The organism is Nostoc sp. FACHB-280, from assembly GCF_014697615.1.
Lineage (GTDB): Bacteria > Cyanobacteriota > Cyanobacteriia > Cyanobacteriales > Nostocaceae > Nostoc_B.
The window spans coordinates 57672-115342 of sequence record NZ_JACJSD010000013.1 but is presented as its reverse complement, the minus strand read 5'-3'; the positions used below and the strand labels follow the sequence as shown (position 1 = coordinate 115342).

Annotated in this window: 51 protein-coding genes and 1 pseudogene (2 of these 52 cut by a window edge); 31 read left to right on the top strand and 21 right to left on the bottom strand. The window is 39.6% G+C overall.

From position 1 onward, the window contains the following. Window positions 1–34, top strand: partial view of a DUF2973 domain-containing protein gene (locus H6G75_RS12165; protein ID WP_190980194.1) — the final stretch only. 278 nt of this gene lie to the left of the window's left edge; 34 of the gene's 312 nt are visible here — the last part of the coding sequence; the start codon falls outside the window, past its left edge; its stop codon occupies window positions 32–34. A 123-nt stretch (window positions 35–157) separates the two neighbouring features. On the opposite strand, the gene H6G75_RS12160 is transcribed toward H6G75_RS12165, so the two are convergent. Further along, window positions 158–2449, bottom strand: a complete 2292-nt coding sequence (locus H6G75_RS12160) for an amylo-alpha-1,6-glucosidase (protein ID WP_190980192.1) — start codon at window positions 2447–2449, stop codon at window positions 158–160. Between the two features lie 999 nt (window positions 2450–3448). On the opposite strand from H6G75_RS12160, the gene H6G75_RS12155 reads away from it, so the two are divergent. The 5 genes from H6G75_RS12155 to H6G75_RS12135 all read left to right on the top strand — a co-directional run bounded on the left by H6G75_RS12155 (window position 3449) and on the right by H6G75_RS12135 (window position 9536). After that, on the top strand, window positions 3449–5455 hold the full coding sequence (locus H6G75_RS12155) for a DICT sensory domain-containing protein (protein WP_190980190.1): 2007 nt from the start codon (window positions 3449–3451) through the stop codon (window positions 5453–5455). Window positions 5456–5901: 446 nt separating this feature from the next. Further along, on the top strand, window positions 5902–6186 hold the full coding sequence (locus tag H6G75_RS12150) for a hypothetical protein (protein WP_190980188.1): 285 nt from the start codon (window positions 5902–5904) through the stop codon (window positions 6184–6186). A gap of 280 nt (window positions 6187–6466) precedes the next feature. Then, window positions 6467–6886 carry a photosystem I reaction center subunit II PsaD gene (locus tag H6G75_RS12145; protein WP_190980186.1) on the top strand — a complete coding sequence of 140 codons (420 nt, stop codon included), beginning with the start codon at window positions 6467–6469 and terminating at the stop codon, window positions 6884–6886. A gap of 107 nt (window positions 6887–6993) precedes the next feature. Continuing rightward, on the top strand, window positions 6994–8511 hold the full coding sequence (gene trpE, locus H6G75_RS12140; RefSeq protein ID WP_190980184.1) for an anthranilate synthase component I: 1518 nt from the start codon (window positions 6994–6996) through the stop codon (window positions 8509–8511). 422 nt (window positions 8512–8933) lie between these two features. Then, a complete protein-coding gene (locus H6G75_RS12135; protein WP_397331911.1) occupies window positions 8934–9536 on the top strand; it encodes a pentapeptide repeat-containing protein in 603 nt (200 codons plus the stop codon). Window positions 9537–9646: 110 nt separating this feature from the next. Here the strand turns inward: H6G75_RS12135 and H6G75_RS12130 are convergent, their stop codons facing one another. The 3 genes from H6G75_RS12130 to H6G75_RS12120 are packed head-to-tail and all read right to left on the bottom strand — an operon-like array spanning window position 9647 to window position 12975. Then, window positions 9647–11899: a Piwi domain-containing protein gene (locus tag H6G75_RS12130; protein ID WP_190980182.1), complete on the bottom strand. Its 2253-nt coding sequence runs from the start codon at window positions 11897–11899 to the stop codon at window positions 9647–9649. Further along, on the bottom strand, window positions 11896–12717 hold the full coding sequence (locus tag H6G75_RS12125) for a PD-(D/E)XK nuclease family protein (RefSeq protein WP_190980180.1): 822 nt from the start codon (window positions 12715–12717) through the stop codon (window positions 11896–11898). Before H6G75_RS12125 ends, H6G75_RS12130 begins: the two co-directional genes overlap by 4 nt. A gap of 36 nt (window positions 12718–12753) precedes the next feature. After that, window positions 12754–12975 (bottom strand): hypothetical protein, encoded by a 222-nt coding sequence (locus H6G75_RS12120; protein ID WP_190980179.1) that lies wholly within the window; start codon window positions 12973–12975, stop codon window positions 12754–12756. Between the two features lie 348 nt (window positions 12976–13323). Between H6G75_RS12120 and H6G75_RS12115 the strand changes: the two genes are divergently transcribed. Together H6G75_RS12115 and H6G75_RS12110 are read left to right on the top strand one after the other, a co-directional pair. Beyond that, on the top strand, window positions 13324–14415 hold the full coding sequence (locus tag H6G75_RS12115) for an XRE family transcriptional regulator (protein ID WP_199337836.1): 1092 nt from the start codon (window positions 13324–13326) through the stop codon (window positions 14413–14415). Window positions 14416–14438: 23 nt separating this feature from the next. Continuing rightward, complete coding sequence (locus H6G75_RS12110; RefSeq protein ID WP_199337835.1) at window positions 14439–14963, top strand: ImmA/IrrE family metallo-endopeptidase; 525 nt, start codon at window positions 14439–14441, stop codon at window positions 14961–14963. A 476-nt stretch (window positions 14964–15439) separates the two neighbouring features. Here the strand turns inward: H6G75_RS12110 and H6G75_RS12105 are convergent, their stop codons facing one another. Both H6G75_RS12105 and yidD read right to left on the bottom strand, forming a co-directional pair. Further along, window positions 15440–16294 carry a DUF4114 domain-containing protein gene (locus tag H6G75_RS12105; protein WP_190980178.1) on the bottom strand — a complete coding sequence of 285 codons (855 nt, stop codon included), beginning with the start codon at window positions 16292–16294 and terminating at the stop codon, window positions 15440–15442. Between the two features lie 346 nt (window positions 16295–16640). Continuing rightward, the gene (yidD, locus tag H6G75_RS12100) at window positions 16641–16940 is read right to left on the bottom strand and encodes a membrane protein insertion efficiency factor YidD (RefSeq protein ID WP_190980177.1); all 300 of its coding nucleotides are present in this window, start codon (window positions 16938–16940) and stop codon (window positions 16641–16643) included. Between the two features lie 62 nt (window positions 16941–17002). On the opposite strand from yidD, the gene H6G75_RS12095 reads away from it, so the two are divergent. Both H6G75_RS12095 and H6G75_RS12090 read left to right on the top strand, forming a co-directional pair. Further along, the gene (locus H6G75_RS12095) at window positions 17003–17707 is read left to right on the top strand and encodes a diacylglycerol/polyprenol kinase family protein (RefSeq protein WP_190980176.1); all 705 of its coding nucleotides are present in this window, start codon (window positions 17003–17005) and stop codon (window positions 17705–17707) included. Between the two features lie 222 nt (window positions 17708–17929). Continuing rightward, a complete protein-coding gene (locus H6G75_RS12090; RefSeq protein WP_190980175.1) occupies window positions 17930–18298 on the top strand; it encodes a CTB family bacteriocin in 369 nt (122 codons plus the stop codon). Between the two features lie 140 nt (window positions 18299–18438). Here the strand turns inward: H6G75_RS12090 and H6G75_RS12085 are convergent, their stop codons facing one another. Then, window positions 18439–18576, bottom strand: coding sequence for a hypothetical protein (locus tag H6G75_RS12085; RefSeq protein ID WP_190980174.1), 138 nt, complete (start codon window positions 18574–18576; stop codon window positions 18439–18441). A gap of 87 nt (window positions 18577–18663) precedes the next feature. On the opposite strand from H6G75_RS12085, the gene H6G75_RS12080 reads away from it, so the two are divergent. The 12 genes from H6G75_RS12080 to uvrC all read left to right on the top strand — a co-directional run bounded on the left by H6G75_RS12080 (window position 18664) and on the right by uvrC (window position 34111). Continuing rightward, on the top strand, window positions 18664–18984 hold the full coding sequence (locus tag H6G75_RS12080; RefSeq protein ID WP_190980173.1) for a CTB family bacteriocin: 321 nt from the start codon (window positions 18664–18666) through the stop codon (window positions 18982–18984). A 227-nt stretch (window positions 18985–19211) separates the two neighbouring features. Next, a complete protein-coding gene (locus tag H6G75_RS12075; RefSeq protein WP_190980172.1) occupies window positions 19212–19493 on the top strand; it encodes a hypothetical protein in 282 nt (93 codons plus the stop codon). A gap of 577 nt (window positions 19494–20070) precedes the next feature. Further along, the gene (locus tag H6G75_RS12070; RefSeq protein ID WP_313934832.1) at window positions 20071–21891 is read left to right on the top strand and encodes an HlyD family efflux transporter periplasmic adaptor subunit; all 1821 of its coding nucleotides are present in this window, start codon (window positions 20071–20073) and stop codon (window positions 21889–21891) included. Between the two features lie 47 nt (window positions 21892–21938). Then, window positions 21939–24113 (top strand): peptidase domain-containing ABC transporter, encoded by a 2175-nt coding sequence (locus H6G75_RS12065; RefSeq protein ID WP_190980171.1) that lies wholly within the window; start codon window positions 21939–21941, stop codon window positions 24111–24113. 30 nt (window positions 24114–24143) lie between these two features. Then, a complete protein-coding gene (locus H6G75_RS12060; RefSeq protein WP_190980170.1) occupies window positions 24144–24449 on the top strand; it encodes a hypothetical protein in 306 nt (101 codons plus the stop codon). A 336-nt stretch (window positions 24450–24785) separates the two neighbouring features. After that, entirely contained in the window at window positions 24786–25031 is a 246-nt protein-coding gene (locus H6G75_RS12055; protein ID WP_190980169.1) for a hypothetical protein, read from the top strand. A gap of 199 nt (window positions 25032–25230) precedes the next feature. Beyond that, the gene (locus H6G75_RS12050) at window positions 25231–30597 is read left to right on the top strand and encodes an AAA family ATPase (protein WP_242051514.1); all 5367 of its coding nucleotides are present in this window, start codon (window positions 25231–25233) and stop codon (window positions 30595–30597) included. Window positions 30598–30664: 67 nt separating this feature from the next. Then, the gene (locus tag H6G75_RS12045) at window positions 30665–30934 is read left to right on the top strand and encodes a hypothetical protein (RefSeq protein WP_190980168.1); all 270 of its coding nucleotides are present in this window, start codon (window positions 30665–30667) and stop codon (window positions 30932–30934) included. Beyond that, on the top strand, window positions 30934–31383 hold the full coding sequence (locus H6G75_RS12040; protein ID WP_190980167.1) for a type II toxin-antitoxin system VapC family toxin: 450 nt from the start codon (window positions 30934–30936) through the stop codon (window positions 31381–31383). The genes H6G75_RS12045 and H6G75_RS12040 overlap by 1 nt, the downstream gene beginning before the upstream one ends. 26 nt (window positions 31384–31409) lie before the next feature. Then, a complete protein-coding gene (locus H6G75_RS12035) occupies window positions 31410–31568 on the top strand; it encodes a hypothetical protein (RefSeq protein ID WP_190980166.1) in 159 nt (52 codons plus the stop codon). 88 nt (window positions 31569–31656) lie between these two features. Further along, window positions 31657–32031: a hypothetical protein gene (locus H6G75_RS12030; RefSeq protein WP_190980165.1), complete on the top strand. Its 375-nt coding sequence runs from the start codon at window positions 31657–31659 to the stop codon at window positions 32029–32031. Window positions 32032–32233: 202 nt separating this feature from the next. Beyond that, a complete protein-coding gene (uvrC, locus tag H6G75_RS12025; protein ID WP_190980164.1) occupies window positions 32234–34111 on the top strand; it encodes an excinuclease ABC subunit UvrC in 1878 nt (625 codons plus the stop codon). 16 nt (window positions 34112–34127) lie between these two features. Here the strand turns inward: uvrC and H6G75_RS32965 are convergent, their stop codons facing one another. The 3 genes from H6G75_RS32965 to H6G75_RS12015 form a co-directional block, all read right to left on the bottom strand. Beyond that, window positions 34128–35240: a hypothetical protein gene (locus H6G75_RS32965; protein ID WP_242051513.1), complete on the bottom strand. Its 1113-nt coding sequence runs from the start codon at window positions 35238–35240 to the stop codon at window positions 34128–34130. 8 nt (window positions 35241–35248) lie between these two features. Then, on the bottom strand, window positions 35249–36319 hold the full coding sequence (locus H6G75_RS32960; protein ID WP_242051512.1) for a DNA cytosine methyltransferase: 1071 nt from the start codon (window positions 36317–36319) through the stop codon (window positions 35249–35251). Between the two features lie 193 nt (window positions 36320–36512). After that, complete coding sequence (locus H6G75_RS12015; RefSeq protein WP_199337834.1) at window positions 36513–36956, bottom strand: hypothetical protein; 444 nt, start codon at window positions 36954–36956, stop codon at window positions 36513–36515. Between the two features lie 575 nt (window positions 36957–37531). On the opposite strand from H6G75_RS12015, the gene H6G75_RS12010 reads away from it, so the two are divergent. After that, a complete protein-coding gene (locus H6G75_RS12010) occupies window positions 37532–38491 on the top strand; it encodes a formylglycine-generating enzyme family protein (protein ID WP_190980163.1) in 960 nt (319 codons plus the stop codon). Window positions 38492–38645: 154 nt separating this feature from the next. On the opposite strand, the gene H6G75_RS12005 is transcribed toward H6G75_RS12010, so the two are convergent. The 4 genes from H6G75_RS12005 to H6G75_RS11990 all read right to left on the bottom strand — a co-directional run bounded on the left by H6G75_RS12005 (window position 38646) and on the right by H6G75_RS11990 (window position 43351). After that, a complete protein-coding gene (locus tag H6G75_RS12005) occupies window positions 38646–39578 on the bottom strand; it encodes a PrsW family glutamic-type intramembrane protease (protein WP_190980162.1) in 933 nt (310 codons plus the stop codon). Next, window positions 39571–40491: a class I SAM-dependent methyltransferase gene (locus tag H6G75_RS12000; protein ID WP_190980161.1), complete on the bottom strand. Its 921-nt coding sequence runs from the start codon at window positions 40489–40491 to the stop codon at window positions 39571–39573. The genes H6G75_RS12005 and H6G75_RS12000 overlap by 8 nt, the downstream gene beginning before the upstream one ends. Before the next feature lie 77 nt (window positions 40492–40568). Beyond that, window positions 40569–42296: a sensor histidine kinase gene (locus tag H6G75_RS11995; protein ID WP_190980160.1), complete on the bottom strand. Its 1728-nt coding sequence runs from the start codon at window positions 42294–42296 to the stop codon at window positions 40569–40571. Continuing rightward, window positions 42293–43351 (bottom strand): ABC transporter substrate-binding protein, encoded by a 1059-nt coding sequence (locus H6G75_RS11990; protein WP_190980159.1) that lies wholly within the window; start codon window positions 43349–43351, stop codon window positions 42293–42295. Before H6G75_RS11990 ends, H6G75_RS11995 begins: the two co-directional genes overlap by 4 nt. Before the next feature lie 202 nt (window positions 43352–43553). Between H6G75_RS11990 and H6G75_RS11985 the strand changes: the two genes are divergently transcribed. The 6 genes from H6G75_RS11985 to psbM all read left to right on the top strand — a co-directional run bounded on the left by H6G75_RS11985 (window position 43554) and on the right by psbM (window position 46956). Beyond that, a complete protein-coding gene (locus H6G75_RS11985; RefSeq protein WP_190980158.1) occupies window positions 43554–44309 on the top strand; it encodes a MotA/TolQ/ExbB proton channel family protein in 756 nt (251 codons plus the stop codon). A gap of 152 nt (window positions 44310–44461) precedes the next feature. Then, window positions 44462–45133: a biopolymer transporter ExbD gene (locus tag H6G75_RS11980; protein WP_190980157.1), complete on the top strand. Its 672-nt coding sequence runs from the start codon at window positions 44462–44464 to the stop codon at window positions 45131–45133. A 309-nt stretch (window positions 45134–45442) separates the two neighbouring features. After that, window positions 45443–45808 (top strand): phage holin family protein, encoded by a 366-nt coding sequence (locus H6G75_RS11975; RefSeq protein WP_062295233.1) that lies wholly within the window; start codon window positions 45443–45445, stop codon window positions 45806–45808. Between the two features lie 194 nt (window positions 45809–46002). Next, complete coding sequence (locus H6G75_RS11970; RefSeq protein ID WP_006195022.1) at window positions 46003–46140, top strand: photosystem II reaction center protein K; 138 nt, start codon at window positions 46003–46005, stop codon at window positions 46138–46140. A 279-nt stretch (window positions 46141–46419) separates the two neighbouring features. Further along, complete coding sequence (locus H6G75_RS11965) at window positions 46420–46716, top strand: 2Fe-2S iron-sulfur cluster-binding protein (protein WP_190588225.1); 297 nt, start codon at window positions 46420–46422, stop codon at window positions 46714–46716. A gap of 123 nt (window positions 46717–46839) precedes the next feature. Then, complete coding sequence (gene psbM / locus H6G75_RS11960; protein ID WP_015113622.1) at window positions 46840–46956, top strand: photosystem II reaction center protein PsbM; 117 nt, start codon at window positions 46840–46842, stop codon at window positions 46954–46956. 155 nt (window positions 46957–47111) lie between these two features. Here the strand turns inward: psbM and H6G75_RS11955 are convergent, their stop codons facing one another. Further along, complete coding sequence (locus H6G75_RS11955; RefSeq protein ID WP_190980156.1) at window positions 47112–47963, bottom strand: universal stress protein; 852 nt, start codon at window positions 47961–47963, stop codon at window positions 47112–47114. Between the two features lie 549 nt (window positions 47964–48512). On the opposite strand from H6G75_RS11955, the gene H6G75_RS11950 reads away from it, so the two are divergent. Both H6G75_RS11950 and H6G75_RS11945 read left to right on the top strand, forming a co-directional pair. Next, window positions 48513–51572, top strand: coding sequence for a tetratricopeptide repeat protein (locus tag H6G75_RS11950; RefSeq protein ID WP_190980155.1), 3060 nt, complete (start codon window positions 48513–48515; stop codon window positions 51570–51572). A 166-nt stretch (window positions 51573–51738) separates the two neighbouring features. Further along, window positions 51739–52914 (top strand): RNA-guided endonuclease TnpB family protein, encoded by a 1176-nt coding sequence (locus tag H6G75_RS11945; protein WP_190980154.1) that lies wholly within the window; start codon window positions 51739–51741, stop codon window positions 52912–52914. Between the two features lie 11 nt (window positions 52915–52925). Here the strand turns inward: H6G75_RS11945 and H6G75_RS11940 are convergent. From H6G75_RS11940 to xth, 6 genes and pseudogenes are all read right to left on the bottom strand, one after another. Continuing rightward, a pseudogene (locus tag H6G75_RS11940) lies at window positions 52926–53183 on the bottom strand (hypothetical protein); the annotation flags it as partial. A gap of 36 nt (window positions 53184–53219) precedes the next feature. Continuing rightward, window positions 53220–53549, bottom strand: a complete 330-nt coding sequence (locus tag H6G75_RS11935) for an FAD-dependent oxidoreductase (protein ID WP_190980152.1) — start codon at window positions 53547–53549, stop codon at window positions 53220–53222. 81 nt (window positions 53550–53630) lie between these two features. Then, window positions 53631–54632 (bottom strand): NAD(P)-dependent alcohol dehydrogenase, encoded by a 1002-nt coding sequence (locus tag H6G75_RS11930; RefSeq protein WP_190980151.1) that lies wholly within the window; start codon window positions 54630–54632, stop codon window positions 53631–53633. 277 nt (window positions 54633–54909) lie between these two features. Further along, window positions 54910–55815, bottom strand: a complete 906-nt coding sequence (locus H6G75_RS11925) for an alpha/beta hydrolase (protein ID WP_313934834.1) — start codon at window positions 55813–55815, stop codon at window positions 54910–54912. 169 nt (window positions 55816–55984) lie between these two features. Next, a complete protein-coding gene (locus H6G75_RS11920; RefSeq protein ID WP_190980149.1) occupies window positions 55985–56476 on the bottom strand; it encodes a cupin domain-containing protein in 492 nt (163 codons plus the stop codon). A 615-nt stretch (window positions 56477–57091) separates the two neighbouring features. Beyond that, on the bottom strand, window positions 57092–57671 hold the 3' portion of the coding sequence (xth, locus tag H6G75_RS11915; RefSeq protein WP_190980148.1) for an exodeoxyribonuclease III. It continues 203 nt past the right edge of the window; the window shows 580 of its 783 coding nt (coding positions 204–783); the start codon falls outside the window, past its right edge; it ends in the stop codon at window positions 57092–57094.

The window sequence follows — 57671 nt, the reverse complement described above, 5'->3', positions numbered from 1 at the left end:
TCCAGGACAAAAGAGTGAAAATCATGAAAAGTAGGGAGTAGGGGCTAAGGGACTAGAGGCTAGGGACTAGATATTTATAGCTAAAGCTACACAAAAGTATAAAATTTGAACTTCTAGCCTCTAACCTCTAGCCTCATTGATACTTCATATTGTTTGATTAAGCTTCGATAACTACGCGGAGATTACCGCGTTTTTTAGCTACGCGACAGGCAGTAGTATTACCAGAACGCTCAAATTCCAAATCGAGAATTGTTGTACCGACTCGTAAATTGTGAAAAGACAGATGATTAATTGACTCTGGTAAAGCGGGGTCGATTATTCGGAGGCAGTTATTTTGCGCGTCTGGAACTAAATTGACAATCATTTGTAGCAGTTGAAACACGCTACCTGTAGCCCAAGCTTGCGGTGTACAAGCCACGGGATATTGTACAGGGGCATTGTCACCATTGCGTTCGTAGCCACAAAACAGTTCTGGAGGACGTTGATAGGGCTGCTGATTAGTCATGTCGAGTATACCTTGAAAAAGTTCCAAGGCTTGATCGATTAAACCGAGCGATCGCAAACCCATCGCAATTAACGAGTTATCATGAGGCCACACCGAACCAATGTGATAACCCATAGGATTGTATGCTGGCGATAAACTGCTTAAAGTCCGAATGCCCCAACCATTAAACATATCAGGTGCGCGTAACCTTTCCGCCACACTGTAAGCTTTTTCTGGGGTAAAGATGCCCAACTGCAAACAATGACCAGGGTTAGATGTAATACTATCTACCTGTTTGCCATCACCATCTAAAGCCAAGGCACAAAAATCTTGGTCTTCCATCCAAAAGTCTTGATTAAACCGCAACTTCAAATTTTTGGCTTCTTCTTGCCAACGGTCTGCTAAATCTAACCGCTTCTTCATTCTGGCAATTTCAGCCAACCGGATTTTAGCAGAATAAACATAAGCTTGGACTTCACATAAAGCAATTGACCCGTTAGCCAAATCTCCTTTACGATCAACAATACAGTCGCCAGAGTCCTTCCAACCTTGGTTAGCTAAACCGCGTTTTGATTTGCGATAGTAACTCAAATAGCCAGTTGCTTGCAAGTTGCGGTCAATCCACTCCATTGCGGCTAAAGCATTTGGCCAAAGTTGTTCTAAGGTTTCGTGGTCATTTGTCCAAGTGTAGTATTCGCCATACAGCATCAACCACAAAGGCGTAGCGTCAACAGTACCGTAATAAGGTGTGTGGGGAATTTCTTGACACCGCGCCATTTCACCCAAGCGTAATTCGTGCAGAATTTTGCCTGGTTCTTCTTCGCGCCATTCATCCTCGGTTTTACCTTGGTAGGCTGCCAATAGCTGCAAGGTTTCTTTAGCGATTTGCGAGTTTAAAATTAAAGTCTGGGAAGCTGTAATAATCGAATCTCGCCCAAACAACGCCGAAAACCAAGGTACACCAGCAGAAACCGTCTTGTACTTGCCAAAGGACTGGCGTAACAAGTACATATCTTGTTCAGCACGGTCAATAATGCGATTAAGTATAATTTTGTCGGAACTAATACGGGTAATTTGTTGCACCCAATTTTGTTCTTCCATCATTTCTGCGGCTTTGGCTTGTCCGAGAGTAAAAGCGGCACTGACGGTAGAACTAGAGGTATTGTTAGTTAATAAATTGATGCGATAGCCGATTTTTTGAGTTTGATGAGATGCTAACTCTAAGCGCCACACGGCTGTATAACCTTTAAAGTAATCTGGTAGGCGATGCTGGAATTGGATACGCGACTCCATGATTAAGCCATCCAGACCGTGATATGCCAATGTTAAAAATTCGGCTTTTTGGGTGTCAGTGTGAGGTGATACAGGTGCAGCACTATCACCATTGAATACAGCGGCATCTTCTTGTGTTGGTTCGACTAGACGTAAAAGTTTACCGCGTTGGGGTCGGCCATAACCCCGTACTTCAAACAAATCGACAAAATCGGCATCAAAACTAATGCTGAGTTCAAAGCTGACAGTTGTAGTGCTGTAGTTAGATATTTCGATTTCTTCAAATAATGCGCCATTGAGGACGATTTCGCGGCGAATGCCTATATTATCAGCTTTGAGGCGATCGTCAATTCTGGGGTTAGTACACAAAATCGAAAGCGAAAATCCCTTTTCTGCTGTGCTGCTCAGGAGTATAGGCGATCGCCCTTCAATTTGCAATTCCAGACGGTTGAGAAATCGCGTATCACAACAAAACAATCCCATACTAGGATTGCCATCATTCAGGGAACAGCCTGAAATGTTCCCTATTGTATCTGTCACTAGAAATAAATCATCATCTTTGACCGTCAGCGTGGGTTGTGGTCGTTCACTCACCACACAAGGCCACTCTGGTAGAGGTAATTGTTCTGCGGGGATAAAAGTCTTGCCGTCCAATGAAATTTTATCTTGGGTGATTAGCAAATCCGGTGTCATCAGCCAAAGTTCCGTGTACAGGTCTATGTTTTCGTCGTCGTATTAACTTTGATAAGTTCAACAGCAGTCAAATCCAAGCAAAAAAATTCTGTTCAGAACTGTGAAAAAGACGTTCTGAAAAACTTATTAGAGAAAATTTCCATAACAAATCTTTATAAATTTATATTGTCTGGGGTGAAAGTCAAGGCTGATATTACAGGATTTTCACGGATATTAAATCAACCCTGGTATATACTCCCACCTGACTCGCTTACTCTTTTATTTTGGGACTAAAGCTCCGCAATGGTAGCAGAATCCAGAATTCAGCATTAATCAGTAGGCAAAAAGATGCAACACTGCTGAAAAACCAGTAAATTGGAGATTTATGAGGCTTATTGAAGAAGGCAGGCGGCACTTCGGCAAAGCTGGAGAAGTCAAAAGTATTCTTCATTTTTGCCTTTTGACTTACCGCTACGCGGTTGAGGCAGTACCGAAGGGCAGTTAACACAGAAGTCAATTCAGACTTCAGATTTTCGTTTTGATCAACTTTTGGTTAACGAAAGGGCAGTTCTGACCGAAAATGTATATTGAGCGTAGTAGCTTAGGACTTAAATCATCCCAATGGGCAACATCTAAATCAACAAACACAATTTTTATCCAGACCATAGCATCTTGAGAGAATGGCTATTCCACGTCTATGCCTGACTCAGCAAAGATGCTAACTGTGAACTTGACTTGAGACTGGGATATTTGTCAAGAAACCTCTAGGCACTCCTCCTTGTGCAGTCAGACAAAGTAACTTGCCATCTGATGACTAAAAGCTGAACAATACACCAAAAGCGTGTTTTGACTTTTAGCCACATAGATTGGAAGTTTATTGCTGCTACTGCCTTTTTAAAGTGCTGTTTAGGATTCTTTACATAATGCAACTGTCTGTCTAGTTTGAGAGTTGATTGTAATTTGTACAATGCAGCTGTGACGTGGATTTTTTCTGTGAAAGTGGCTCCTTAAACAATATTCATGAGCATTTCGACTTCCGTACTGAGTGATCTGCTACAGTCCATCCCTTACCTGCGGCCCCAGCTATATTTCAAAGCTTCACTAACCGCCCTCTCCCATGCAATGGAAGATCAGGTTTTGGCGGCGACTTTAGACAGACCTTTGGTAATTGCCAGCTTTCAACGCGAGCGATTTTATCGCCAAGAAGCCCATCGCTATCAAAGGTTGGCGCAGCGCAGTAATCAAATATACGTTTTAGCTGCTCCAGAAACGGACTTTGCCAATAGCTCGGAATACTATGAAAAAGTCGCCTTTGAACCAGATGATGGTTTAACGCAAGAGTGGCACTTGGTAGTAGTTGCTGATAATTATGCTACTTGCTTAGTGTGTCGAGAAAGCTTGGGTTCTATTACCAAAAATCAGCAAGTTCCAGAGTTTAGTACTGGTTTGGATATAGACACAGCCCGTAGGTTTGAGGGTGTATGGACATCAGAGCGGGGAGTTAGCCTGAAAGCGGCACAATTGCTATTAGACAGAATTGTGATTTATCGCCCAGATTTGGCGAATAAAGTCAAGGAAGCCCGCCAAAGGTATGGTATTGGGGAACCAAGAATTTACTCTCAAATCGGACAACCCGAATTTGCTTGTGATATCGATACAGACCCGTTTGTGCAGCGATTGGTAACTTATTTGCAAGCCAGTCAGTATAAATTACATAAAGCTTATCGCTCAATTATTGCCCAAGCCCGTAAAGAACGTTTAATTAATTCTATTAGTACGGCAATTAGGCGATCGCTTGATCCCCATGAAGTTTTGCAAATCGCCGCCCAAGAATTAGGACAACACTTAGGGACAAGTCGTTGTTTAATTTACCGCGCTCAAGCTACACAAGCCCAAGCCACAATTGAACATGAATTTTTGACTACTGGTGTTTTACCTGTATGTGGGCAAACCTGGGATTTAGATAATAATGCTTTGTTTCAGGAAGTTGTGCAGCTGGGGGAAGGCGTTTGTGTGGCTGATACACATAATGATTTGCGAATCAGCAGTTCTAGAAATCTGTCCTTAATTGCCAAAAAATACAGTATTCGTTCGTGGTTAATGGAACCAGTATTGTCTCAGGGAAGACTGCTGGGGATTGTGGAACTACACTATTGCAGTGTACCGCCGCACCAGTGGCAACCAGGAGAATTTGATTTGGTAAAAGCGATCGCCACCCAAATTGGAGCCGCTTTAATTCAAGCCGAAGCCTACGCCAACCTCGAAGAACTCAACCAACAACTAGAAGCCCTCGATCGCACCCGCAGCAACTTAATAGCCATTACCGGACATGAACTGCGTACCCCTTTATCTACCATTCAAGTTTGCTTAGAAAGTCTCGCCAGTGAACCAGATATGCCTGTGGAATTACAGCAGGTAATGTTAAATACAGCCTTGGCTGATTCCGAACGGATGCGGAAACTTGTACAGGATTTTCTCACCCTGTCTAACTTAGAAAGCGGCCGCGTAGAATGGCATCCCGAATCGCTTACTTTGCGCGAGTGTGTGGATTTAGCCCTCAGCCGCACTCGCACCCGCCCCTCAATGGAAAATCCGCCCCAAATCACAACCCAACTCACCGAAAATTTACCTTTAGTGAAAGCCGATGGTGATTGGTTAGTGGAAGTCTTGGCAAAACTGATCGACAACGCCTGCAAATTTACGCCCTCTGACGGGGAAATTTCCATTCAAGCCATTCAAAACGGCAATCAGATGGTAGAAGTCACAGTGGCTGACACAGGAAGGGGTATTGAGCCTAATCGCTTGGAGGTTGTATTTGACCGCTTTTATCAGGAAGAAGGGGCGCTAAGGCGTACCGCAGGCGGCACAGGTTTGGGGTTAGCAATTTGTCGGCAAATTGTCAATGGTTGGGGTGGAGAAATTTGGGCAGAGTCTCAAGGCAAAGACCAAGGTAGTCAGTTTCATTTCACCATTCCCATTGTTCTGGGTAGCCAGGAAGAAAAGCGGGCAAGGGTGAGGAGTAAATAGTTAATTGTCAATAGTTTAGATTTAAGCTTGAGTTTTTCAAAGTACAATTACTTTTTACTATGTCGCTGGATTACCCCGACTACGAGGAACTACGAAAGAGAAGCAAATTTTTAGGATGGCTCTGGCGACTTAGTGATGCGGGCTATTATTTCGGCCTAATTGGCAGCATTATTTGGCCGTTAGCGGTGATTGGTTGCCAAATTACAAGTCGAAAACGTCAGTTGCCTTGGGATAAAGCCTTTTTACTTCTAATCTTAGGTATGGTAGTCTGCTTCAGTATTTTTTGGGGGGCTGCACAGTTTAAGAAATTTGTATTAAGAAGAGGAAAAAGCTTGAAGAGTAAGCCTTGACGAATTTTAGTAGTAGATAGCTACTCACAATCTCACAGATGCAATGGACTTCTTGCATAAATACTCGGAAAGCGACACGCAAGGAGCGAGAATATTATGAAGGTTGAAGCTTTAAAAAAGCGATTGGGCAAAAACCGTCCTATAACGACAATGACAATTCGTATTCCCGAAGATGTGATTGAGGATTTAAAGCGCGTTGCACCGTTGCTTGGTTTTTCTGGATATCAACCTCTGGTGCGTGCTTATATTGGACAAGGACTAAGGACAGACTTAGAACGATTAGAAGGCGATACAGTATCTGCGTTGATTGCCAGTTTAAAGCGCCACGGTGTAAGTGATGAAGTGCTTCAAGATGCACTCAACGAAGTTACTCAGCGTTAATAGGCGATCGCAGCCCTAAAATTAGCGAAGGAAATCCTGACAGCAAAATCCAACCCATCATGTAAAGTTTTGTATAGTCCAAATTTCAGTTTTTGGGTGAAGTTCATTTTTTTTGATGATCATTCACGGTGTTTTGGTAAAAAGTGAATTTGACAAATTGCGGGACTATAGATTATGGACTTTTGACTTTAAACTAAAAACTGTTACAGACTATGACGCGATCGCAATATGATCGTGATGGCGGTGTTACGATGCCCTAAAAACCTTGAGAGAATGCTTTATGGCAGAAACACTTTCTGGAAAAACCCCACTGTTCGCCGGTAGTACTGGCGGTTTGCTCACCAAAGCAAAAGAGGAAGAAAAGTACGCTATCACTTGGACAAGCCCCAAGGCTCAGGTGTTTGAATTACCTACAGGTGGCGCAGCTACCATGCACCAAGGCGAAAACTTGCTTTACTTAGCTCGTAAAGAATACGGCATTGCTTTGGGCGGTCAACTCCGTAAATTCAAAATCACCGACTACAAAATTTATCGGATTTTGCCTAGCGGAGAAACCACCTTCATTCACCCAGCAGATGGTGTCTTCCCTGAAAAAGTTAACCAAGGCCGCGAAAAAGTACGTCACGTACCTCGTCGCATTGGTCAAAACCCCAACGCCTCAGAACTTAAGTTCAGTGGTAAGCAACCCTACGATGCTTAATTAAAAATGCTGAGTGCTGAGTTATGAGTGCTGAGTAACGAAAAAGTTTTAAACTCAATGCTGATTACTTGGCACTCAGCATAAGTCAAATTGACTGATAACTGTTTATGATTTTTCCCAATTTCTCTGATTTTTCCCAATTAGCTTCACAAGGTAACTTTGTCCCGGTGTATCAAGAATGGGTGGCTGATTTAGATACACCTGTCTCTGCATGGTACAAAGTTTGTGCTGGACAACCTTACAGCTTTTTGTTGGAATCAGTGGAAGGCGGTGAAAAAATCGGACGCTATAGTTTTGTCGGTTGCGATCCTCTGTGGGTACTAGAAGCGAGAGGAGAGACAACCACCCAAACACACCGTGATGGTTCGCAAGCTGTGTTTACAGGTGATCCTTTTACAGCTTTAGCCCAATGTCTTGAGCCTTATCAGCCAGTAAAATTACCCCAATTACCACCAGGAATTGGGGGATTATTTGGGTTTTGGGGTTATGAATTGATTCGTTGGATTGAACCGCGTGTTCCCGTCCATCCCCAAGATGAACGCAACATTCCTGATGGGTTATGGATGCAGGTAGACCAACTATTAATTTTTGACCAGGTAAAGCGGAAAATTTGGGCGATCGCCTATTCTGATTTACGCGACCCCAATGTAGATTTACAAGCAGCTTATCAAAAAGCTTGCGATCGCGTGACTAATTTGGTCAGCAAGTTATCTCTACCACTGTCACCACAAAAAACTATCCTGGAATGGACACCACCAGGTCATCAGCCAGTAGAGAACAAAGAATTAGCATACACCAGCAACTTCACCAAAACCGAATTCTGCGCCAGCGTCCAAAAGGCAAAAGACTACATCAAAGCTGGTGATATATTCCAAGTTGTCATTTCCCAGCGACTCGCCACAGAATACACAGGCGACCCCTTTGCCCTTTACCGTTCGCTGCGCCAAATTAATCCTTCGCCTTACATGGCTTATTTTCACTTTCAGGACTGGCAAATTATTGGTTCTAGTCCCGAAGTCATGGTAAAAGCCGAACGTGACCCAGATGAGGGAATTATCGCCACAGTCCGCCCCATTGCAGGTACAAGGCCACGGGGTAAAACTACCAAAGAAGATTTAGCTTTAGCAGAAGACTTGCTACAAGACCCCAAGGAAATTGCTGAACACGTTATGCTGGTTGACTTGGGGCGAAACGACTTGGGGCGAGTTTGCCAAAGTGGTAGCGTGAAAGTCGATGAATTGATGGTTGTTGAGCGTTACTCTCATGTGATGCACATTGTAAGTAATGTGGTAGGTAAATTAGCCAGCCATAAAAATGCTTGGGATTTAATGAAAGCTTGCTTCCCGGCGGGGACAGTTAGCGGCGCACCCAAAATTCGGGCGATGGAAATTATTAACGAACTAGAACCAAGTCGCCGGGGTGTTTATTCGGGTGTGTATGGCTATTACGATTTTGAAGGACAATTAAATAGTGCGATCGCAATTCGCACAATGGTAGTCAAAGATAACATCGTCAGTGTGCAAGCTGGTGCAGGTTTGGTAGCTGACTCTGAACCAGAAAAAGAATATGAAGAGACGCTAAATAAAGCCAGAGGACTATTAGTGGCGATTCGCTGTTTACGTTAAAGAAATTTGCCAGAAATATAGCAGGGAACAGGTAATAGGCTTCCGCCGTGAGCGTCAGCCGAACGGTGACAGGTGACAGGGTTAAAAGCTTTGTGGTGTCCAAGTTTTATTATTTATCGATGTCCTAACCAATTTGGCTACTGCTATATAAAAAATTTCAAGTAGGGACGGACATAAGTTCGTCCTTACATATATTTGTTCAAAAATCAAATCGGACTGCCATATCCCTCCTATAAACAGGAACTATAAACGCATAACTGAGAATTTGTTGTACTTTTGTAACGATTTTGTTATATTTCTTTACAGATGGTTGTACAAAGCAATTCACATCCAGTCAAGCATTTGCCCTCAGACTTTCATTGCAAAGTCAGTTCATGCGTACATTTGTTAACCAATTAATTCAACTAAATCGAGTTAAGTAAATGATCATTTGGAAGGCAGGCTGTATGGACGCTGATGAACTTCTCAGGCGCTATCAGGTAGGAGAGAGAAAATTCACACAGGTTTGCCTGCATTCAGTTAATCTGAGTGAAGTATGTCTAGCTGGGATTAACTTAGATAGCGCCAGCTTAGTAAACGTCACTTTATCTCATTCCAATTTGAGTGGAGCCAACCTCATAGAAGCAAATTTGGCATTATCTTGCCTTTGGCGAACTAACTTCAGTGGTGCGAAACTAATTTGGACAAACCTCAAAGCTGCTAACTTAATTCGCGCCAACCTAAGCAGCGTAGACTTACACAAAGCATCTCTACAAAAATCAGACCTACGTTTAGCTAATTTACACAATGCTGACCTCAGTGGTGCAAATTTAAGTGGTGCAGATTTGAGTTACGCCAACCTCCGTGGTGCTAACTTAGCAGGAGCCAATCTTAACGGTGCAAACCTCACGGGAGCTAACTTGAGCCAAGCAGACTTGAGTTATGCGGATCTCCATAAAACCATCTTGTACAAAGCTGATCTCAGTGATGTTGACTTGTCACAAGTTAACTTGAAAAAAGTTGATTTGGATGAACTTTTTGTTTGATGTTGCTAATTGATGAAATGATTTTTGTCTCATACAAATATGCAAAGGCAATAAGCTCTTGCATTTACCCTAGTTAAAAAATCCATTCATACCGCAACTATAAACTGAGACTATAGCCAAAACTGGCGATCGCCATTCAGGGAATTTGGTACAATACCTTGTAACCGCCTATAAGCTATACGGTCAGATCCATAGAGTGGAACAGGTAAGCGTGGCTCTTTCAATGCTCCATGATGTAGCAAAGTGAGTTTTAATGTTGCTTCTATTACATCTTCAATAGGTACTTGGTGTCCTCTTTCATGTACTCTCAAACGTAGAGGATAAGGTAAGCCCATATTTTCAGATGGTAATTTAGTTGTTACTAACAGTACTTCGCGAGAAGACAAGCGAAGTGCTAGACCTTGTGTAGGGGCTTTCACAACTGACTGATAATAGTTATAAAGTCTGGGAATTCCAGACTTAATGCACTCTACGAGGATAAATTTAGAATTAATTGCTTTAGCTCTTTCCTGTAAATGTTCAACTTCATTACCACAAAAGTGTCCGTCACGGTAAATTAGTACAGTTTTTTCGCTGAGATCAGCAGATGGGAGAAATCTTTCTAGTGTTTGTTTATCAATTTCTTCACCTTCTGTTAACGCATCTTCTAATTTATAACGAATAAACTCACCTTGTTTCCCATACAGACGCACACTTGCACAAACATTTATGCTACCAAAGGTTTTCTTTTTGGCTTTTCTGGAAATATCAAAGCCGATAAAATAATCAGCAACCCCTAAAGGTTGAGCTAGAATAAAGGGCAAATTTCCTAACTTTGCCAAAATTCCTATTATTACTTGATTGATGATATTTTTATAATTGCTAGGATTTTTTAAAGTCTCCTCATAAATTACTTGGCTGACTATTTCAGGATTACTACGTCGCAGTAGCCTTGAAGAAATGAAAGTATATAAACTACCATCATCACTATTATCCGTATGGCGATCATCCTGGGGTAGAAAAGTCAAAACAATATCAGTAGGAATAGCTATTAAATCATCAAGGGCTTTCTCCACTTTAGCTCTAGCTTCAGCACTGCTTAAACCATTAATAGAAACAGCTTTTCTTTTATCCTCATCAATCTCAAGGCTTTCAAAGCCATAGTCTTTTAAGCGTTGACGGAGTTGCTGAAGAAAAGATAGATTAACTTGAAAATCGCCTATTTTAAGTGCTGCGATGCGAATTTTTCTTGAGATATCTTGATAATCTTGATGACGGCGATAAACTTTACCTGTTGATAATCCCTTTAATACCTCATTGCGCTTGCGAATCACATTGTTGCCAAATTGAAGCAATGTGTCTTCCAGTCTGAAGTTAGGTACTAAGAATAATTTGGGATACTTGCCACTGTTAATACATTTAGTGGCTAACTGAAAACCATATACAGCTAAACTATTTGTAGCTTCTTGCTTACATAAAGCTAAACGATTCTGTCTTTCTTTATAAGGAATTTTAGTCTGTTTCCGTAAATCACTATACTTTACTTCAAATAAGTCAGCAGTTTCTTCTGTGACACAGGGCTTTAAAGCAGCCATTGGATAAGGATATTGTTGTTTATCTTTACCAAATTGAATACTTACCACAGGTTGTTCATCTGGTGCTGCTTCAGGTTCAAGTTTTTGTTTACTAATAGCTCCAGTTGCTTGTTCAAGAAGCTCTTCTCTACGCTCTCCAAAAGTTCCTGCGAGAGCCACAATTTTAGCAGAGCTATTTTTTTCAATATCTCGGACTTTTAAACCAATTAAAAGCTTATTTGGATCTTGTCGATAAGGATGATTTTCGTAAAACTCAGCTAAGTCACCTTTGAAAACAAAAGAACTGTGAATTGTAAAAGCGATCGCAGGATGTAAAATATCTTGTATTTCTATTGTTTCTGCCCAGAAATCAACTTCTCGTTTAACTTCAACCTTATTTTCATACCAAACAGTATCAGATGAGAAAGGTCGTCTAACTTGTAATATTCTTACAGCTAATTGAGCCAAAATAGAAGCTGTTATTTGTGGTTGACTAACCCATTGTATTGAATAGGAGCGATCACCAATATCTTTTTTTAATTCCTCTTCAATTTTTCTCAATGCCTCTCGCCATTGATTTTGACTTGGCATCGCTTGATTTGGCTTGGCTAAAACCCAGAAAAATCCATTATGCCAAATTACAATAATATCTGGAAATTTCTGGTTAAAACGCCAGCCAATTCGGTTCCCTATCTGTTTGTCAACTCCAGGAGAAAGACGAAAGCATATTAAATTCGGTTGATTAATGCTTAGTAAGAAAATCTCACTTAAAAAAATTGGAGATGTAGAAGCTTGACGATTGGTAGTCATGAACCTGTCTCTGAAATAGCAAAACTACAAATTGAATTGAATTGACAGTAGCGACAGCTTATACCAGGATTAGGAAGAAAAATTTGGTTAAACTCAGCCGGATTATTACGGTAAAGCTTCATGTCTTTTTGATGTTTTTGAGCTATCAATGCTAACTCTATTTGAAAAGCTTCAAGTGTGTTGGATGTCGCTGTGATAGGTTCAGACCACTTACCATTTTCCAAGTTATAAAACGATGCTATGGCTTTTTGTTGTGGGTATATATATTTAGCCGCTAGAAGGTAAATATATGCCTGTCGCTTATCAAAGTCAGTTTTACCTGTCTTGAAATCTAAAATATGCAAAGTTGCATCTTCTTCACCAAAAATACAGTCAATTGCAGCATAGAGGTTGAATGAGTAATTACCTTGCTGAATCAGAATAGATTCGGGAAAACCTTCATCACCTCGACAGAGTTTAACTATTTTCTTATTGGCGAGAACGGGATTTTTTTGATAGTGTGTCAGGATTGGAATTACTCGCTGCTGAACTACATCTGACTCTTTTTCCAATTTCAGAATCTCTGTTAACTGCTTTATTGCATCTGTTCGGTGTAGTAAAAATGGATCTTGATGAAACTCATAAACCCCCTTTTGTGCAAGTAATCCAATTCTTTGATGAGTATTATCACTGTCCAATATTGCTGCAACCAAGGGTTCTCTTGCTCGCGCTTTTGTAAAACCTCGTTTCATGTCGCAGTGTAAGTGTTCTTGACCTATTGGTGGTGCGTACTGTAACCAAAGGTTGTAACTGGCAGATGGTAGCCAAGTTTTGTTCATGGCTTTCAAGTTTATGAGTTGAGTGGAACAAAAGTCTTATTTGGTAAGAATCTCATAGATTGCCGTGCTGGTTTTATTCGATTTTGATAGTCCAGTCTCGTTTGCTTGTTGAAAAGCCTGTAAACCTTCTAGCATCTGTGCAGCAGCTTCTATAAGTTGTGGATTGTGACTTGATTGTTGAACTTCCTCTAAGAGAATTGCTAGGGGTCTACCTATGGAAAAGCACAGTTGTTCAAAATTTGAGGATTGTGTTTTCACAGCTTTGCTCCCGTGTAACATTGTGTATTTTTGTCATCATGTAACAGCCTGAGTTGCTATACTACTTCAACTTACCTAGCTGTTAGCTACTTATAGTTGAACTATATTATGCAAGTTGAAATAATATGTCAAGTATCTAAAAAATAAACAAATAGGGTTGAATTAATTTTTCAACATTGATATCATCTATACATTGAGTTATGTACAGCTTGATAAATCTGAGCAACTTAGAACCCAGTAAATTATAAAAACTCTTGCTTTACAAAGCTTTCATTCCTGTATGACCTCATACTACAGAAGGCTTATCATGTATGGTTCAAGAATTATATCAACTGTTTGAAGGTGATTATGGATCAACAAGAGAAGCAGAGTTTTGGCAAGTTTATTTGGCAAGCTCGTAGAAAGAAAGGTTTAAGTCAGCGTGAACTAGCCACAAAAGTAGGGGTAGACTCTACCTACTTATCTAAGTTAGAAAACGATCATGTTGAGCCAAGCGAAAAGGTGATCCGCTCCTTAGCAGAACACTTAAGTTTAAATGCAGAAGAGTTGATTTATCTGGCTGGACGTATGACTCAACATGACTCAGAAGCTCTTGAGGAATTAGTTAAAGCTAACTATAAAGAAATGCCTGCGTTATTTCGCCGAGTGAGGGAAAGCCCAGGTATTGATTCACTAGTCAAAGCACGAGATGAGCAAATTACAAAATTGCAAAAAGAAAATGCTGAATTGAAAGCTAAACTAGAAAAACTTCAAAAACAACTTACCTTATTTAATCCTTATATTATCTACTCCAAAGAGGAAATAGAAAGTAGGGCTGATGAAATTCTGCAAAATATAAAATATTTGCATAATAACCATATAAATGTACCAATAAATGTTGAGAGAATATGTGATTATCTAGATTTAAGTATTGATATTGTAGACATATTACCTGATGAGTATGGGCTGATAGCAGCTAAGATTCTCCCTTTAGAAAGGAAAATTTTAATTAATTCAGGTATGCCTGAAATGTTAGGAGCTTTTACAGATTCTACAATTGCTCATGAAATAGGCCACTGGGTACTTCACATTAATAAAGAAGATGTTGCAATTTTATCAGAAGATATTAATGTAAATAGTAACGAGCAAAAGAAAGATATTTCATTCTTCTGTCGTAGTGTTAATATTCCAATCAATAAATCTGAAGCAGTGGAGTGGCAAGCTCAATATTTTGCAAATTGTCTATTAATGCCTCGTTATGTTCTACAAAAATTATGCAACGGGCGTGATTTAACTAAGTGGAGTCACCTTTACGTAATTAAGGATGAGCTAGGAGTCACAATATCTAGTCTCATACATCGTTTACAAAATCTTGGTTGGATTTATATTCCTAAAGGTTCTAAAAAAATATTTCTTGGAGATAGAGAATCAGAATCTCAGCAAATTAAGTATTGGTTATAAGTTAAGAAGGTGAGGAGTAAAAAGTGAACATCTTCCGAGAGTATCGATTTTATCGTAAAGAAGAAATTGAATCTAAAGCGAATGAAGTTTTAAGAATTATGGAGATGGAAAGGTTTCCTCCAAAGTGGCCTTTTGAAGCTAGTCGTGCTGCTGATGCTTTAGGAATAATGGTTGACTGGCAAAGTATACCCCCTGATACTCAAGGGCCGATAGTGGCAAAGATTCTCCCATTAGAGAGAAAGATTGTACTCAATGAATTAATTCCTCAGCTAAATGGAGGATTTGAACAATCTACAATAGCTCATGAAATTGGACACTGGATACTTCATGTCAATCAAAATGAAGCTGACGGTTTGACAGAACAGTTAGAATTAAATTTGGGGCTAGAAGATGCCACTAGATATTTTTTATGCCGCACTATAGACGCTCAAACTATCCAAATAAATGTGAATAGGCAGCTAAAAAATATTGAATGGCAAGCTCAGTATATGGCAAGCTCAGTATTTTGCTGGTTGTCTGTTAATGCCTGTACACATTCTAGAGGCTAAACTTAAAGGACGTGATTTAACTAATTGGAAACATCTTTATGCAATACAAAAGGAACTTGGCGTAACAATATCTAATCTTGTCTATCGCCTACAAGACCTCGGATGGATTTACATCCCCAAAGATTCTAAACAAATCTATCCTGGTAAAGCTATACCGAGTGGGCAAACCAATATATTTTGATTAAAAAGCGATCGCTTTTTCTGACTTGGTGAAGCGATCGCTTGGATGGTATACTGGCAGATACGAAAATATTTGAAAAAGCACACAAAAAATTCAGTATCTTTTGATAACTCAGAACAGAAAGGTTGTTGAGTGACCCTGAAACAGTAGTGAATAGTGAAATTGTAAACTTGTAAATCGATATTGATAGATGCGCCCTTGATACAGGCATCAAGCTATTGACTTCTACCGATGGGAAAAATGGTTGCGGCAAATAAAAGCTGAATCATCAAGCCTTCAAGCATTGAAAATGTTACTAGCTGTTAGCTTTTTTCAAAGAACGGCGACGAGTTTTGAGTACACCAATTGCACCGATACCAACCAAGGCTAAGGTTGCAGAAGGTTCTGGAACACTAGCACCTGTTAATGCAGCAGCATTTTTAGAACCAATATCTACGGCAAAAACGACATCATTATAATCTTTATCGCCGCCTCCCCATAAATCTTCATAACCCAAAACTAAGAAGTTTTTGTACACATAAGTCATTACGTGTTGCAAACCATCTGGGTTATTAGCTTCATTTAAACCAAATACACCTTTAACAGTTTGTCCTTGTTTGTTTTTGCCGTAGATACCACCATTGATATCATTAGAATGCAATAGGAAATCGAGGGTAGTACCAGCTTGGAATTTGCCTAAGCTAACCCAGTCACCAACATTTAAGGGGCTGTCTTGTTGGGTTTTATTATCTAAGGCATTGTTAGGATTTGCACAAAACTCTTTAAAATTTTGAAAAGCACTATCTTTGGTACTACAAGATGTATCGCCAAAGATTTTGCCTGTGGTGACAGTATCACCAGAAGTTGCTTGAAAATCTAAACGGTTGCGATAACCACCAGCAGTTTCACCAATAAAGAAGACTTTTGTATCGTGAGCATATTTCAGTGTTAGTTGAGACAAATCAACTTTATGCGCTCCAATTGTCTCAGGAGATAAGTAACGAGATTCTTTGCCAACGAAATCTTTAAAGTTTTGGATATTATCTTTAAAATCAGCTGGGGCTTCATCTCTGCTTTGGATGTTAACCGCATGTGCTGGTGTAGCAGCTACCCACAAACCAGTTACTAAAGTTGTTGCAGCAAGTAAATTAGTGAACAATGAGTTTTTCATAGCTTTCCTTCTTGAAATCATGAATCCATTTGTAAGAGATTAGCTATGAATGCGTCTAGTTTATTTTATGAACTTGTTCACTTTTTTATATTGAAAGCATTTAATAAAAACCAATTACAAAAGTTATGTATATACACGGTAAAACCAATTATCAGCATTAATTATTTCAAGTGATTTTTGAACTAATAATTACTGAATAAATACGAAAGTAAAATTACGCAAAGAGCAATATTTACTCATCTTCAGGCATTAAAAAATCAAGCTATTATCCACTTTTTACATCATCAAGCAATTCACTACTCACATGGGAATGCTGTAGAGATTGCGGATGACTGCAAAAGGTTTTTTAGTGATTTCGCGGTTCTGGTTGAGTTTCATTTTCAGAATTTAATTGAGTGTGACCACAACAATTTTGCTGTGTGGCTGATGGTGCTATTTCTGGTACTGGGTCATAACCACCGGGGTGAAATGGATGACAACGCAAGATGCGACGAGTAGCCATCCAGCCACCGCGCACTACTCCAAACCTCTCAATTGCTTGGATAGCGTACATAGAACAAGTTGGCTGAAAGCGGCAAGTAGGGGGAAACAACGGTGAGATAAACATTCTGTAACCCCGAATTAACCAAATAAATAATAGTTTCATTGTTGATGCCCAAATCTTATAAATTAGAAACAAGGCTCAAAACTGTCTAGCGTGTAAAATCCTTGTTAACTCTGATTCCTGGTTTAACTTCAATTCCACCTTTGTGGCTGCAAATTACTATAGTTGCAGTTTGGGTGTTGCTTATCCTCCTGGTGTCATGGTTGGTCAGTCGCTTTGCAACTGATGATTCAGAAATAATCAGAAAAATCGTGCATATTGGCACTGGCAATGTGATTTTGCTGGCTTGGTGGCTAGATATTCCGGCGAGTGTAGGCGTTACAGCTTCGATTGTAGCGAGTATTGTGACCTTGTTATCTTATCGATTGCCAATTCTGCCGGGGATTAACAGTGTAGGTCGTCAAAGTTTAGGAACGTTTTTTTATGCTGTGAGTTTTGGCATTTTAGTTGGATGTTTCTGGTATTTGCAACAACCCCAATACGCTGCAATTGGAATTATGGTGATGACTTGGGGTGATGGTTTAGCAGCGTTGGTTGGTCAACGCTTTGGTAAACATCAGTATAAAGTTTTTGGGTCTGGTAAAAGTTGGGAAGGCTCTTTAACGATGACCTTAGCCAGCTACATCGTGAGTAGTTTGATTTTGCTGGGTGTGCAAGGAAATATCTGGCAAATTTGGGTGATATCATTGGCTGTGGCGATCGCAGCTACTGGTTTAGAAGCTATTTCCTTTTTGGGTGTTGATAATTTAACTGTTCCTTTAGGTAGTGCCGGTCTAGCTTTTGTATTAATGCAACTATTGTCTAACTAACCGATATTAGCTAAAAAAATATCATTATTCAGCAAGATTTACTATTTTTACTCGTAGGATACTAGGATATCTTGAACACATAAAAGATTTTTTTATATCTACTGTGAGTAGTAAAGTTAGAGTTTTGATTTCTATCTATAGATTTATGATTTCCTGACAAACAGTGCTTATAGTTGGGTACTTAGGTGGTCAACCCACCAAACGTAAGTGAGGCTAACAATCATGTCACATCCAATATTTTTATCAAAGTTGTTGATTGAGTTATCAAATCAACAACAAGAATTAGTGGCTGGTGGTGCGGATTTTGAGTTGGCTGGCAGTAATTTTGCTAAAAGACTTGTGAATTTGCAAGGACTAGCATTCTCTGGCCCTAATGGTAGCACTGCCAATTCTATTGGCACATCTGCAACAATTAATACTGCTGCACAAGATTTCTTGGCATTGGGCGCACCATCTATCCCCACAGTTGGTGCTTTAGGTTCTGCACCAGGTTCAAATGGTGCGGCAGAATCTCCGGTAGGTATACAAAATGCTACTAGTGGAAGTAGCCCTGCTGGTATTGGTGGAAATCGCCTACCAAAGTTGCATTAAAATTCAGCTAGTCTACAACATTCCCTAGAAGAAGAATTCAGACTAGCTACTGATTCAAGACTAGCAAATTGCAATTTACATAGTATTCATTTTGAGTATGACACAGCTACGTGGAGCGATCGCTGTTGTCTTGAATCATTTCATAACTTTTGGTTTTCTCTGGAAAAGTCAGCATTGATGAATGCTAAAAACTCTTGTGCGATTTTTTCGGTTTGCTTGAGAAATGATTGCACATATATAGCAGAAGGCAGGAGTAAAAGTCTTACTATTCCTGGCATTCAAGCTTTCAAATTGTCCTAACATCTCTGACTACCGCTATACATGACATTCTTTGCTGATTGATAATGTAAGTGAGGCTAACAATCATGTCACATCAAATAATTACGTCCGAATTGTATCTTGCTTTATCGGTAGAACAGCAAGAGATTGCTACTGGTGGTACTGACTTTGAGTTGGCTAATAGCAATTATGATAAAAGAATCTCCTTTTTACGGGGATTAACTAATTCTGGCCCCAATGGTAGCTTTGCTAATTCTGTTGGTATATCTTCCTCAGTCAACACCTCTGCACAAGATTTCTTGGGATTGGGTACACCATCTTTACCAACAGTTGGGGCTTTAGGTGCTTCTCCCAGCGGGAATGATACCACTACCTCACCAGAAACAGGCTCACTCAGTGGAAGCTAAATTACCCAAACTTTGCTTTTCTAAAATCACTAGAAAAGTTTAACTCTGACTTTTGAGTGAAGTCTGCAATTTACCTATTTAAATATTGGCATATTGTAGCGATCGCTCAATCAAAGGTTTGGGTGTTCAAGCTTATCTTGGGACGCGCTTGATAAAGAGAATTCCAGAATTGTCTGAGATTTTTCTGGAATTCTTTATCTAGATACTAGGTAAGTGGGGTTAAAAATATGTCACGTCAAATGATTGTGTCAGATTTGTGGTTTGAGTTAATTCTCCAGCAGCAAGAGTTAGTTATGGGTGGAGTCGACTTGCAAACCAACGACAGTAATTTTGATCAAAGTTTTACGAAAAATACAATGGGTAAAACGAATCAAAATCAAACTAATGTTACCAATAGTTACACTCAGCGTAACTATTGCCAAAATAATGCCGCGTCTTCATTATCTATTAATCCTTTAGATAATGCGGATGTTGCCACACCAGTTAGTAGTTCTGTGGTGCTGCCTTAAATTCAGGAGGTAGGAGTACAGAAATTTGAGATTTTTCCTAATACAGTGCAATTTTTCTAAGCCTTTCTACTTGCGGCAGACAGAAATATAAATCGATTTTTAAAATTTAAAAATCGATTGCATAATTCTTTTGTCTGCATTAAGAAGAGGGGAGAGGAGATAGTGATTACTCGCTCAACGTAAGTGAGGTCTTTGAGGGAGTTTGAGCATTCTCCTCTATTTTCTCTCTGCGTTGCCCACGTTAGAGATATGAGAAAAGTTATGGCTGTGCTTGCTTGTCACACACTTTTCTCGTCCCCCATAAGTAATTATAAAGGATTATTGGTAATGATGTTATCTGCCTTTTATAAAGGTAATTTATGAAATAATGACTCAAAGCGATCGCCCCAGAAGCAAAACCTAAAATTTGCTTGGTATTTCGCTATGTTTGTCTGCCAAAATCCCAAGTTTTTCGTCTATTCCTTTTGGCTTATTCCCAAAGATAGTTAATTTTAATTTGCTATCAAGTTATGTCGATTCGTTGATAGTAAACATCATTAAAGCAAGTATTTCAATTTCTCACATAAGGTGCAGTACAGTGAATTCTTTACGCGCTCAGGAAAACTATGCTGATAGTAGTTTTAATGACCTGAAACCAGAACAACTTCCTGTATTTGATGTCAATGAATTTCTTCCCAGCATTGGCAAATGGATTGGTGTGGCTGGGAGTGTCATGATTAGTATTTTTGTGCTGGCAGTCGGGTTGGCTGCTATTTTTAAGTACAATGTCACGGTGAAAGTTCCGGCAACAATTCGACCTTTGGGAGAACTCAAAGTTGTGGAGTCGGCGATTACTGGAACTGTGGAGAAAATTGCGGCGAAAGATAATCAAATCATCAAACAAGGCCAAGCGATCGCTTACCTGGATGATGGGCGACTGCAAAATCAAAAAAGTCAGCTACAAAATACAATTCAAAAAAGTAAATTACAACTAAGTCAAATTGATGCTCAACTGAGTCAAATTAATATGCAGTTGGCGGCACAAACTGAATTAATGAACCAGACAATTTTAGCGGCGCAAGCAGATTTAAGTGGGACTGAACGCAACTATCAAGATCAGCGAATGAAAGCTTTAGCGGAAATGACGCAAGCAGAATCAACCTTAACTATTGCAAAGTTACAAAAAGACCGATTACGGCGCGAAAAACTCCTAACTACAACTGTGCAGGAAAGCGAGGCTGCATTAACTTTAGCAAGAATACAACGCGATCGCTTGCAGCGCGAAAAACTATTACAATCAACTGTGCAAGAGGCGGAAACTGTCTTAAGCATCGCGCAAAAACAAAAAGATAGATTATTACGAGAGCAACTGTTAACAATTACTGTCCAAGAAGCTGAAGCCGCTTTGCAAATGGCGAAGTTACAACGCGATCGCCTACAGCCGATAGTAGCATTGGGAGCCGTGCCACTTAATTTATTTGAAGAAAAAGTTCAAGCAGTTAAATCGGCGGAAGCGAGGTTAGCACAAGCCAAAGCCAACACGAAAAATATTTTGGAAGAAAAAGAACAAGCGGTGATTTCGGCAAAAGCTAAACTGGCACAAGCTCAAGAAAATGCCAAAAATAGCTTAGAAGAAAAGCTATTGGCAGTCAAAGCGGCCGAAACTAAATTAGAACAAGCCAAAGCCAACGCGAAAAATAGTTTAGAAGAAAAAGACCAAGCCTTAACAATTGCGGAAACAAATTTAATTAAGGCGAAAACTGCCATTAATCCAAGTGATTCACCTGTAGCTGTGGCAATTGCACGCATTCAGCAAGAACAGGCGAAGAAACAAGCAGATTTGGCGGCTTTGAAAAAAGAAAGAGAAACTTTACTTCAGCAGCGCCTAGAATTGCAAAAGCAACTAGACACGACGCAAAAAGAACTCCAACAAACCGAAAATGACTTGAGTAAAACGGTAATTCGCGCACCGAGTGATGGAATTTTGTTGCAATTTAATTTACGCAACCCTGGACAAGTTGTCCAACCCAGTGAAGCGATCGCGCAGATTGCACCTTTAGATGCAACATTACAAATTAAAGCCAGAGTTCCCGCGCAAGATATCGATAAGGTAAAAGCAAATCAACAAGTACAGATGCAGGTTTCTGCTTGTCCTTATCCAGATTACGGCACACTCAAGGGTACTGTCACCACAGTTGCACCCGACGCTTTAGCTGTGGAGAAAAACGCTACATTACCGACTGTGCAAACACCACCAGCTTATGAAGTGACAATTGTACCGCAAACTTTATCTGTTGGTAGAGGCGATCGCCAGTGTCATCTCAAACCCGGAATGGAAGGACGCGCTGATATTATTTCTCGCCAAGAAACAGTGATGCAGTTCATTCTGCGAAAAGCCAGATTAATTGCAGATATTTAAAAGAATTCAGAATCAAAAAAATTCATCTTTCTGCATTACAAATTATCATGTTTGGTCTATTCAAATTTAAACACCAAAAAAAATACCAGTGTGTTTTACAATCCAGTGAAGAAGATTGTGGAGCCGCTTGTCTAGTTTCAATTTGCAAACATTACGGACGCTTCTTGAGTATGAGTAAAAGCCGAGAAGCTGTAGGAACTGGACAGTTAGGTACAACTTTACTCGGCTTAAAACGTGGTTCTGAGACATTGGGATTTAATGCTAGAGCCGTCAAAGCCGCACCAGCAATCATGGATAGAATTACAGAAATCCATTTACCTGCAATTATTCATTGGCGCGGCTATCACTGGGTTGTGCTGTACGGTAAGCGGGGGAAAAAGTATGTAATTGCTGATCCGGCGACAGGCTTACGCTACATTAGCCGCGAAGAATTAACCACCGCTTGGAACGGGGTGATGCTCTTACTAGAACCTGATCCGACGCGATTTTTTGTGCAGTTTCAAGAAGAACAAAAGCAGGGTTTAGGTAGGTTTTTTCAGCGTGTATTACCTTATCGGAGTTTGCTGAGTCAGGTATTACTCATCAATATTGTTTTAGGTGTGCTGGCGCTTGGTAGTCCAGTTTTGCTGCAACTGTTAACAGATGATGTTTTAGTGCGGGGAGATACTCAATTACTAGTTGTTGTAATCTCAGCCGTTGTGATTAGTAGCTTATTTAGTAGTAGTTTGCAAGTCGTACAGTCAATGATGATTGCTCACTTTGGTCAACGCTTGCAATTAGGACTGGTGATGGAGTTTGCCCGCAAAATTCTTCAGTTACCTTTGAGTTATTATGAATCGCGCCGGAGTGGGGAAATTTCGAGCCGATTAAGAGATATTGATGAAATTAATCAATTAGTATCGCAAATCGTGATTTTATTACCCAGTCAGTTTTTCATTGCGATAATTTCTTTCAGCATTATGCTGTTTTATAGTTGGCAGTTAACCATTGCAGTGATTTTGGTTGCGTTATTAATGACTGCATCTACTTTACCTTTTTTGCCAATTCTTCAGCAAAAAACTCGCAGTTTATTGGTTTTGGGTGCAGAAAATCAAGGTGTGTTAGTAGAAACATTTAAAGGCGCACAGGTAATTAAAACGACGAATGCTGCTCCTCAATTTTGGGATGAATTTCAAAGCCGATTTGGTCGGTTAGCACATTTAACTTTCAGCACGATTCAAATTGGGATTATTAACGGTACTGTTGCAAGATTAATTTCTACCATTGGTGGAGTAGTTTTATTAGGATTCGGTAGTATATTAGTTATTCAAGGACAGTTAAGCATTGGTCAAATATTGGCTTTTAATGTTTTACAAGTCAATGTTTTGAATTTAATTAACTCTTTAGTTGGGTTTGGCGATGAATATTTTCGATCGCAGACTGCTGTTTCGCGGCTTTTAGAAGTAATTGAAGCGACACCAGAAGTAATTGGTGGGAGTCAAAAACCCACGGTGCAAATCCCTGCTGATGCAGATATTCGGTTTTCCCAAGTCACTTTTCATCATGCTGGGAGAGTGGACTTGTTAGAAGAATTTTCTTTAAAACTGCCTGGTGGAAATGTGATTGCTTTAATTGGCAAATCAGGTTGTGGAAAAAGTTCTTTAGCAAAACTCATTGCTGGGTTGTATGAGTTAAATTCAGGAAATATCCGCATCGGCTTTTATAACATTCAAGATATCGCCCTGGATTGTTTACGTCAACAAGTAGTGTATGTACCCCAAGAACCACATTTTTGGAGTCGCTCAATTGTTGATAATTTTCGTTTAGGGACTCCCCATATTTCCTTTGAGGAGATTGTCAAAGCTTGCGAGATTGCGGATGCAGATAGTTTTATTAGTCAATTACCGAATAATTATCAAACTGTGTTAGGAGAATTTGGCGCGAATCTCTCTGGGGGACAACGACAAAGATTAGCGATCGCTAGAGGGATTCTCACCAATCCACCTATACTAATCTTAGACGAAGCTACAGCCGGACTTGACCCTGTAAGCGAAGCACAAGTATTAGATCAGTTGTTAGCATCCCGCAAAGGTAAAACCACAATTTTGATTACTCATCGTCCTAGTGTTGTACATCGCGCTGACTGGATTGTGATGTTAGAAAAAGGTCAAGTGCAATTACAAGGAACACTGGAAACATTTCTCTCGCAACAAGGAGAACATTTAAAGTTTTTATCTTTTTAAAATTGCTTATTTATGTGAAGCGTTAAGTCTATGTTTGAAAATAGCACAGCTAATCTCAGAGAATTATCTCCACAAGAGCAAGAATCTCTAGCGGCTGGACAAAATTCAGATTTTTTTGCTAAAAGTGATTTTTTTCTGCAAAAAACAGATATTCAAACTGATGCCGAAAATCAATTAAGCTCAGGAGGTGAATCGAATACACAAAGTAGTAGATATAATTTATCACAAATTACTATCGGCACTTCTGTAACCTTTCGTTGGCCACAAGTGACCTTCAGCGTTGATAAATGGAATAGTTGGATGAATAATGTTTTAAAAGATTTATTGAGATTTTAAACATTTATAATCCAATACGGTTCAGTTAGTACTTTTTTCTTCTCTTCGCGCTCTTTGCGCCCTTTGTGGTTCGTTAAAAAAAATGACTTTAACAAAGAGTTTTAGTCTTAACTGAACTGTATTGATTTATAATCTCAACTCCCTGACTTTTTAAAGAAGTTGGGGAAACTTGGCATTGAAACTATTCGTAATTGTTAATTATTTAATATATTTAATCCTAAAGAATGAGTTTTTAAACAAAAAACTCCAACCAAAGAATAATTCATTAAAAGACAAAACAACGAATAATAAAAGCATAGGTCTTATAAACCTATCAATTAAGTGAGGTCAAGAATCATGTCAAATAAATACATCACATCTAATTTAATTGTTGACTTATCAACAGCAGAACAGCAGCTGTTATCTGGTGGACAAAATACTGGAAAAAAACCATTTGGTGGTCAATCCCCATACGGTGGACAACTCCCATCTGGCGAACAACCTTTATTCCCATCTAATGAAGATTATTCCCGTCGTTATCCCACCTACATTTGTCGTCCGGTTTACGGTGATGATGGCGGTAGCTCTGGTGGTGAACAATAAATAGTTGAAGAAGAATTTTAGCAGTCAGCCGTACAGAATTCATCCTGAATTTAGGTTTCCTGACTCCTGAATTCTGTTATCTAGCTCAGTGCGATCGCTACACTGAGCTTTTTGCATTGCTAACGAAAAACTATTACGTAATCTTACCACTTTTAAAAGCGTCCAAACTATACTGGTGAGGCTGGTAAACATAGCTCTAATGCTTGAGCAATCTATGATCGCACTGGAAGGGTACAAAATTTTAAGAGAACTGTATGACAGCCCTCGTTCTCAGGTTTATCAGGGATACCGAGAGTCCGATCGCCAACCAGTCGTGCTGAAATTATTGCGGGAGGAATATCCTACCCCAGAAGCGATCGCAAGGTTTAAACTCGAATACGAACTGACACGCCGCTTTCAAGTTCCGGGAATTATCCAAGCTTACAGTGTCGAAAAATATCAAAATACTTTAGTCTTAGTTTTAGAAGATTTTGGCGGACAACCTTTACGGAGTTGGCTAAGTCAGAATTTGCTCTCGCTGGACAATTTTCTGCACATTGCAATTCAAGTAGCAGCAGCTTTAGGTGCAATTCACCAGCAACAAATTATTCATAAAGATATTAATCCCGGAAATATTCTGCTCAATCCCGAAACGCACCAAACCAAAATTATTGATTTTGGGATTGCAACGCTATTGTCAAAAGAAAATCCGACTGTACTAAACCTCAATATTTTAGAAGGAACTCTGGCTTATATCTCGCCAGAACAAACAGGAAGAATGAATCGCGCGATTGATTATCGCAGTGACTTTTATTCTTTGGGGGTGACTTTTTACGAACTTCTCACAAAACAATTACCATTTATTAGCGAAGATCCAGTAGAACTTGTCCACAGTCATATTGCAAAACAAGTAATTCCGCCACATAAAATTAATCCGACAATTCCTATAGTCATTTCGCAATTAGTGATGAAGTTACTGGAAAAGACTGCGGAAGAAAGATATCAAAGCGCCTTTGGTTTACAGGCAGATTTACAAAAATGCCGTGATTTGTTGACAACAACCGGGGAAATTTCGCAATTTGCACTAGGACAGAAAGATAGTTCTGATCGATTGCAAATTTCTCAAAAACTTTACGGTAGAGAACAAGAAGTTACCGACTTATTGATGGCTTTTGATCGGGCTAGTCGTGGACAAAGCGAAGTGATGTTGATTGCAGGTTACTCTGGAATTGGCAAATCAGCTTTAGTGCAGGAAATTTATAAACCAATTACGCAAAAACGGGGATATTTTATTTCAGGAAAGTTTGACCAATTTCAACGCAATATTCCTTACAGTTCTTTAATTCAAGCCTTCACAGCTTTAATTCGCCAACTATTAACAGCGACAGAAACAGAAATCAATATTTGGCGAGAAAAATTATTAAATGCGTTGGGTGACAATGGTCAAGTTATTATTGATGTGATTTCGGAAGTTGAACTCATTATTGGTAAGCAGCCGCCTGTGGTGGAGTTGCTGCCCCAAGAAGCAGAAAATCGCTTTAATTTAGTATTTCAAAACTTTATTACTGTTTTTACCCAAAAAGAACATCCATTGGTAATTTTTTTGGATGATTTGCAGTGGGCGGATAGTGCATCTTTACAGTTGATTGAATTATTGACAAGTCAGTTAGATAGTCGCTACTTATTGCTGATTGGGGCGTATCGAGATCATGAAGTAGATGCAACTCATCCGTTGCGGAGTGCGATCGCTACTTTAACAACAGCCGGAGTCACAATTAATGAAATTGCCTTAACACCGTTAGAACTGCCGCAAATTCATGCACTGCTGAGTGATACCTTTAATAGTCATGATTGGGACAAATTAACTCCCCTGGCACAATTATTACAGCAGAAAACTAACGGCAATCCTTTCTTTATGAATGAGTTTCTCAAGTCGCTGTATACAGAAGGATTGCTGCAATTTGATGTGCTGCGCCGGGAATGGGATTGGCAACTCAGCCAAATTCAAGCGGCGCAAATTACCGATAACGTTGTGGAATTAATGGCGGGTAAAATTCAAAAACTGCCAATTGCTTCTCAGCAAGTTTTACAGTTAGCATCTTGCATTGGCAATCAATTTGATTTAAAAACTTTAGCCATTGTCCAAGAAAAATCTTTGCCAGAAACAGCCGCCGAGTTATGGGAAGCCGTAGAAATGGGGCTGATTTTTCCTCAAGGTAACGACTATCAATTATTACAAGTGAATGATCAAGAAATTGCCGCCAACTTAACAAATTTAGATGTTGTCTACAAATTCTTACACGATCGCGTCCAACAAGCAGCCTATTCACTCATTCCTACCAAAGAAAAACAAGCAGTTCACTGGCAAATTGGGCAATTGTTATTGCAGAATATCACTATCGTAGAACAAGAAGAAAAGATTTTTGACATTGTTAACCAATTAAATTTCGGTTTGGAATTAATTACCGATGCACAACAGCGACAGCAATTAGCACAGTTAAATTTAACAGCAGGTAACAAAGCAAAAGCTTCCGCCGCTTACGAACCTGCTTTGCAATACCTCAAAACAGGAATTAATTGTTTAACAGCAACAAGTTGGCAACAGCAATATTCTTTGACTTTATCTTTACACGAAGCGACTGTCGAAGCTGCTTATTTGGCTGGGGCGTTTGAATATATGGATGAATTAATTGAGGTGGTGTTACGTCACACTCAAACCACAATTGATCAAGTCCAAGTTTATGCCATTAAAATTCAATCTCTTGTCGCCAGAGATGAATTATTAACAGCCGTAAAATTAGGTTTGCAAGTTCTCAAACTTTTAGGAATTCCTTTAGCAGCTAACCCTGGACAATTGCAAATTCTGTTGGGACTATTAAAAACGAAACTTGCTTTAGCTGGTAGACAAGTACAAAATTTAGCTGATTTACCTCAACTAACTAATCCCACAAAGTTAGCCGCAATTCATATTTTATCTAGTATTGCTTCTTCAACTTATTTAGCAGCACCAAACTTATTTCCTTTAACTGTGTTTAAACAGGTGGAACTTTCCGCCATACATGGAAATGCGCCAGAATCAGCTTTTGCTTATGCTACTTACGGCTTGATTTTGTGTGGTGTTGTCGGAGATTTAACCGGAGGATATGAGTTTGGTGAGTTGGCATTAAAACTAATAGAACGCTTAAATGCCAAAAATATGCAAGCCAGAGTATTGTTTGTGGTGAATAGCTTTGTGCGTCACTGGCGAGAACCAATTGCTAATACTTTACCTGCATTGCAAATTGCTTTTCAAGTAGGACGAGATACTGGTGATACTGAGTATGCGGCTTTTGCAGCAAATGTTGGTACCAGTCATAGTTATTTTTGTGGACAAGATTTAAAGGAATTAGATCAAAGTTTCGCTAATTATCTAGAAGTAATTCAGAAGTTTAAGAAAAAGCCAGTTTTAGATTTAATTCAAATTTATCGGCAGGCAGTTGCCAATTTGCAGGGTAAAAATGCCAATCCTTGTGAGTTGGTAGGGGAATTTTACAATATCACAGCCAGTTTACCTCTACACATCGAGACAAATTATCGCACAGCAACTTTTACTGTCTACACTCATTTATTGACACTCAATTATTGGTTTGAAGATTACCAGACTGCTTGGCAAAATGCAGAATTAGCAATTCCTTATATAGATGCTGTAGTGGCGTTATTTATCATTGGTTGGTTTTGTTTTTATGATTCTTTATTGCGGTTAGCCTTAGTAGGAACTAGCAATTTAACAGAACGGCAAACATTACTCAAACAAGTTACAGCCAATATCAAAAAACTAAAAACTTGGGCGCAGTCTGCACCGAGTAATTACAGCCATAAATTAGCCTTAGTTGAAGCAGAATGGCATCGAATTCATCATGAAACAGCAGAAGCGATCGCTTGTTATGATCGTGCCATTAATTTAGCCCAAGAAAACAACTATCCTAACGAAGCTGCGTTAGCCAATGAACTCGCAGCCAAGTTTTATCTTGCCCAAAATAAACAGAAAGTTGCCCAAGGGTATATGCAGGATGCTGCTTATCTTTATTTACAATGGGGCGCAACTGCAAAAGTTAAACATCTGGAAAATCAATATCCTCAATTATTAAGCCGCAAGTTAGAAAGAATTACTAGTCCTCATCTTTCTACTAAAAGTACTAACGCTAGTAGTGTTACAAGTACCAGTGGTTCTGCTTCCCTGGATTTAGTCACAGTGATGAAAGCGTCTCAAGCTTTATCAGGAGAAATTCAGCTAGATAAACTGTTGACTAATTTAATGCAAATCTTAATGGAAAATGCGGGAGCGCAACAAGGGTGTTTACTATTAGAAACTAAAGGCAAGTTTTTAATTGAAGCCCAAGGTACAGTTGAACAAAATAACATTCAAGTCTTAAAATCATTGCCGATAGAAAATAGCTCAATGCTGTCTGTGGCAATTGTCAATTATGTCATCCGCACTAAAACAAGTGTAGTGTTGAATGATGCCACGCGCAAAGGTGAGTTTATCCGTGATCCTTATATTCGCCAATTTCAACCGCGATCGCTTTTATGTGCGCCTTTAATTAATCAAGGTAAACTCACTGGTATCATCTATTTAGAAAATAACTTGACCACAGGCGCATTCACCCCTGATCGTTTAGAGTTACTCAACTTACTTTCGACGCAAGCAGCAATTTCGCTTGAAAACGCTCGTTTATACACCGATTTAGCCGCTTTAAACCAAGCCTACGAACGCTTTGTTCCCCGCCAATTTCTTCAATTTCTCAACAAACAAAGCATTGTTGATGTGCAGTTGGGTGATCAAGTCCAAAGAGAAATGTCGGTTTTATTTACTGATATTCGCTCTTTCACCACTTTATCAGAAACGTTAACACCCGCCGAAAACTTTCAATTCATCAACTCATATTTGAGTTGTATGGAACCAATAATTATTCAACATAACGGTTTCATCGATAAATATATTGGCGATGCCATTATGGCTTTATTTGCTGGCAATGCTGATGATGCAGTACAAGCCGGCATTGCGATGTTACAAGCTTTAGTCACTTACAATCAAGAACGGCAAACTCAAGGTCAAACCCCGATTCAAATTGGCATTGGCATTAACACTGGTTCACTGATTTTAGGCACAGTCGGCGGTTTTAATCGCATGGATGGGACAGTAATTAGTGATGCGGTAAATTTAGCCTCCAGAATAGAAGGCTTAACTAAAACATTTAACACACCACTATTAATTACAGACCAAACATTTCAACGTTTAAAAAATTGCGATCGCTCTCATATTCGCATAGTTGGACAAGTAAAAGTCAAAGGTAAAATTACAGCCGTCACCGTTCATGAAGTATTTACCGCCGATGTTCCCAAAATTCGCCAAGGTAAATTAGCAACCACAGAATTATTTAACACCGCCCTCAAATTTTACCAAGCCCAACAATTTAACTTAGCCGCCCAACATTTTCAAGATTGCTTACAACAAAACCCCTTAGATCAAGTCGCGCAAATTTATCTTAATCTTTGTCAGTCAGAGTTGAAATTATCAACTATTTTTACAGAAGAAATTAAGTTATAAAAATTTGTTTTTATAAAGTGTGGTAAAATTAAAATAATAGTTATACTATCTGATAGTTTAAAAAGCTATGACTTCTATCAAAGCACAACTCTTAGCGGCAATTGAAACAGCTCCTGAATCAATTCTAGAGCAAACTCTTAATTATCTTGAATATCTCAAAACTAAAGAACAGAAATCTCAAAACCAGTCTTTAGAAGTTTTACAAAAAGAGGGAGAGCCAATTTTGCGCGGTTCTAAAGCTAAAGATTTGCTAAAGTTTGCTCAAACATGGCAGGGAGACGACTTTGAAGAATGCCTTCAATTTGTTTATGATACTCGTTCTCAGACAGAATTTTAATGTACTTACTCGATACTAATCATTGTAGTCGTATTATCTTTGGTGATTCTAACTTAATTCAACAACTACAAGCTCATAGCGAAGCGGGAATTGCTACCAGCGTTGTAGTATGTGGAGAACTTCTTTACATGGCAGCTAAATCTGATCAAAGTGTTGCTAATGTTCAGCAGGTCAGAATGTTTTTAAATACAATTGATATTTATCCAATTAACTTATCAATTTCTGAGGTTTATGGCAATCTTAAAGGCAAGTCGATAAATACTTTTGGGCCTAAAGAAAAAGCCCAACGAAGAAATTTTAACTTACAATCTCTTGGTTTTGGAGATAATGACCTCTGGATTGCAGCTACTGTAATTTACTATAATTTCACTTTAGTTTCAACAGACAATGATTTTCGCCGGATTCAGCAAGTAGAAATGCTGAATTTAGAATCTTGGCTTTTAAGTTAAAAAAATATCATTGTTATGTAAATAAAATGACTTACATTCACAATGTGAGTCGTCACATTGTAAATGCGATCGCTCACATTATGAATGTGATGACTTACATTATGAATGCGATCGCTCACATTGTGAATGTAACGACTCACATTCACAATGTATCAGTCTGCAATCAAAATGCACGCTTACGATAAATATTATCCTAGCTAAAAAATTTATATTACTGATAGATTTTTAGTTGCAATGGGTACGTTAAATATGTATCCTTATACGGAAACATCCATGCCTACCCAAGACACGACACGTCGTTTATCCCGCCAGACAATTATTCAAGACACCACTTCCTTACACGGGTTGCAAACGATTAACAACTATACAACAACCCGCGCTGATGCCACAGAAGATGCTTTGCAGACAGCTTATCAAAAAATGTTAACACTGCAACAAGTGGAAAATGAAAAACTCACTTTATACCGTGCGGCTACTGATGCGGCGAGATTAGCCGAGTGGGAGTTTCACAATGCGGTGTTAGCCATGAAAGAAGTTGTTAGGGGACAATATGGTTCAGATAGTGATCAAGCTCAAGCCGTAGGATTTAAGAAGAAATCAGACCGTAAGCGTCCCTCTCGCAAAAAGTCAGTAGCGATCGCTAGTTAATTAATATATAAAGCTTACGTACACAGTTTGTCTATGGAAACTGGGTAAAAGGGTGTAAGGGTATAGGGTGTAAGGTTTTAGATAAATACACTTTTATACCCTCATACTTTCCCAGTTCTCTTTTATCTTCTGATTCCGCAACGCTGAGTTTATTCTCTAAAATAGAGATAGGTAAAAGCGTCAGATTACCAAACATTTAATTGTGACAACATCTGCTCAAATCCTACCACTAGTCAAAGATCCAGAGCGTCTAGAAAACCGATTAGCTGAAATCCCGCCGGAACCCGGTGTTTATTTTATGCGGGATGGCAGCGATCGCATTATATATATAGGTAAATCACGGAAATTGCGATCGCGTGTGCGTTCTTACTTTCGTGAAGGCTACACCAAAAGCGAACGCATCGCCACAATGGCGAGACAAGTCACAGAAATTGAGTTTATTGTCACCGACACTGAAGCCGAAGCTTTGGCGTTGGAAGCCAATTTAATCAAGCAGCATCAACCATACTTTAATGTGCTGCTCAAAGATGATAAAAAATATCCTTACGTTTGCATCACTTGGTCAGAAGATTATCCCCGCATCTTTATCACACGCAAACGCCAGTTAGGTAAAGAAAAAGATAAATTCTACGGCCCTTATACAGATACAGGTTTATTAAGAGAAATTCTCCGCATTAGTAAGCGCATCTTTGCACTCAGACAACGACCCCAACCATTATTTAAAGACCGTCCCTGTTTGAATTATGACATGGGGCGTTGTCCTGGTGTCTGTCAACAATTAATTTCCCCTACCGAATATCGCAAAACTGTGCAGAAAGTAGCGATGGTATTCCAAGGTAGAACTCAGGAATTAATTGATATTTTGAGCGAACAAATGCACAAAGCCGCCGAAGCTTTAAACTTTGAATCGGCGGCGCGGATACGCGATCAAATTTCTGGGTTAAAATCTCTGACGGCAGATCAAAAAGTATCCTTACCAGATGATACAGTTTCGCGGGATGCGATCGCTTTAGCCGCAGATACACAACACGCCTGCATTCAATTATTTCAAATTCGCGCTGGACAATTAGTCGGACGCTTGGCGTTTGTTGCAGATGCACAAGCTGAACCAGGCGCAATTTTACAACGAGTTTTAGAAGAACATTACCAAACTGCTGATGCGGTGGAAATTCCGACGGAGATTTTGGTACAGCATGAGTTACCCGACACAGAAATATTAGCGGATGTTTTAACTCAGCGTAAGGGTAGAAAAGTAACAATTGTTGCGCCTCAACGCCAAACCAAGGCAGAATTAATAGAGATGGTCGAGCGTAATGCCCAATACGAATTACAAAGAATGCAAAAATTGGGCGATCGCAATAATCAAGCCATGCAAGATTTAGCAGATATTCTCGACTTACCAGAATTACCCCACCGCATTGAAGGTTACGACATTTCCCATATCCAAGGTTCCAATGCTGTTGCTTCTCAAGTAGTATTTATTGATGGTTTACCCGCCAAGCAACATTATCGCCATTACAAAATCAAAAATCCCACCGTCACAATAGGACATTCCGATGATTTTGCAAGTTTAGCCGAAGTCATTCAACGACGGTTTCGGAAATATAGTGAAGATTCCCAACTGCAACGCGCCGGCAATCCTGACTGGCCTGATTTAATTATGATTGATGGTGGTAAAGGTCAGTTATCTTCAGTTGTTGCCGTGTTGCAAGAAATGAACTTACTAGAAGACTTGCGGGTTGTGAGTTTGGCAAAACAGCGCGAAGAGATTTTTTTACCAGGAGAGTCACAACCCTTACCCACCGACGCAGAACAACCAGGAGTACAGTTATTACGACGGTTACGGGATGAAGCCCATCGGTTTGCCGTGAGTTTCCATCGCCAACAACGCAGTGATAAACTAAAGCGATCGCGTTTAGATGAAATCCCCGGCTTAGGACATCATCGCCAAAAACAACTATTAGGGCATTTTCGCTCAGTCGATTATATCCGCCAAGTGACACCCGCCCAACTCGCCGAAGTCCCAGGAATCGGCCCACGACTAGCACAGGAAATCTACGATTACTTTCATCCCGCGTAAACAAGCTGAATTTCTGTTATTCTTCATTCATTAATCTACCTAAAATTTCATTCCACTTTTCTTTGTGTATTTTTTGTAGTTCATTATCCGACGCTACCAACTGAGAGTATCCATCAATAAAATCACTGATGGACTCGATTAATCTTAAATAATATTTTATTGTCGGGATAATTCCGTTCAAAATTACCTGACAACCATGTTCAGATGAAATTTGTGTAATCAATTTATTAATTTCTTCTTGTTCTGATTGCTTAACATCTTTTGCAGCAAAAATATAATATCTTCTAGGATTGTATTTAACTATCTTCTCCCTAGCACGATACACAATTTGTAAAGTTATTTCTTGACCATGTTTTACTTCTATCGCTTCAACCAGATGATTATTTTGATTAAATATTTCAATATCTCCCGCAGTTCTAGAAGTTCTATCGGAAGCTGTATGACTACCCAATTTGCCCAGCTTACAGAAGCTATATCTAGATATTTCCTTAATTAGAAGCTGATAAATAGCATAGAAAGCAATCACTGGTAGTTTGGAACCACCTACAGTTGCATAATTATGGTTAAAATGTTCCTCTAAAGCATTAATGACATTTTGTATTGACAACTTCTCTGGATTTGTTAATTTAACAATCTCAACCAAGTTATCATCCTTAGCTGATTTGATAAGTTTCAACAGCAATTTCAATACATCTTCTGTTTTTTCAGAATGCGTCTGCACAAAATCAATAATATTTAGAAAGGCTATTTTTAAAGATTTAGGGCTTATATTTCCGTTATAACTTAATGTGTAAGGGTAAGGTTGTTCAAAAGAACGAGTTAACCAACCACTTTCAGCCATTGCAGGTAAGCCTAATTCGGTTAATGTCGGAGTAATGTATTTTGTATCTATACTTCTTCCAGAAAAACCATCCATCATTTCAGCTTGATGATAGCGAATATCTTGAGAGGAATGTAAAATTTTATGTACTAAAAGAGTTATTAGTACTGTGTGAGCAGCTTTTCGTTTAAAGCAATTTCTCGCAACTTCTGCCACATAATTTTGATATTTTTCAGGCAAGATAATTTGATTAACTTCAATCTTGGCTATATCTTGATAAACTGTTAAAAGTTTTTCTCGATGATTCATTTTTAATATTAAAGAGGTAATTCTAGTTGAATAGGTCGCTCAATATAAAAATTTTGATTATCTCTAATATTTATATTCTCTGCTTCTGAAGTATGAAAAAACTGTTTCTTAATTTGATTAGCCAATTCATACATTACTGGTATAGCGACGGAATTACCTATTTGCTTATAACACTCTCCTAAATTACTATGAATTTTAAAACTATTAGGGAACCCCATAATTCTATAACACTCTCGAATAGTTAATTTACGAACAGCTTTTTCTTCAGGTATATAAATAAAAAACCTCCCAGAAGTCTCTTGAGATGGTATTGTTGGATGTACACCTTTAATAGAATATATTCTATTTGGTTGATGATGCACTCTAGATAAATGTTCTGTATTTGGTCTCACACCTGTTTTCCAAATATTTTTATTACGATAACCTACAAAAATTAACCCAGAAGCTTGTTGTTTTGGATTTTCTATCATTGTGTAATCTTGAGGATTTAAGTACTCAAAATCTCCTGAAGTACACAAAAATTCTTTGAGAGTAGGAAACGGATAAGTTTTCTTGAGCAGCTTAAAATCAAATTTTCTATTTCTCGTAGCAACAAATACTACTCTTTCTCTATTTTGTGGCAAACCAAAATCTTTAGAGTTGAGTATTTCGTAATTTACCACATAACCTATATCTTCTAAAGAATATAATATAGTCTCTAATGTTCTTCCTTGATCATGATGTAATATATGCTTAACGTTTTCAAGTACAACAACAGATGGCTTAATATGTTCAATAATTTCGCAAATATGGAAAAATAGAGTACCTCTAGTATCCTGAAAACCTTTTCGTCTGCCACAAATACTAAAAGGTTGACAAGGAAAGCCTGCTGTTAAAACATCAAATTCAGGCAAACTTTGTATATCTATATTTCTAATATCATTTGCAGGTATATCTCCAAAGTTATTAAAGTAAACTTGTCTACAAGCCTCATTAATCTCACAGGAAAAAACACATTCATATCCAGCTTTTTCAAAAGATAATCTAAAACCTCCAATGCCAGCAAATAAATCAACAAATTTCAGTTTTGTTTCCTCCATAAGATTATGCAAATACTGTACTAAACGTCTGAGTAAAGCATTATAACATAATAATATTTTGGATTTGAAATTTTTGATTGTAAGTTAGAGAATATTTTACTGCTGAGATTTTCAGTAATCAGTTTGTCATCATCATTGTTCAAACTTGTATAAGATAGTGAAAATCTCAGTCAACATAAACTTCGTAAAAGCTTTAAGGTGAAGAAGCATTTAACTGGATTCTTTTTAATCCGCCTTCAGTTGTACAATCTACCATTTCACTGAGAAACTCAGGATAATATTCTGTATTTCTAATTAACCAGTCAGCAGTTCTAACTTTAGCATTACTTTGAAATTGACCTGCAACTGGATAAATTTCATTATTTTTCAGTGCCAAAAAACTTTCAACCCTCCCTGAAACTCTGACATTAGTCTTATCTTGATAGATTGCTTTAAACGCAGCCATTTTAGTAATAGAAGTACCTTTGTTTAAAGAGCAAGCAGAACCACTTTTGATATTGGCAGCAATCAATAAATTATCACTAGTAATAAAAAAGCGCATATTTTTTATTGCTGATTCTGTAAATTCAGCACGAGCAGGCAATAAAGCAATTGTTAAACTAGCTAAAACGATAGGTATTGGTAAGAATTTTTTCATTGTATTCAACATTAAATTCCGTGTTTCTAATATCTATAAATTTAGCTGTAATTACAATGGCAAAATTATTGATATCCAAATCAAGGCTATATGAAGATTCGATTCATTTCTTAAGTAAATTAATAGATACTACAGATAGTTCAGTTAAGAGAATAGTAGGTTGGGTGTAGCGATAGCGTAACTCAAAAAAGTATGAGTGAATGTTGGGTTACGTTCCTCCACACAACCTCTACCAGTCTAAGTTGTTGCCTTAACTGAACTGTATTGGGTTAAAATGTTCCTCTAAAGCATTAATGACATTTTGTATTGACAATTTTTCTGGATTTGTTAATTTAATAATCTCAACCAAGTTATCATCCTTAGATGATTTGATCAGCTTCCGCAGCAATTTCAATACATCTTCTGTTTTTTCAGAATGCGTCTGCACAAAATCAATAATATTTAGAAAGGCTATTTTTAAAGATTTAGGGCTTATGTTTCCGTTATAACTTAATGTGTAAGGGTAAGGTTTTCAAAAGAGCGAGTTAGCCAACCACTCTCAGCCATTGCAGGTAAGCCTAACTCTGTAAAAGCAAATGAACACATCAGGTATGAATAAAGAAGAACTACAAATTTTTCAGTTTGATGTAGTGACAGTAAATGCCCAAGGACAGGAAATCAAGCGTGAACAGAGTCAAGCCGAATACTTTACAGAAGACTTGGGCAATGGAATTAGTCTAGAAATGGTGCTGATCAAGAGTGGTATTTTTATAATGGGTTCACCAGAAGATGAACTAGAGCGTTATGATTCAGAAAGCCCTCAGAGAAGAGTGAACATTCAGCAATTTTTTCTGGGGAAGTATCCTGTAACTCAGGAACAATGGAGAGTAGTAGCAGGATTACCGCAAATTAATAGAAGGCTAGAAGCTGACCTATCGAAGTTTAAAGGAGATAAGCGACCCGTTGAGCGAGTGTCTTGGTATGATGCGGTGGAGTTCTGCGCTCGTCTGACTGCCCAGACAAAAAGAAAGTATCGTTTACCAAGTGAAGCTGAGTGGGAATATGCGTGTAGGGGCGGTACGGCAACTCCATTCTATTTTGGTGAGACAATAACAACAGAATTAGCAAATTATAATGGTTACTACAATTATGGCAACAACATCAAGGGAATTTACCGAATAAAAACAACACCAGTAGGAAGTTTCCCGCCGAATTCCTTTGGTTTATATGATATGCACGGGAACGTTTTGGAATGGTGTCTAGATGATTGGCATGATAATTACGAAGGAGCGCCAACAGATGGAAGCCCTTGGTTTTATGATGATGAGTGTGATCAAGGCGTTACGGAATCATGGGACGTTTTAGCTCAATTTGGAACAAAATATCAAAGGTTTCAACCGCAGATTCATCCCGCATTTATGCAACGTCGAATAGCCGTGCTGCGGGGTGGATGTTGGTTCTCCCACCCTGAAATTTGCCGTTCTGCGTCTCGTACCTTTAACTACCTCCACGACCACAGCGAAAATGATGGTTTTCGTGTTGTTTGTGAGGTGTGACCGAAGAATTATGGTATTGTTTGCTTGATGTCAAAGTGATGCTTAGGGTATTGGTTAAGCCGTTACCCTTGTTTATATGACTGGAGTTTAGTCTAGTTTGCGGTGCAAATGTAAACGACAACAAAATATTTCTAACTCTGTAACCTATTAACTATCACGAATGACGTAAATACAGATAAATCAACAATGCCAAAATTGCAAACAATAAATTCAAGGAAAAACGACTCAGAATAAAACGCAAAATTTCTGGGTAAAAAAGCTGCTTCCAACGTAAAGGTGCAAGAACTCTAGCTAACAAAAACAATCCAAAAATAGCATTTCCTCCCAACATCAGTGCAAATAATACTAAACCTCTGTGCCATGAGCGAGAAATTAAGATGATTAGTGGTTGTCTTTGTACTCTTCGTAATAATTGTTCTAGTCGCCAAAACATCCACAATAAAAAGGGAAATAAACCATAACTGAGAAAGTTAATTGGTGCAGCGTAACGCCAAGCAATTGATAAAATATTCACCAGTGCATGACAAATCACAGAATTGATCAAAGCTGACAAAATTAACTTCTGGTGGCGATGTAATTTGAGATTCGAGGCAAAATAAATTCCTAAAGCATAACCCCAAGGTGCAGAAAACATTGCATGAACTGGTGTACCAATACTCCGGTCAAGAATTGAGGCGGTACCGTGGTAAAGGTAAATCCAGTTTTCTTCGGCAGTGAAACCTAAAGCTACGGCAATCGTAAATAGCAAAATGCTACTGCTGCGGAATCGATATCTGCGTTGCAGATAGATGATGGGGAGAAGAACGGCGATAAACTTGCAACCTTCTTCAATGGGGCCGATTTCTATGAGTTGACGTAAGGCTGCGCCAAAAAGCGATCGCTGAATTTGTTGCCAGTTTACAATCGAATTAAATCCCAGTTCCGCCAACCATTGTAAACCCAAGGCAGCACCACCAGAAATTGCCCCGGCTATAAAAAAACACAGCAAACGCAGTAAAGCCGGAGCAAAGGCGACACGGTAATAGTAATAACCTAAAAGTAACAGTGGGGGAATTGCCGCCCAAAGTATTACAGCTAAATTAGTCACGCACCTTAGCAATTACAGTCCGGTGGCGGGGGCTATTGCTGGTAATTGTAGGACGTTGAAAACCTGCATCCATCAACGCTTGCTCAATATCCAACGAAAAGTACTCATCTAAATATGGTTCAGTACTCTTGAGCAAAGTCAAAATGTAGGGAGGCATTTTTTTGTAGATTTCCGATTTGGGATTCATATCCATAATTGCCAAATGACCACCAGGACGCAACAACCGCCGCGCTTCCGCAAAAATTTGGCGCGTGGGTGCTTGGGGTAATTCATGACAAATCAGAAACAGCGAAACCAAATCAAAAGACGCATCTGGTAGCCCTGTTGATTCGGCTGCGGCATGAAGCCAATTGATCTTAGCTTGACGTTGCTGGGCGCGGTAGTTAGCAACAGCCAGGAAGTAAGGAGACAAATCTAAGCCTGTCACTTTCGCTTCAGGATAAACCTGCTGCAAAGCAAAAGTACTTAATCCCACACTACATCCCATATCTAGAATGTCGCGTGGTTCCTCAGCCAAAAAAGGTTTGAGAATATTATGATAACTTCGCCGGAGTTGGCGATCGCCTTCAACTTCAGCACCAGGCCAAATTTTCGCGTGAACAGCATGGGCCGCAGGTTCTACTTCAAACGCCGCTTGCCAACTCAGATTACCATTTTCGTAGGCATGAAATGAAGTGACATAATAATCTGGATAGGAAAGCTGCGGATTTTGGACTTGCGCTAAATCTGTTGACCAATCACGCGCTTTGAGTTTCTCTACTTCCTTTGTCCAAGGCACACCAATTTTTTCAGCGCGTTTAATCATCATTTGCCGGGCTTGGTGCTTGGCTAGATTCGCTAAAGGCTTAATTGCCAAAATGCCGTTTACCAAGTTAACAGCCAAGTTGGGAAAGTTTTGTGCAGCAGCAGTCATAAGTTGATTTGCATTGAACAGCCTTTTTTACTTATGACATAATTCCTGCAAGCCAGTCTAGCAATAGTTAAGTTACGTTAATTACGACCAGACTGATGAATGGGAATTTCTATAACAAATTCAGTTCCTTGCCCTTGTGCAGAATGACAGTACAACTTACCCTTGTGATTGCCTACTACAATTTGATAACTAATGGATAAGCCCAAGCCTGTGCCTTTCCCGACAGGTTTAGTAGTAAAAAACGGGTCAAATAACTTCCCTTGTACTGTTTCATCCATCCCTGAACCGTTATCACTAATGTGAATTGAAATAGTTTTTTCTGCCAAAACTTGCGTAACAATACAAATTTTAGGATTGTTTTTTTGTAGTAATTGGTTTTGTTGGTTAACAGTTAACTCTTCTAACGCATCGATCGCATTTGATAAAAGATTCATAAAAACCTGATTCAGTTGACCAGGGTAACACTCAACTAAGGGTAAATGACCATAATCTTTAATTACTTCAATGTTGCCAGATTCTGTTTGTGCCTTGAGACGATTTTGCAGGATCAGCAACGTACTTTCAATGCCATCATGCACATTTGCTACTTTCAACTCAGCTTCATCCAGACGGGAGAAATTGCGTAGAGATTGTACGATTCCCTGAATGCGTTCTGTTCCTACTTTCATAGAACTCAGCAGTTTGGGAAAGTCTTGCTTCAGAAATTCTAAATCGATGGCTTCTGCTGCTGTCTGGATTGTTTCTGGGGAATCAGGATATTGTTGTTGGTAAAGGTCGATTAATTGAAATAAATTCTGAGTGTAGCTGTTAACATGAGTCAAATTGCCGTGAATAAAGGAGATTGGATTGTTAATTTCGTGAGCCACACCCGCCACTAAATTGCCTAAGGCAGACATTTTCTCACTTTGAATAATGAGCATTTGAGCTTGCTGCAAGTCTTGGATGGCTTTCTCCAAATCTTGGGCTTGCTGCCGTAGTTGTGCTTCTGACTCCACTAAAGCGGTTTGAGCTTGCTTTCGCTGCGCTACTTCTTGTTCAAGTTGCTGGTAAGCTTCTACTCGTGTAGCTGCCTGTTGAATTGTATGAGCAAGGAATTGGATTTCGTTATTTGGCAATCCACTGGGCATGACAAAATGGTCAATGCTATGACTATCGGTAATAGCTTTATTCAAACGTTGGAGTGGATGTAAGACAAATCGCTGAATCATGATTGTCATCAGCATGAGAATTGCTGACATCCCAATGAGTAAGATAATCGTAGAAGTAGAGAGAGTTTGCCAAGCTTGCTGTTGTAGTTCCTTAACATCCAGAATAGCGATCGCTAACCCGCGTCGGTTTGCTTGACCAAATAGTGTGCTGCTAAAGGGCAAAATTTCTACTAATGCTGGCCTACCGTCGATCTTTATCCTGAAACTCCCTTTTAAACCTGTTTGAGAAGTATGCTTTAGGGTATGAGCCAATTCTGGATGAATTGAAGCATAAGGTGGGTTTTGTAGTTCTGCTCCACTCCTAGCTAGGGTTTGTCCATTTGGACTGACGATCGCAACTTCGATAACTGATGGTAGTGTGGCGTAGTTTTGCACCACTCGCTTAATAATACTCGTATTTCCCAGTTCGATTAATCCTTCGGTGGAAAACCCGACTCCCTGGGTAATCGATTGGCCACGTTGTTCTAGTTCCTGTTCTAGCTTTGATTGAATCAAAAAGTAGTTTAATCCCAATGTAGTTAAGCCAACCGTTGCTAGAGAAATGCCAAAACCCATCAGTAGTTGGTGAGATAAGTGATTTTGAGATGGCTGGCTCATAACTTCCATCCTGTTATGGCTTCATTGACAAGTGCCGCATTAATGTCTACATCTTGCCGAATCACTCGACCATGACGCGGATCTGCTTGCAGCAGTTGCACAATTTCTTCCTTTGCCGAATTGAGACGACCATCTGCTGCAAACATCCGTCGGTTTAAAGTAATATCTCCTTTTTTTAACCCAGCATAATCACTGCCAAAAGACTCACCACTTTGCCCTAATTTTTCTCCTACAGTGTTAAACACTTTTGTCGGTTGCGTTTCAACGGCGTGCATCACATCAAACCAAGCCAGTATAAATTGCTTGAGTTCTGCTTTTTTCGTTTTGACCGTACTTTCACTAGACATCAAGATATCAATTACCAGACTGTCCACTTGCTTTGTCGTGTGAATCACATTACCCTTGATACTCTTGGCAGTTTCTCCTAGCATTGGTTCCCACAGCACAGCAGCATCAATTTCACCTGTTTTGATTTTCTCGGCTGCTACATCATTGGAAAAATCTCGAATCTGAACTTCAGAGGGCTTGATTTGATGGGCTTTTAAAGCTTCCAACAAAATTAAATGGTTGACAGTTCCTAGTTTTGCTCCGACTTTTTTACCACGCAAATCTTCGACAGATTTAATTTCTGGACGGGCAACAATTCCGTCTGCTCCCGCAGAGATATTGGTTGTCATTAATACCACAGGTTTATCATTGCCGGGATCAACTTGCATCACATCCCAGAAAGAAACAAATGCCGCATCTAATCCACCGCGGAGTACAGCCCGACTGGAATCTTGCTGATTATCAAATCGTACCAACTCTACTTCTAGGCCTCGCTGTTTGAAGATTCCAAAGGGTTGGGCATAGCGTACAATATCAAACCCCGCCCAGCTTGTAATTCCAACCCGAAGCGGTTTAAAAGATTGATTTTTTCCAAGATTACAGCCACTGCTCACAAAGGTGAGGCAAACAGTGATGACAAACAAACATAATAAGGTAGGCTTGATACCTAACCTCAGCTTTTGCTGCCACCAGATATCCAATTTGCCAATAATCTGAGCAACTTTCATGACCTAATACCCTGGGAACACTTTACTTAAAACCAATGATTCCCAAAAATTTAGTAGGCATAACGTTCCTAGTCACACGCTGCTAACTGTGAAAGAATCGACGATGTTGTTATGCTGCCAGAGGTGATGAAAAAAGATTAATCTTTAGAATTAAAATGCTTTGGGATAATTGCTCTAGGTACGGAGGGAGGAAAGTTAAGCAGTGGATATTTTAGAACTGTTTCAAAAGGGTGGGCCAGCGATGTGGCCTTTGGCAGTTTTGTCAATTCTGGCTCTGAGTGTGATTTTAGAGCGTTTGTGGTTTTGGCTGCGGATTTTAAATCAAGAAAAGGAAGTAGTGAACCGTGTACTAGATGCAGCCCAAGAAGACTGGGATATAGCCGCAGATATTGCCAAACGATCTACAGACCAGCCAATTGGGCGATTTCTTTACGCACCTTTACGCTTGTTAAAGGTGGATTTGGAAACTTTTCGTTTAGCATTAGAAGCTACAGCCGAAGATGAATTAGCTGGGATGCGTCGTGGTGAAAAACTTTTAGAAGCGGTGATTGCACTTTCCCCACTGTTGGGACTGTTGGGTACAGTGTTGGGTTTAATTCACTCTTTGCGTTCAATTCGCATTGGTGATTTAGGCACAGAATCGACTGCTGGCGTAACTACTGGGATTGGTGAATCTTTGATTAGTACTGCCACAGGGTTAATTGTCGCAATTATTAGTTTGGTATTTTATCGGCTATTCCAAAGTTTTTTAGTTAACCAAGTCAAAATTTTTCGTAAGGCGGGGAATGAGTTGGAATTACTTTATCGTCAATCTCCACCAGAATTTAATCAGAGTACAGCAATTGTGCATGAAGCTTCTCGTGAAACTGTCACTCCACCCCGCAAAAAAGCCAAAAATCTATTTCCTCAACCTCCAGAAGAACCGAATGTGACTGATTCATTAGATCCTGAACAGTAGGCAGGGGGCAGTGGTTCGGCTGCGCGGTAATCGAGCGAAGCGATGCACTGAGCTTGCCGAAGTGTCGAGATTCACCAACCAGAGGCAGAAGACAATTTATTACTCAGAACTCAGCACTTAACAACTTTGCTATAACTAAAATTTCTCAAACGATGAAAGTTAATCTGCATACTCCAGTTGAAGAAGTACAAATACAAATCATTCCTTTAATTGATGTTGTTTTTTGTATTTTGACGTTTTTTTTGTTAGCAGCATTACAATTTACTCGCCAACAAGCTATTAATGTTGATTTGCCCAAAGCTTCTACCGGGACATCTGCGATCGCAGGACAAACTAGTAGTCAAATTGTGACTATTGATGCTGTAGGTAATATTTACATTGAAAAACAACCTGTAAAACGCGAGGAATTAGCAGAGAAACTCAAGCAATATCTCGCACAAAATCCTGATGGGATTTTGGTATTAAATGCTTCCCGTACTACGACTTATAATGATGTGGTGGAAACGCTAGATTTATTACGCCAAGTCGGAGGCGATCGCGTGTCTTTAGGCATTATCCCAGGGCCTAGTCAAACTTCCACCACTCAACCTAATCAATTGCCAGAATCCTATTTTCCCAATAATCCTAGTGTGCCTAATGCACCAGTCCCCGAAACCAATCCCCAGGGAAATTTTAATCCCAATATCCCTATTAACCCTAACCAAATACCTCCTAATTATGGACAGCCACCCAGTGGAGAAGGACTAATTCCGGGTGTACCAAATGCACCAGCAACACAAGTACCAGTAGCACCAGGCAATACAAATAATTCTGCTCCAAACTGATAAATTTGAGCAGAACTTTACCACTCAAAATGTAGTGATGGAAGATGCAGCAAAAATCCTTCTTCATCTTCCATTGTGGATTTTAGATTATGACTCCTGACTTCTGACTTTTGGTCACTGAGCGTAGTCGAAGTGAACCTCCTGCCTCCTGATAATTTCTTGCCCAAACCTAAAGATATAAAAAATAAATTCTAAATAGAGAAAAATATCTGGTAATTTACAAGTAATTGGCAAAGCTTCAAAAATTATGAAATCGGTTGCTTCAATAAGCGATCGCCAATCGCCATTCGCGTTTCAAGGGTTGTGGCAATGAATGCAATTGTAACGCTTTTTATTGTGTGGGTAGTAACATCTATCAGCCTGCTGATCATTAGTAAACTCCCCCTGGGGGTTGAAGTTGACTCACCCAAAAAAGCCTTTATTTCAGCAGCAGTTCTCGGTATTGTTACGGCGATCATCAGACCGATTTTACGCCTAATCTTCGCAGTACCGAATTTCCTCACGTTTGATTTATTATCCGGCATCTTCACTTTTATGATTGCCGTTGTTTGTTTTAGTATTGCTGCTTGGTTAGTAGAGGGCTTCCGGTTACGTTTCGGTATCTGGAGTGCTGTGTTAGGCGCGTTAGCCCTCACCTTCATCAACAGCTTAATCTACAAATTACTCGGTGTCTGATATTTCAGAGGTGACAGGTTAGAGGTTACAGGTGACAGGTGACAGGTGACAGGTTAGGACAAATATTTTTTAACTAGTCCCTTTTTCTAGCCCCTTGTTTCAAAGCAGCGAATAACTAATTCTCAGTGGCTAAACCATGTTAAGATACATCTCAATTATGAAAGCTGTGTTGGATAGAGTGGATAAAAACGAACATGGAAGCAGCACTATTATTAGCTAAACTGCCTGAAGCTTACCAAATTTTCGATCCTCTGGTAGACGTTCTTCCAGTAATTCCTGTTTTCTTCTTGTTACTTGCTTTCGTATGGCAAGCAGCTGTCGGATTTAGGTAAGTTAAGTAAATTTTTCATCAATGGGACAGGTGTTGTACCTGTCCTATTTTTTTTGACAATATGTTTTTGCTAAAAATTGATATTTCTTAATTATTTGTAACAAGTAACGAGAAGTTAAGTAATATAGTTGATACAGACTAATTTAAACTTATGCCAAGTGGAAAAAAGATGGCGATCGCATGGATTGATAGAACCTAGACATAGACTGCAATTTTTCATCCAAAATGGTATTAGCCTTTTTAGCCAAGCATTTTACAGTCAACAAGGAATTAAATATTTATGGGTAACATTAAATTTGTTAAGGAAGACAAAGAAGTAATAGCTGCAAATGGCGCTAACTTGCGGCTAAAAGCTGTAGAAAACGGCATTGATTTGTACACGCTTTTCGGCAAAATGACCAACTGCGGCGGTTACGGTCAGTGTGGTACTTGTGTTGTAGAGGTCGTAGAAGGTTTAGAAAATCTTTCGCCGCGCACCGATGTAGAAAAGCGCAAATTTAAGAAAAAACCCGATAATTACCGCCTCGCCTGTCAAGCTTTAGTACATGGCCCTGTGAGTGTAGTAACAAAACCTTAACCTTTAAAGCTTACCTGCCAGCAGCATTGGTGACATAAGAAGTAAAAAAAATAAGGCTAACACGGGCATCGATGATGCTATTCTAAAGTTGTTGACTGGAAAATATAGAGAGGCTTCTTTGCCATGCAAGTTAATGACTTAGGGTTCGTAGCGAGCATTCTGTTCGTACTAGTTCCCTCTGTGTTTTTATTAATTCTGTACATCCAAACAGCCAGCCGCGAAGGTAAAAAAGATAGTTAATAGTTTGTGCATAAGATAAAAAACCCCTACACCACTGGTGCGGGGGTTTTTATTTATCAACCGCCAAATTTGGAGTGCTGAGTGCTGAGTGCTGAGTGCTGAGTTAAAAATACTTTTTCTAATCTCTAACCCCTAGCCTCTAGCTCCTTGAAGTGTTATGCACTGGTTCTTGCCAACAATACTGGACAAGTAGCGTTGACTCGAACATAATCAGACAAAGAAGCACCGATGAGTCTGTCTATATCGACAAAGCTCTTAGCTACTGATGGACGACGATCTGGAGAACCGAGTAGAAGTAAGTCTACGCTCAATTCTTCGGCGAGACGACAAATTTCTTCACCGGGTTTACCGCTACTGGTGTAGCAGCGAGTTTGGACACCATATCTTTGCGCTTCAGCGTAAGCTGCGCCAAAAATGGGATTTTTTTCGGGGATAACTTCAGCAACTTCTGAGGTTTTACCGCGCAAATCAGTATTAATATGAGTCAAAATCAACTGGCTACCAGGAATACCTTGCAGCAAGAATAAAGCTAAACTTAAACAATGTTTGGCTGAATCAGAATTGTCTAACGCTACCATGATGCGCTTGATTCTTTTGACATAAATGTCATCTTTAACCAACAACATCGGGCGAGAAGACAATTGAAAAACATACTGACTGACGGAGTTTGCCAAAATTGACTGCAAACGCTTGAGTCCGCGTGAACCCATAATGATTAAGTCAGCATCAATTTCATCGGCTACCTGACAAACTACGTCTTTGGGTTCACCTTGCCGTAAAATTGAAGAAACTTGGCTAGGATCTAAGTTTAAAGACTGAATGGCATTGGCAAGAATTTTACCCCCTTCTTCCCATTTATTTGTCATTGCAGAAGCAGTACTTTGGGGAGGTACAACGTGCAGAACTGTTACTTTAGCACGTTGAATTGATGGTACTTCTTTCAAGGTTTTGAGCATTTCTTCTGCATGACCTAAGCCCGAAACCGCTAACAAAATTTTTTCTATCATTGCTTAATGTCTGACTTGTAAATAGTGCTTTAGTGTTTGCTATTCAGGAATTGGCTCAGTTGATTTACCAACTTTTGACTCAATAACCTAGCTGTTTACGCAAGATTACCTGATTGTTTGAAATGTTAATTATTTCTGCCTAACTATCTGACTGAGTATTTGAGAAGCAAATCAAGTTCAAATCACTAGCATTTTGAAGATGAAATAAATAAAATTAACTAGAAGATTTGAGTTTGATTGCTACCTCTTACCTAGTCTTTTTACTAGGCTTCAATAATTAAGCTTACTCTTAATTTAGCTCAGTCAACTTTATAAAATATGATGTTATTTATTATTTTTAACCTATATTAACTTTTATTCATTAGAAGCAAGTTAAGTATTGCAAAGAAGTCTGAGAAAATTAGGGCAATTATACCATTGTTTCTGAGAGCGATCGCCTGCTTTAAAGAAAAGATAGCTTTATCAAATATTAAGTTTTCAATTATAACTTTAGTTTCATTTATGGGAACAATAAACTATAACTATTTAACTGCATAAAAAACTGTGCTTATGCAATTTTCTCCCATAGTTGCTACTATCCTGCTGACTGTCTCATCACCAGCTTTAGTATTGTATTATTCATCACCTATTCTTGCTCAAGCGCCAACCCCCACTGCGGAGGAACGCATCACCGAAGCCATCATGTTAAATAATCAAGGTGAGGGAATAGTATATCAGGATTTAGTGGGTTTAGATGGTTTACAAGTCGGGTTAGAACTCTTTCAACAGTCCTTAGCAATATTTAAACAGTATGGCGCGAAGGCTGGAGAAGCCAATAGCTTGGTAAATATTGGCTACGTTTATTTGCGGAAGGGGGAGTACCTTAAAGCACTGGATTTTTTGCAGTCAGCCTTAGATATTCGCCGCAAACTCAACGATAAAGAGAACGAATGGATACCATTATCTTATATCGCTGAAGTCTATCTGAATCTCGGAGATTATCAAAAGTCCCTCGATTTTTATCAACCAGCTTTAAAAGTTCTCCAAGAACTAAAAGCGGCAAATCCTCAAGGTTATAATTACACAACTAGCGAAACTATTTTATTAGCAGATATTGGCTCAGTTTACTTCCGTACTGGCAAATATTCTCAAGCTTTAGAATTTTATCAACAAAGTTTGACAATTCAAAAAGCCAAGGGTGATAAAAGTGGTACTGCTCAAACTTTAAACAACATTGGTGTTGTTTATCTTAATTTGGGTAACTACGCTCAAGCCTTAGATTCTTATCAGCAAGGATTAAAAAATTTACAAGAATGCTGTTCTACTTTTTATGGGACGCAAGCAGCGATTTTTAATAATATTTCCGGTGCATATTTTAGCTTAGGTCAGTATCAAAAGTCCTTGGAGTTTGCGGAAAAGTCTACAAATATTTATAAAAAACTTGGCACTGGAGAATATAAAAGTACAGATGAGCAAGCAATCAAGTTATTGTACAATGCCCTTGGTCAAAATGCTCAAGCTCTGCAACAAGTTACCAATCGTGCTAATGTAGGTGATGCGTTTGGCAAAGATTCATTTCAATTTCAAGGTGCAGCGTTAAATCTGAATAATATTGGGCAGATTTATTTTAGCTTGGGTAAGTATGACGAAGCACTCAAGTTATATCAGCAAGCTTTGGATATATACAAGCAAAATAACTATAAATTAGGTCTTGCAGTTGCATTCAATAATATAGGACGGGTTTACCAAAATTTAGGTAAGTATAACCAAGCTCTAGAATTTAACCAGCAGGCTTTAGCTAATTATCGGGAAGTTGGCGATCGCACTGGTGAAGGCGTAACAATTAGTAACTTAGGGCAAGTTTATCAAAAACAAAATCAATATGATAAAGCTTTGGGACTATATCAGCAAGCTGTCGCTATTCATCGAGAGGTGGAAGATAAAATTAGTGAAGCTGCGACGCTGAAATTTTTAGGAGATGTTTTAGCAGCCCAAAATCAACCACCACTAGCGATCGCATTTTACAAGCAATCAGTTAACTTAACAGAAACGATTCGCCAAAGTTTGCGAAGTGTGCCAACAGATGTGCAGAAATCTTACACCGAAACCGTCTCGGAAAGATATCGCCGTCTAGCTGATTTATTATTGCAGCAAAATCGTCCAGCCGAAGCGCAACAAGTTTTAGATTTGCTGAAAATTCAGGAAGTTAGTGATTATATTGGCAATCGTGGTACTACTACGCCAAAAGTTACAAATCGCAATACTCAACGGGGTAGTTCTGCAACCGTAGCAGTGACACCGGAAAAATTACCGTTGAAACCACAGGAAGAGCAAATATCTCAGAAGTATAGCGCGATTCAAGATCAAGCGATCGCCCTGGGGAAAGAACTCACCACCCTGCGAAAAATTCCCCCCCAAACTCGTACCGCAACTCAAGAAAAACGCCTTGCTGAATTGGTGAAACTAGAACAAACCACTAACGCCGAATTTAACAAGTTTATCAAAAGTCCCTCGGTTGTGGCGTTGGTACAACAATTATCAGCCACATCAGGACAGGAAAATTTAAACTTACGCCAACTCAATTCTTTAAGAGATAACTTACGCCAGTTAAATCAAAAGGCTGTATTGTTATATCCTTTAGTTTTAGATGACAGATTAGAATTAGTTATTGTCTCGGCGGATGCGCCACCAATTCACCGCACTGTACCAGTTAAAGCCGCAGAATTAAACCAGACAATTAATGAATTTCGAGACGCAATTCTTGTTCCTTATAAAAATAGTAAAACCCCAGCCAACAAATTATATAACTGGTTGATTAAACCCATAGAAAATGACTTAAAACAAGCCGAAGCTAAAACTATAATTTATGCACCCGATGGGAAGCTGAGATATGTGCCATTAGCCGCATTATATGATGGGCAGAATTGGTTAGTGCAGAAGTTTGTCATTAATAATATTACCTCTGCTAGTTTGACCAAATTAGTAAATCAACCGCCAACACCAAGTAATGCTTTAGCTGCGGCTTTTACTAAAGGCGAATATACAGTAGCAGTTGGTCAGAGACAAGAAATGTTTAGTGGTTTAGAATTTGCTAAAGCCGAAGTCGAAAACTTAGCTAAAATTCTTCCTGGTAGTAAGGTTATCTTAGATAAAGATTTCAATCCTAATGCAACAATTCCCCAAATGAATGATTATAAAATTGTACATTTGGCGACGCATGGCAAGTTGGTGAATGGTTCTCCCGAAGATTCATTTATTGTGTTTGGTGATGGCGAACACGCGACTTTGCGTGATATAGAAAATTGGTCTTTGTCAAATGTTGATTTAGTAGTATTGAGTGCTTGTCAAACTGGTTTAGGCGAAAAATCAGCCAATGGACAAGAAATTTTAGGGTTAGGATATCAGATCCAATTAGCTGGTGCAAAAGCCACAATGGCTTCATTATGGGCTGTATCTGATGGTGGAACACAAGCTTTAATGAATGAGTTTTATGCAGCGTTGAAAGCTGGGAAAGTTACAAAAGCTGAGGCGTTGCAAAAGGCGCAAATTGCTTTATTGACTGGTAAGAATAGTGAGTTTAATCATCCTTATTATTGGTCGGCTTTTATTTTGATTGGTAATGGGTTGTAGATGATGAATGTTGATACAGATCCCCCCTAACCAGCCTTGTGAAGGCTACGGTGTACATACTTCCTTACCAAAAATATGGGTATAAAGCCTTGCCCTTCCAGGGCGACTTTGCTTAATTTAGGAAGAATCCGAGTTTTTAGCTTAAGATTTTTGGTAAAATACTAATATGAAAACACTGAAGTTTAAGCTATATCAACACAAAAGAAATAGACATCTCAAACGCATGATAAATGCGGCTGGGGTCATCTACAATCATTGCATTGCTCTACACAAATGCTACTACAGAATGTGGGGCAAGCATTTGAGTTGTGCAAAACTTCAGGCTCATATTGCTAAGTTAAGAAAGCGTAACCTATTCTGGCAATCAGTCGGTTCTCAAGCAGTTCAAGATATCTGTCAACGCATCGAGAAAGCCTATCAACTATTTTTTAAACACAATAAAAGAGGAGTTAGACCACCAGGATTTAAGAAAGTTAAAAAGTACAAATCATTCACCCTTAAACAAGCTGGTTATAAGTTTCTGGGTGGTAACAAAGTAAAAATTGGTAGTCGAGTTTATAAATTCTGGAAATCCAGAGAGATAGAAGGAACAGTCAAAACTTTAACCATTAAACGCACACCGTTGGGTGAGTTATTTATGGTTGTGGTAGTTGATGAGGGGAACAAACCAGAAATTGAAGTCAAGACGGGTAAAATCGCTGGTTTTGATTTCGGACTCAAGACATTTCTCACTTGCTCAAACGGTACTTGTCTTGAAAAATCGCTCCTCTTGGGGGAACCCCAAGACCACGTTTTTCGCAAAATTGAATCACCCGAATTTTTCAAGCAATCCCTAAACGCCATCAAAATAGCCAGCAGACAGCATTCTAAAAAACTTAAAGGCTCATCTAATCGTGAACGAGCCAGAAAGAATTTAGTACGCAAGTATGAAGATATTTCTCATCGTCGGCGTGATTGGTTTTGGAAATTGGCACATGAACTAACTGATAAGTTTGATGTGCTATGTTTTGAAACACTAAACCTCAAAGGAATGCAAAGACTTTGGGGGAGGAAAATCTCCGATTTGGCGTTTGGGGAGTTTCTGCAAATCCTCGAATGGGTTGCTAAAAAGAAGAATAAATTGGTTGTCTTCATCGACCAATGGTATCCCAGCACTAAGACCTGCTCTTGCTGTGGTCATGTTTTAGAAGAGTTGGATTTATCTATTAGAGAATGGCGCTGCCCATCTTGCCAATCAGTAAATGGAAGGGATGAAAACGCCAGTCGTAATATTTGTGCAGTCGGGGCATCGACTGTTGGGTTAAGTGATGTAAGTCGGGTCATACCTGCTATCGCTGTTTGAGCCTAGAATCCTCACGCCTTTAGGCTGGGGAGTATGTCAAAAAGAGCAAGTTTCCAGCCCTGAAAGAAGTATTCAAATTGACGTAGCCCACAAATCAAAGTAGAAATGCCGGGAGGTTTTTGAGAACGATAGCCAGACCAACCAGCAAGTCGAGCAATAATCCAAGTCGCCCAAGATAAGGAAGAAACTGGATCAGGATTTTGCTGTAAAGATGTACGGAAAGAAACAGTAGGAGCAATCACTTGCAAACATTGCTGTTCTTCCTGAGAATCTGAAGTCAACCAATTCATTACCCTCATACCATTTCACTTTAAAAATGATACGGATATGCAAGTAGCGCCTCGACTTCGCTCGGCGACCAGAAGCGGAGTTTGAATGACTGCGGCTAAATTAATCATGGGTGTATTAGTGTTCACTCCATAAGCAGCACTATTGCGAACTATATCTGCCACCTTGGCACTAGCAACCATTGTTTTAGTGGGAATGCCAGCGACGTTGATACAGGTACCACCAATCATGGTTAAACTGCGTTCTACCAAAGCTGTTTTCCGTCCAGCCGTAACTAATGCGGGTGCTAAGGTTTTGCCAGCTTTGCCGCCACCGATAATAATATCGTCGTAGTATTCAGCGTTCATTGACCTTTCCTCTTTAGTTTGGTGTTAGGGCTACAGCTTCGTCTGTGGATAAAACTGTATGGGCAATACACCCAAAATTTATCAATGCTTTAAGACAATTCGATAACGAGCTTTGCCCGCTTCTAGATGAGCGAGTGCTTCATTTACTTGGCTAAAATCAAAAGTTTCTGTAACAGGTTCAATGCCATGACGCGCAGCAAAGTCGAGCATTTTTGCGATTGTTATCGGGCTACCTGTAGGGCTACCCGATATGGATTTTTGACCAGCAATTAAAGGAAACACATGAGCTTGAATTGGGTTTGGTACGACTCCCACAAAATGTAACCGTCCTTTGGGACGCAGTGCATTAATGTACGTTGCCCAATCTAAATCGGCATTTACTGTTGAGAGAATCAAATCAAACGAGTTGGTAACAGACTCGATCGCTTTGGCATCGCGGGAGTTTATGAAGTGATTTGCTCCTAACTCACGGGCTTCAGACTCTTTATTTGGATTGGTTGAAAATGCTGTAACATCACATCCCCAAGCTTTCAGAAATCGTAATGCTATATGTCCAAGCCCCCCAATCCCAATTACACCAACTCTATCGGTTGGCTTGACATCGAATTGAACAATGGGGTTAAACACAGTAACACCTCCACAAAACAGCGGCCCTACCTTAGCAGGATCAACCGTTTCTGGCAGAGGAATCACCCATTCTTCATGGGCGCGAACCTTGTCTGCAAATCCGCCATAACGACCGACAATCGTTTGCTCTAGGGTTAGGCATAAGTTGTGATCGCCGGACATACAATATTCGCAGTGCATACAAGAATGGGAAGACCAACCCAATCCGACACGCTGACCGACTTTGAGCGTGGTGACGCGATCGCCAACGGCTGCGATCGTTCCCACAACTTCATGACCAGGCACAAAAGGATATCGACTGATGCCCCAGTCATTTTTGAGCATACTCAGGTCACTATGGCAAAGTCCACAATATTCAACATTAATTTCTACTTCTTGGTCTTTCAGCACACCTGGATCGTATTCAAATAGTTCCAGTTCTGCGCCTACTGTTTTAGCTGCATAAGCGTGAATCATGTTTAATGTTTCCTGTTTAAATATCAATGCTTGCAAGAACTAATCTGTATTATTGTGCAAATCCGGTTAAAACTAACTTGCCGATCGCTCGTCCAGATTCTAAATGAGCATGAGCATTTCAGTAAAACATTCCGGTGTTTGGATGGAGCGAGTGGGATCGACTGCGATCGCTTTCATGATTTCTCCTGTTGGCTATTTGTAGAATGATCGTTATTCTTGGGTTGTTCCTCAATAAAGCTGTCGATATATCAAGAACCTAAAAAGCAATCATCGCATCCTATTGCAGATATTTCTTTAATTCTGCTGCTGCTTGGACAAAAAGCGAACGGGTTGCTGGCAAATCGGCTAAACCATTCAACAGTCCAAAGTCATGAATCATACCGTTGTAACGCACAGTGGTTACTACTACTCCAGCTTCATCAAGCTTGCGTCCATAGGCCTCGCCTTCATCCCGCAAGATATCACTTTCGGCGACCTGAATTAACGCTGGCGGCAATCCTTTGAGTTGCTCAACTGTTGCCTGTAAGGGAGAAGCATAGATATCTTTGCGCTTTTCTGGGTCGGCAATGTAGAGGTCATACATCCATTTCATCAGTGGTGTGGTCAGGAAACGCTTCTCGCCAAATTGATGGTAGGATTCCGTTTCAAAATTCGCGTCTACAATGGGCCACATCAGGATTTGCAGCTTGATGTGTGGCCCGCCTTTGGCTTTCGCCATCAACGTGGTGACAGCTGTCATATTTCCACCGACACTGTTACCGACGACTGCCAGATTTTTGCCATCAACACCAATTTCCTCTCCATGCTCGGCAACCCATTTGGTCGCGGCGTAGATTTCATTGATCGCTTGGGGATACTGAGCATCTGGTGTGCGAGTGTAGTTGACAAAGACAGCCACAAACCCTGAAAGCACCACCAAATCCCGAACCATACGTTTATGCGTTGGGTAATCGCCCAGCACCCAACCGCCGCCATGAATAAAGATAAAAACAGGTAGTATATCTTTGACCCCTTCCGGTCGCACAATATTGAGGGTAATCGTATAACCGTCAGTGGTAATTGTCTTCTCAGATTCTTCAATGCCTGAAAGGTCTACAGGAACAGAAGCTTGGGCATCTACAAGGACTTGACGCGCTTCCAGTGGAGGTAATGTTTCCAAAGGCACTCCACCCGAATTCAGCACGTTCAAAAATGCCTTTGTTTCCCTGGAAAGACGTGGATCTTCTGCAACTTCAGTTGTTTGTGAGTTTACTTGAGTAACCATAACATTTTCCTTTTGTCAATGAATTGTCAACAATCTTTTGAAATGACACTATGTGTTCGGTCAAGATGTTTGTACTGTCTTCTTTACACTAAGCAGCAGGTGGCGGAATAATTTCAATCCCGTATTTGGGTGCGGTAATAAGAATTTTTTCTAAATCGGCAGCACTTAATGATGGTGCAGGGGATACCTGAGTATTTGTTGCTTTACCAACTTCGGCAATAAATTTTTCAAATCCTGCTGGTGTCACCCAAACCAGCAGTTTTGCCGGAGTCGAACTAGTGTTGGTAAATCGATGCAACTGACCTTTGGGCGAGTGCAAAAATGTTCCAGGTGTGGCAACAATTATCTGTTCATCAAGCTGAAATTCTAGCTCTCCTTCTTGAATGTAGAACGATTCATTTTCTCGACTGTGTTTATGAGGAGGTGTACCACCGCCTTGAGGTGCAACCACCACCTCACATAGTGCATAGGCTTCGCCTGTATCTTCGCCCACTGCCTTAAATGTGTATAAATCGCGGTCAAACCAGTAGGAGGTGCCTTGACCTGGTGGTTGTATCAATCCTTGAGCATCTATCGTCATGGGAACTCTCCTTTTAGTTAACATCAATTGAAACCTCAGCAGATATTCCTGGTGTGATGCAGTTTTTGTTATTAACTATACTTGAGATGGTTTTTGAGTGATAAAGATAATTTTTATGAATATAACGAGCTAATTGGTTTTTTACGGTTCAATTAATGCTCATCAGGGCTGCCGTCAATTGGGCTTTGTTGCAGCGATCGCTATAATGAATCCCATTAATAAACAAAGGTGGGGTAGCTATTACTCCACTCTGGATTCCACTGGCGATGTCTGCATTGATGTGATTGATATGTACTTCTCTGGATAAATCTTGTAAAAACTGAGAAATATCGAGTCCTATTGTGTTGGTTTCTCTGGTAAATTGATGCCAAGCGATCGCAAAACTTCTAAACCAATTTTTATCCCCTCTATTTGTTTACCTTGGGCGATATAAGTCTGAATTTTAGTTTCGTAGACTTTTATTTTATACGCCTTATGCCCTAGTGTTCACTGAAAGAATTATCATTAAAACAGCAGAGGAAGCAGAAGAAGCAGCACCTCTGCTTGTCCATTTGTATCATTCTTAAAATGAAACGGTATAAGCTATTGCCAGCTAGTTGCTTGAGGTCTTGATTACTATAATTCCACAATCACTGGTGTATGGTCACTTGGTTGGGGTAATTTTCTAGGGTTCACGTCAATAATGCAACTTTTAGCACGCTCATACAAAACTGGTGTGAGATAGTGATGGTCAATGCGCCAACCTAAGTTGCGGCGAAAGGCTGCTGTGCGATAATCCCACCAACTATAATGACCACCTTCAGCCGTAAACTTGCGAAAAGCATCAGCGAAGCCTAATTCCAGAATATCTCTCAAGGCTTGGCGTTCTGCTGGTGAAGACATAATGTGGTTATCTGCATTTACTTTGTCGTGAATATCGATTGATTCCAGCGCAATATTAAAGTCACCGCAGATGCAAATGGCTGGTTGTGATTTCAGCAGAAATTGTAAATACTCTCGTAATACAGTCAACCAGCGTAACTTAAATTCATATTTTTCACTGCCAATGGCGGAACCGTTAGGTACATATAAATTTACAATCCGAATATCATCAATCACACCTGTAATTACGCGTTTCTGCTCATCCCATTCTGGTTCTAGGTGAGGCAAAATGGCGGTGAATCCTGCTGAGACATCTTTCAGTGGTTCACGGGAG

Coding starts and splice junctions, on each gene's coding strand:
- H6G75_RS12150 (WP_190980188.1), top strand. CDS start 5,902: ATGAAGGTTGAAGCTTTAAAAAAGCGATTGGGCAAAAACCGTCCTATA.
- H6G75_RS12125 (WP_190980180.1), bottom strand. CDS start 12,717: ATGAACAAAACTTGGCTACCATCTGCCAGTTACAACCTTTGGTTACAG.
- H6G75_RS12055 (WP_190980169.1), top strand. CDS start 24,786: ATGTCAAATAAATACATCACATCTAATTTAATTGTTGACTTATCAACA.
- trpE (WP_190980184.1), top strand. CDS start 6,994: ATGATTTTTCCCAATTTCTCTGATTTTTCCCAATTAGCTTCACAAGGT.
- H6G75_RS11975 (WP_062295233.1), top strand. CDS start 45,443: ATGAATGCAATTGTAACGCTTTTTATTGTGTGGGTAGTAACATCTATC.
- H6G75_RS11920 (WP_190980149.1), bottom strand. CDS start 56,476: ATGACGATAGATGCTCAAGGATTGATACAACCACCAGGTCAAGGCACC.
- H6G75_RS11930 (WP_190980151.1), bottom strand. CDS start 54,632: ATGATTCACGCTTATGCAGCTAAAACAGTAGGCGCAGAACTGGAACTA.
- H6G75_RS11970 (WP_006195022.1), top strand. CDS start 46,003: ATGGAAGCAGCACTATTATTAGCTAAACTGCCTGAAGCTTACCAAATT.
- H6G75_RS11990 (WP_190980159.1), bottom strand. CDS start 43,351: ATGAAAGTTGCTCAGATTATTGGCAAATTGGATATCTGGTGGCAGCAA.
- H6G75_RS12145 (WP_190980186.1), top strand. CDS start 6,467: ATGGCAGAAACACTTTCTGGAAAAACCCCACTGTTCGCCGGTAGTACT.
- H6G75_RS12075 (WP_190980172.1), top strand. CDS start 19,212: ATGTCACGTCAAATGATTGTGTCAGATTTGTGGTTTGAGTTAATTCTC.
- H6G75_RS12010 (WP_190980163.1), top strand. CDS start 37,532: ATGAACACATCAGGTATGAATAAAGAAGAACTACAAATTTTTCAGTTT.
- H6G75_RS12115 (WP_199337836.1), top strand. CDS start 13,324: ATGGATCAACAAGAGAAGCAGAGTTTTGGCAAGTTTATTTGGCAAGCT.
- H6G75_RS12080 (WP_190980173.1), top strand. CDS start 18,664: ATGTCACATCAAATAATTACGTCCGAATTGTATCTTGCTTTATCGGTA.
- H6G75_RS12160 (WP_190980192.1), bottom strand. CDS start 2,449: ATGACACCGGATTTGCTAATCACCCAAGATAAAATTTCATTGGACGGC.
- H6G75_RS12045 (WP_190980168.1), top strand. CDS start 30,665: ATGACTTCTATCAAAGCACAACTCTTAGCGGCAATTGAAACAGCTCCT.
- H6G75_RS12040 (WP_190980167.1), top strand. CDS start 30,934: ATGTACTTACTCGATACTAATCATTGTAGTCGTATTATCTTTGGTGAT.
- H6G75_RS11950 (WP_190980155.1), top strand. CDS start 48,513: ATGCAATTTTCTCCCATAGTTGCTACTATCCTGCTGACTGTCTCATCA.
- H6G75_RS12015 (WP_199337834.1), bottom strand. CDS start 36,956: ATGAAAAAATTCTTACCAATACCTATCGTTTTAGCTAGTTTAACAATT.
- H6G75_RS12035 (WP_190980166.1), top strand. CDS start 31,410: ATGACTTACATTCACAATGTGAGTCGTCACATTGTAAATGCGATCGCT.
- H6G75_RS12105 (WP_190980178.1), bottom strand. CDS start 16,294: ATGAAAAACTCATTGTTCACTAATTTACTTGCTGCAACAACTTTAGTA.
- H6G75_RS12155 (WP_190980190.1), top strand. CDS start 3,449: ATGAGCATTTCGACTTCCGTACTGAGTGATCTGCTACAGTCCATCCCT.
- H6G75_RS12090 (WP_190980175.1), top strand. CDS start 17,930: ATGTCACATCCAATATTTTTATCAAAGTTGTTGATTGAGTTATCAAAT.
- H6G75_RS12000 (WP_190980161.1), bottom strand. CDS start 40,491: ATGACTGCTGCTGCACAAAACTTTCCCAACTTGGCTGTTAACTTGGTA.
- H6G75_RS12065 (WP_190980171.1), top strand. CDS start 21,939: ATGTTTGGTCTATTCAAATTTAAACACCAAAAAAAATACCAGTGTGTT.
- yidD (WP_190980177.1), bottom strand. CDS start 16,940: ATGAAACTATTATTTATTTGGTTAATTCGGGGTTACAGAATGTTTATC.
- H6G75_RS32960 (WP_242051512.1), bottom strand. CDS start 36,319: ATGGAGGAAACAAAACTGAAATTTGTTGATTTATTTGCTGGCATTGGA.
- H6G75_RS11980 (WP_190980157.1), top strand. CDS start 44,462: ATGAAAGTTAATCTGCATACTCCAGTTGAAGAAGTACAAATACAAATC.
- H6G75_RS11945 (WP_190980154.1), top strand. CDS start 51,739: ATGAAAACACTGAAGTTTAAGCTATATCAACACAAAAGAAATAGACAT.
- H6G75_RS11955 (WP_190980156.1), bottom strand. CDS start 47,963: ATGATAGAAAAAATTTTGTTAGCGGTTTCGGGCTTAGGTCATGCAGAA.
- H6G75_RS12085 (WP_190980174.1), bottom strand. CDS start 18,576: ATGCCAGGAATAGTAAGACTTTTACTCCTGCCTTCTGCTATATATGTG.
- psbM (WP_015113622.1), top strand. CDS start 46,840: ATGCAAGTTAATGACTTAGGGTTCGTAGCGAGCATTCTGTTCGTACTA.
- H6G75_RS12135 (WP_397331911.1), top strand. CDS start 8,934: ATGATCATTTGGAAGGCAGGCTGTATGGACGCTGATGAACTTCTCAGG.
- H6G75_RS12060 (WP_190980170.1), top strand. CDS start 24,144: ATGTTTGAAAATAGCACAGCTAATCTCAGAGAATTATCTCCACAAGAG.
- H6G75_RS11935 (WP_190980152.1), bottom strand. CDS start 53,549: ATGAACGCTGAATACTACGACGATATTATTATCGGTGGCGGCAAAGCT.
- H6G75_RS11965 (WP_190588225.1), top strand. CDS start 46,420: ATGGGTAACATTAAATTTGTTAAGGAAGACAAAGAAGTAATAGCTGCA.
- H6G75_RS12130 (WP_190980182.1), bottom strand. CDS start 11,899: ATGACTACCAATCGTCAAGCTTCTACATCTCCAATTTTTTTAAGTGAG.
- H6G75_RS12050 (WP_242051514.1), top strand. CDS start 25,231: ATGCTTGAGCAATCTATGATCGCACTGGAAGGGTACAAAATTTTAAGA.
- H6G75_RS12030 (WP_190980165.1), top strand. CDS start 31,657: ATGCCTACCCAAGACACGACACGTCGTTTATCCCGCCAGACAATTATT.
- H6G75_RS32965 (WP_242051513.1), bottom strand. CDS start 35,240: ATGAATCATCGAGAAAAACTTTTAACAGTTTATCAAGATATAGCCAAG.
- H6G75_RS11995 (WP_190980160.1), bottom strand. CDS start 42,296: ATGAGCCAGCCATCTCAAAATCACTTATCTCACCAACTACTGATGGGT.